The 57,671-nt window shown below is 61.6% G+C and carries 47 protein-coding genes and 2 pseudogenes (1 of these 49 running past the window's edge); 22 read left to right on the forward strand and 27 right to left on the reverse strand.

The window, feature by feature from the left end; translation table 11 throughout:
* The 3 genes and pseudogenes from ACQKKX_RS18985 to ACQKKX_RS18995 form a co-directional block, all read right to left on the reverse strand.
* A pseudogene (locus tag ACQKKX_RS18985) lies at window positions 1–529 on the reverse strand (hypothetical protein); the annotation flags it as partial.
* A 26-nt stretch (window positions 530–555) separates the two neighbouring features.
* Window positions 556–1,299, reverse strand: a complete 744-nt coding sequence (locus tag ACQKKX_RS18990) for a hypothetical protein (protein ID WP_427573085.1) — start codon at window positions 1,297–1,299, stop codon at window positions 556–558.
* Between the two features lie 38 nt (window positions 1,300–1,337).
* Window positions 1,338–1,757, reverse strand: a pseudogene (locus ACQKKX_RS18995) (glutamine synthetase beta-grasp domain-containing protein); the annotation flags it as partial.
* 410 nt (window positions 1,758–2,167) lie between these two features.
* On the opposite strand from ACQKKX_RS18995, the gene ACQKKX_RS19000 reads away from it, so the two are divergent.
* A complete protein-coding gene (locus ACQKKX_RS19000) occupies window positions 2,168–2,383 on the forward strand; it encodes a DUF2735 domain-containing protein (protein WP_427572905.1) in 216 nt (71 codons plus the stop codon).
* Window positions 2,384–2,508: 125 nt separating this feature from the next.
* On the opposite strand, the gene ACQKKX_RS19005 is transcribed toward ACQKKX_RS19000, so the two are convergent.
* A complete protein-coding gene (locus ACQKKX_RS19005) occupies window positions 2,509–3,369 on the reverse strand; it encodes a D-amino-acid transaminase (protein WP_427572906.1) in 861 nt (286 codons plus the stop codon).
* A gap of 230 nt (window positions 3,370–3,599) precedes the next feature.
* Here ACQKKX_RS19005 and ACQKKX_RS19010 point away from each other — a divergent pair, with 230 nt between their 5' ends.
* On the forward strand, window positions 3,600–4,544 hold the full coding sequence (locus ACQKKX_RS19010; protein WP_427572908.1) for a 2-hydroxyacid dehydrogenase: 945 nt from the start codon (window positions 3,600–3,602) through the stop codon (window positions 4,542–4,544).
* Between the two features lie 57 nt (window positions 4,545–4,601).
* Window positions 4,602–4,997, forward strand: coding sequence for a winged helix-turn-helix domain-containing protein (locus ACQKKX_RS19015; protein WP_427572909.1), 396 nt, complete (start codon window positions 4,602–4,604; stop codon window positions 4,995–4,997).
* Between the two features lie 307 nt (window positions 4,998–5,304).
* Here the strand turns inward: ACQKKX_RS19015 and modC are convergent, their stop codons facing one another.
* From modC to ACQKKX_RS19040, 5 genes are all read right to left on the reverse strand, one after another.
* The gene (gene modC, locus ACQKKX_RS19020; RefSeq protein WP_427572910.1) at window positions 5,305–6,369 is read right to left on the reverse strand and encodes a molybdenum ABC transporter ATP-binding protein; all 1,065 of its coding nucleotides are present in this window, start codon (window positions 6,367–6,369) and stop codon (window positions 5,305–5,307) included.
* Window positions 6,366–7,067, reverse strand: coding sequence for a molybdate ABC transporter permease subunit (gene modB, locus ACQKKX_RS19025; protein WP_427572912.1), 702 nt, complete (start codon window positions 7,065–7,067; stop codon window positions 6,366–6,368). The genes modC and modB overlap by 4 nt, the downstream gene beginning before the upstream one ends.
* Window positions 7,068–7,143: 76 nt before the next feature.
* Window positions 7,144–7,941 carry a molybdate ABC transporter substrate-binding protein gene (modA, locus tag ACQKKX_RS19030; protein ID WP_427572913.1) on the reverse strand — a complete coding sequence of 266 codons (798 nt, stop codon included), beginning with the start codon at window positions 7,939–7,941 and terminating at the stop codon, window positions 7,144–7,146.
* 97 nt (window positions 7,942–8,038) lie between these two features.
* Entirely contained in the window at window positions 8,039–8,755 is a 717-nt protein-coding gene (gene hutC / locus ACQKKX_RS19035) for a histidine utilization repressor (protein WP_427572914.1), read from the reverse strand.
* A 19-nt stretch (window positions 8,756–8,774) separates the two neighbouring features.
* Window positions 8,775–10,121 carry a formimidoylglutamate deiminase gene (locus ACQKKX_RS19040; RefSeq protein ID WP_427572915.1) on the reverse strand — a complete coding sequence of 449 codons (1,347 nt, stop codon included), beginning with the start codon at window positions 10,119–10,121 and terminating at the stop codon, window positions 8,775–8,777.
* A 124-nt stretch (window positions 10,122–10,245) separates the two neighbouring features.
* On the opposite strand from ACQKKX_RS19040, the gene hutI reads away from it, so the two are divergent.
* From hutI to ACQKKX_RS19060, 4 genes are read left to right on the forward strand one after another with little or no spacing between them, the layout of a single operon-like run.
* Entirely contained in the window at window positions 10,246–11,517 is a 1,272-nt protein-coding gene (gene hutI / locus ACQKKX_RS19045) for an imidazolonepropionase (RefSeq protein WP_427572916.1), read from the forward strand.
* Window positions 11,514–13,049 (forward strand): histidine ammonia-lyase, encoded by a 1,536-nt coding sequence (gene hutH / locus ACQKKX_RS19050; RefSeq protein ID WP_427572918.1) that lies wholly within the window; start codon window positions 11,514–11,516, stop codon window positions 13,047–13,049. The genes hutI and hutH overlap by 4 nt, the downstream gene beginning before the upstream one ends.
* Window positions 13,050–13,107: 58 nt before the next feature.
* The gene (gene hutU / locus ACQKKX_RS19055; RefSeq protein WP_427572920.1) at window positions 13,108–14,793 is read left to right on the forward strand and encodes a urocanate hydratase; all 1,686 of its coding nucleotides are present in this window, start codon (window positions 13,108–13,110) and stop codon (window positions 14,791–14,793) included.
* Between the two features lies 1 nt (window position 14,794).
* The gene (locus ACQKKX_RS19060; RefSeq protein WP_427572922.1) at window positions 14,795–15,352 is read left to right on the forward strand and encodes a HutD/Ves family protein; all 558 of its coding nucleotides are present in this window, start codon (window positions 14,795–14,797) and stop codon (window positions 15,350–15,352) included.
* Between the two features lie 316 nt (window positions 15,353–15,668).
* Here the strand turns inward: ACQKKX_RS19060 and ACQKKX_RS19065 are convergent, their stop codons facing one another.
* On the reverse strand, window positions 15,669–16,586 hold the full coding sequence (locus ACQKKX_RS19065; RefSeq protein ID WP_427572924.1) for a LysR substrate-binding domain-containing protein: 918 nt from the start codon (window positions 16,584–16,586) through the stop codon (window positions 15,669–15,671).
* Window positions 16,587–16,684: 98 nt separating this feature from the next.
* Between ACQKKX_RS19065 and ACQKKX_RS19070 the strand changes: the two genes are divergently transcribed.
* The 4 genes from ACQKKX_RS19070 to ACQKKX_RS19085 all read left to right on the forward strand — a co-directional run bounded on the left by ACQKKX_RS19070 (window position 16,685) and on the right by ACQKKX_RS19085 (window position 20,424).
* A complete protein-coding gene (locus ACQKKX_RS19070; RefSeq protein ID WP_427572926.1) occupies window positions 16,685–17,719 on the forward strand; it encodes a YeiH family protein in 1,035 nt (344 codons plus the stop codon).
* A 116-nt stretch (window positions 17,720–17,835) separates the two neighbouring features.
* Complete coding sequence (locus tag ACQKKX_RS19075) at window positions 17,836–18,780, forward strand: ABC transporter substrate-binding protein (RefSeq protein WP_427572928.1); 945 nt, start codon at window positions 17,836–17,838, stop codon at window positions 18,778–18,780.
* Window positions 18,781–18,856: 76 nt separating this feature from the next.
* Window positions 18,857–19,630, forward strand: coding sequence for an ABC transporter permease (locus ACQKKX_RS19080; protein ID WP_427572930.1), 774 nt, complete (start codon window positions 18,857–18,859; stop codon window positions 19,628–19,630).
* An 11-nt stretch (window positions 19,631–19,641) separates the two neighbouring features.
* Complete coding sequence (locus tag ACQKKX_RS19085; RefSeq protein WP_427573073.1) at window positions 19,642–20,424, forward strand: ABC transporter ATP-binding protein; 783 nt, start codon at window positions 19,642–19,644, stop codon at window positions 20,422–20,424.
* Window positions 20,425–20,448: 24 nt separating this feature from the next.
* On the opposite strand, the gene ACQKKX_RS19090 is transcribed toward ACQKKX_RS19085, so the two are convergent.
* Both ACQKKX_RS19090 and ACQKKX_RS19095 read right to left on the reverse strand, forming a co-directional pair.
* Window positions 20,449–22,281, reverse strand: a complete 1,833-nt coding sequence (locus ACQKKX_RS19090; protein WP_427572932.1) for a dipeptide ABC transporter ATP-binding protein — start codon at window positions 22,279–22,281, stop codon at window positions 20,449–20,451.
* Between the two features lie 81 nt (window positions 22,282–22,362).
* Window positions 22,363–23,559, reverse strand: a complete 1,197-nt coding sequence (locus ACQKKX_RS19095; RefSeq protein ID WP_427572933.1) for an aminotransferase class V-fold PLP-dependent enzyme — start codon at window positions 23,557–23,559, stop codon at window positions 22,363–22,365.
* A 133-nt stretch (window positions 23,560–23,692) separates the two neighbouring features.
* On the opposite strand from ACQKKX_RS19095, the gene ACQKKX_RS19100 reads away from it, so the two are divergent.
* Complete coding sequence (locus ACQKKX_RS19100; protein ID WP_427573076.1) at window positions 23,693–24,511, forward strand: IclR family transcriptional regulator; 819 nt, start codon at window positions 23,693–23,695, stop codon at window positions 24,509–24,511.
* A gap of 16 nt (window positions 24,512–24,527) precedes the next feature.
* Here the strand turns inward: ACQKKX_RS19100 and ACQKKX_RS19105 are convergent, their stop codons facing one another.
* The 5 genes from ACQKKX_RS19105 to ACQKKX_RS19125 all read right to left on the reverse strand — a co-directional run bounded on the left by ACQKKX_RS19105 (window position 24,528) and on the right by ACQKKX_RS19125 (window position 29,725).
* On the reverse strand, window positions 24,528–25,091 hold the full coding sequence (locus tag ACQKKX_RS19105) for a RidA family protein (protein WP_427572934.1): 564 nt from the start codon (window positions 25,089–25,091) through the stop codon (window positions 24,528–24,530).
* The gene (locus tag ACQKKX_RS19110) at window positions 25,072–26,277 is read right to left on the reverse strand and encodes an amidohydrolase/deacetylase family metallohydrolase (RefSeq protein ID WP_427572936.1); all 1,206 of its coding nucleotides are present in this window, start codon (window positions 26,275–26,277) and stop codon (window positions 25,072–25,074) included. The genes ACQKKX_RS19105 and ACQKKX_RS19110 overlap by 20 nt, the downstream gene beginning before the upstream one ends.
* A gap of 1 nt (window position 26,278) precedes the next feature.
* Complete coding sequence (locus tag ACQKKX_RS19115) at window positions 26,279–27,157, reverse strand: ABC transporter permease (RefSeq protein WP_427572938.1); 879 nt, start codon at window positions 27,155–27,157, stop codon at window positions 26,279–26,281.
* Window positions 27,158–27,168: 11 nt separating this feature from the next.
* Window positions 27,169–28,110 carry an ABC transporter permease gene (locus ACQKKX_RS19120; RefSeq protein WP_427572940.1) on the reverse strand — a complete coding sequence of 314 codons (942 nt, stop codon included), beginning with the start codon at window positions 28,108–28,110 and terminating at the stop codon, window positions 27,169–27,171.
* An 85-nt stretch (window positions 28,111–28,195) separates the two neighbouring features.
* Window positions 28,196–29,725, reverse strand: a complete 1,530-nt coding sequence (locus ACQKKX_RS19125) for an ABC transporter substrate-binding protein (protein WP_427572942.1) — start codon at window positions 29,723–29,725, stop codon at window positions 28,196–28,198.
* Between the two features lie 473 nt (window positions 29,726–30,198).
* On the opposite strand from ACQKKX_RS19125, the gene ACQKKX_RS19130 reads away from it, so the two are divergent.
* From ACQKKX_RS19130 to ACQKKX_RS19155, 6 genes are all read left to right on the forward strand, one after another.
* Entirely contained in the window at window positions 30,199–31,965 is a 1,767-nt protein-coding gene (locus ACQKKX_RS19130) for a chloride channel protein (protein WP_427573078.1), read from the forward strand.
* Between the two features lie 70 nt (window positions 31,966–32,035).
* On the forward strand, window positions 32,036–33,916 hold the full coding sequence (locus ACQKKX_RS19135) for a glycoside hydrolase family 15 protein (RefSeq protein WP_427572944.1): 1,881 nt from the start codon (window positions 32,036–32,038) through the stop codon (window positions 33,914–33,916).
* Window positions 33,917–33,995: 79 nt separating this feature from the next.
* Window positions 33,996–34,883, forward strand: a complete 888-nt coding sequence (locus ACQKKX_RS19140) for a helix-turn-helix domain-containing protein (protein ID WP_427572946.1) — start codon at window positions 33,996–33,998, stop codon at window positions 34,881–34,883.
* A 170-nt stretch (window positions 34,884–35,053) separates the two neighbouring features.
* Window positions 35,054–37,258, forward strand: coding sequence for a TonB-dependent siderophore receptor (locus ACQKKX_RS19145; protein ID WP_427572948.1), 2,205 nt, complete (start codon window positions 35,054–35,056; stop codon window positions 37,256–37,258).
* Between the two features lie 87 nt (window positions 37,259–37,345).
* The gene (locus ACQKKX_RS19150; protein WP_427572950.1) at window positions 37,346–38,122 is read left to right on the forward strand and encodes an ABC transporter ATP-binding protein; all 777 of its coding nucleotides are present in this window, start codon (window positions 37,346–37,348) and stop codon (window positions 38,120–38,122) included.
* 8 nt (window positions 38,123–38,130) lie between these two features.
* The gene (locus tag ACQKKX_RS19155) at window positions 38,131–39,252 is read left to right on the forward strand and encodes a DUF2218 domain-containing protein (protein ID WP_427572952.1); all 1,122 of its coding nucleotides are present in this window, start codon (window positions 38,131–38,133) and stop codon (window positions 39,250–39,252) included.
* Window positions 39,253–39,257: 5 nt separating this feature from the next.
* Here the strand turns inward: ACQKKX_RS19155 and ACQKKX_RS19160 are convergent, their stop codons facing one another.
* The 8 genes from ACQKKX_RS19160 to ACQKKX_RS19195 form a co-directional block, all read right to left on the reverse strand.
* Window positions 39,258–39,911 (reverse strand): class I SAM-dependent methyltransferase, encoded by a 654-nt coding sequence (locus tag ACQKKX_RS19160; protein ID WP_427572954.1) that lies wholly within the window; start codon window positions 39,909–39,911, stop codon window positions 39,258–39,260.
* On the reverse strand, window positions 39,908–41,053 hold the full coding sequence (gene glf, locus ACQKKX_RS19165) for a UDP-galactopyranose mutase (RefSeq protein WP_427572956.1): 1,146 nt from the start codon (window positions 41,051–41,053) through the stop codon (window positions 39,908–39,910). The genes ACQKKX_RS19160 and glf overlap by 4 nt, the downstream gene beginning before the upstream one ends.
* A gap of 142 nt (window positions 41,054–41,195) precedes the next feature.
* Entirely contained in the window at window positions 41,196–45,380 is a 4,185-nt protein-coding gene (locus ACQKKX_RS19170) for a hypothetical protein (RefSeq protein WP_427572958.1), read from the reverse strand.
* A 354-nt stretch (window positions 45,381–45,734) separates the two neighbouring features.
* Window positions 45,735–47,099, reverse strand: coding sequence for a hypothetical protein (locus ACQKKX_RS19175; protein ID WP_427572959.1), 1,365 nt, complete (start codon window positions 47,097–47,099; stop codon window positions 45,735–45,737).
* Between the two features lie 88 nt (window positions 47,100–47,187).
* Window positions 47,188–48,195, reverse strand: coding sequence for an NAD-dependent epimerase (locus ACQKKX_RS19180; RefSeq protein ID WP_427572961.1), 1,008 nt, complete (start codon window positions 48,193–48,195; stop codon window positions 47,188–47,190).
* A 167-nt stretch (window positions 48,196–48,362) separates the two neighbouring features.
* Window positions 48,363–49,622: a hypothetical protein gene (locus ACQKKX_RS19185; protein WP_427572963.1), complete on the reverse strand. Its 1,260-nt coding sequence runs from the start codon at window positions 49,620–49,622 to the stop codon at window positions 48,363–48,365.
* Between the two features lie 55 nt (window positions 49,623–49,677).
* A complete protein-coding gene (locus ACQKKX_RS19190; protein ID WP_427572964.1) occupies window positions 49,678–50,820 on the reverse strand; it encodes a glycosyltransferase family 4 protein in 1,143 nt (380 codons plus the stop codon).
* Window positions 50,810–51,979 carry an acyltransferase family protein gene (locus ACQKKX_RS19195; protein ID WP_427572966.1) on the reverse strand — a complete coding sequence of 390 codons (1,170 nt, stop codon included), beginning with the start codon at window positions 51,977–51,979 and terminating at the stop codon, window positions 50,810–50,812. The genes ACQKKX_RS19190 and ACQKKX_RS19195 overlap by 11 nt, the downstream gene beginning before the upstream one ends.
* Window positions 51,980–52,215: 236 nt before the next feature.
* Between ACQKKX_RS19195 and epsC the strand changes: the two genes are divergently transcribed.
* Window positions 52,216–52,809 (forward strand): serine O-acetyltransferase EpsC, encoded by a 594-nt coding sequence (epsC, locus tag ACQKKX_RS19200; protein ID WP_427572968.1) that lies wholly within the window; start codon window positions 52,216–52,218, stop codon window positions 52,807–52,809.
* 12 nt (window positions 52,810–52,821) lie between these two features.
* Window positions 52,822–54,015 carry a glycosyltransferase family 4 protein gene (locus tag ACQKKX_RS19205; protein WP_427572970.1) on the forward strand — a complete coding sequence of 398 codons (1,194 nt, stop codon included), beginning with the start codon at window positions 52,822–52,824 and terminating at the stop codon, window positions 54,013–54,015.
* Here ACQKKX_RS19205 and ACQKKX_RS19210 read toward each other — a convergent pair.
* Entirely contained in the window at window positions 53,976–55,088 is a 1,113-nt protein-coding gene (locus tag ACQKKX_RS19210; RefSeq protein ID WP_427572972.1) for an acyltransferase family protein, read from the reverse strand. The two genes, ACQKKX_RS19205 and ACQKKX_RS19210, sit on opposite strands and share 40 nt — an antisense overlap.
* A gap of 285 nt (window positions 55,089–55,373) precedes the next feature.
* On the opposite strand from ACQKKX_RS19210, the gene ACQKKX_RS19215 reads away from it, so the two are divergent.
* Together ACQKKX_RS19215 and ACQKKX_RS19220 are read left to right on the forward strand one after the other, a co-directional pair.
* Window positions 55,374–55,892: a serine O-acetyltransferase gene (locus ACQKKX_RS19215; protein ID WP_427572974.1), complete on the forward strand. Its 519-nt coding sequence runs from the start codon at window positions 55,374–55,376 to the stop codon at window positions 55,890–55,892.
* A 74-nt stretch (window positions 55,893–55,966) separates the two neighbouring features.
* A complete protein-coding gene (locus ACQKKX_RS19220) occupies window positions 55,967–57,013 on the forward strand; it encodes an acyltransferase family protein (RefSeq protein WP_427572976.1) in 1,047 nt (348 codons plus the stop codon).
* 56 nt (window positions 57,014–57,069) lie between these two features.
* Here the strand turns inward: ACQKKX_RS19220 and ACQKKX_RS19225 are convergent, their stop codons facing one another.
* A protein-coding gene (locus ACQKKX_RS19225) for a hypothetical protein (protein ID WP_427572978.1) crosses the window boundary here: on the reverse strand, window positions 57,070–57,671 show its 3' end. The gene runs 775 nt beyond the window's last position; only the last 602 of its 1,377 coding nucleotides appear in the window; its start codon lies off the right edge, out of view; the stop codon is at window positions 57,070–57,072.

The raw sequence follows: 57,671 nt of genomic DNA on the forward strand, positions 1-57,671 counted from the left end.
CGAACACGTTCATACCGAGACCCGGCACGAGCGGCAGCAGCAGCAGGATCAGCGCGCCCACCATGGAGATGTAGGTGTAGCGCTGCAGGATGCGGTGGTCCTTGAGCAGCATGAGCACGCCCACGAACAGGGCGATGCCGATCGCGGAGTACATCAGCTGGTTCGGCGCGTCCGGGCTGAACGACCCGTACTGCGCCTTGGCCAGCTGCTGCAGGCGCTCCGACTGGTCCAGGCGCCAGATGATGACCAGACCCATGCCGTTGAGCAGGGTCGCGATCGGCAGGAGCAGCGGATCGGCGTACGGCGCGAACCGGCGTACGACGATGTGCGCGACGCCCGCGAGCAGGCCGAGGCCCAGGCCGTAGCCCAGGAGCCCGGCGGGCAGCGAGCCGTCGATCGCCAGGCCCACGTTCGCGTACGCGAAAACGGGGATGACGACGGCGAACGCGAGGAGCGCGAGCTCGGTGTTGCGCCGGCTCGGCGCACCGATCGCGCCGATGGTCGACGTGTGTGTAGTGCTACTGCTCATGGCGTGCAAAGGCCCCCAACGGCTGCTTACTGCTTACCGCACAGCGGGACCAGCTTCTGCTCATCCTCCGAGAGGCTGGGGCCAGGTGTGGGCGTCGGTGCGGTCTTGGACTTGGCCGTTCCGGACGGCGTGGGTGTCGGACTCGGCGCTGTCTTCGCCGAGGCGCGTGACGTGGTGAAAGACGTCTTGGTGGCGCCTGTGGTGCCACCCGCCTCGCCCTCGCCGGTCTTCGCGTTCTGCTCGTTCTCCGCCTGGCGGCGCTCGGCGTCCTTCTTGCAGGCCGAAGCCTGCACCGACAGCTCGCCGATCTTGTCCTTGGCGTCACCGAAGCTGCCCTCGGTGATCGTCGCCTCGACCTGCTTGCGCTGGTAGGGCGGCAGGTACTTGAGTTCGATCTCGGGGTGGTCCGTCTCGACCTTCGACAGACTCACCCACGCCAGGTCCTGGCTGATGCCGCGGTACAGCGCGACATGCGACTCGTTCGAACCGACGTAGTACTGCGTCTGCGTCCAGCGGTAACCGCCGTACAGGCCACCGCCCACGACGGCCAGCGCCAGGACGATGAAGAAGGATCTCTTGAGCCACTTGCGACCGCGCCGCGGCTTGACGAAGTCGTCGTCCCCGTACGAGCCGAAGCTTCCCTCGGGAGCGTAACCGGCCGGGTCGCCGCTGCCGGGCGGGCCGAACTCGCCACCGCCGCCGCCCTGACCGGGAACCTGCCTGCCCGTCCCGCGGCCGAGCTCCGACGCACGGCCCGCGGGGGTCTGCATCGCGCCGCCGTCGTGCAGCTGGTGCTGCTGGTTCTCGGGCCGACGCCGCAATAATACGGACCCTGCGGCGCCGGGTAACCCTGTTCCGGAAAGCCGAGCGGGCGGCCGTTCTCATAGAAGAAATATTCCTGCTCGAAGCCGAACCATGCGTCCTCGTCGTCGAGAATGGTGGCGCGGCTGTTGGACGGATGCGGCGTGACGCCATCCGGCATCATGACTTCGCACATGACCAGCACACCATTGGTGCGGGCCGGATCCGGATAAAGAGCGACCGGCTTCAGCACGCAATCGGACGAGCGACCTTCTGCCTGCATCGTGGACGAACCGTCAAAGCCCCACAGCGGCAGCTGTTCCAGCGTCGGGAAGGCGTCGAATTCCTTGACCTGCGTCTTGCCGCGCAGGTTCGGAACCGGGGTGTAGCCGTCCAGCCAAATATACTCGAGCTTAAATTTCGTCATCTGTGTCTCTCTACTGATGCTGTCTGAATGGGCACAACATCCAACGGCCGCCCGCATCATGGAACCGGCCCCACATGGATGTCTGATACCATGCATAGCGCGTGCCAGTTTGGCGTAGGCCGTAAAAAATATGACTCCCCAAGCTCCCCTCATGGCCCGCGGCGATGGGTGGCAAGCAAACAATCAGACCATTCATATGGACACGAAAGGATGGGAACCGGTGGCGCCGTTTGGCCGTTAAGGCAGACAGACGGCCTCGCACTCCTGCGGGGCACCAAACATTAAGTGCACAAAATATAGGCTGAATGCACATTTATTCGTCTGGTTATTGACTCAAATTCCGGCTTAGAGAATAAATGTTGAGCAAATGAGACATCGCGTATCAATGCATAGAGCATCGGACGAAGATCATGGCGACGCGTTTCGAAAGACAGACGGCAACAGTCCTGCAATTTCCGGTCGGCGGTCGGGCGGGCTGGCACGATAAGAAGTCGGCCCGCATCGCGACCGTAACGGCGATGCCTCCCGCAAGTCGCGTTGATTTCTCCGATCTTGCTTTCGGGGGCGCCTGGTATCACGAGGTCGCGCTGCATGACGACGATACCAAACCCACGCGTAACAACTGACGACCGAATGCCGCCTGAATTTTGAGCAGTCGGCCAAAATAGCGGCACGCATGCTTAAAAATGCGGACCGCCTGTCATCACGCGTCGGCAAATGGATTTTCGATCAATCGCGTTCGCGCGGCGCTTCAGCGGCCGATTGCCTTGGCCAGTTGGTCCTCGATATAAATTCTGCGGAGTTTCGCAGTCAGCGGGCCCGGCTTGCCACTGCCGATCGCCATGCCGTCGATGGAGACGACCGGCAGCACGAAAGCGCCGGCAGAGGTGATGAACGCCTCCTTGGCCGCCAGCGCCTCCTCGATCGAAAAGGCCCGTTCCTCCACCGCCAGATCCGCCTTTTGCGCCAGCGTCAGCACCGCCGCGCGGGTAATGCCGTGCAGGAGCGCGTTGGAAAGCGGCCGCGTCACCAAAACACCGGATCCGTTGATAATATGGAAATTGGCCGAGCTTGCCTCGGTAATGAACCCGTCCTCCACGAAAACCACGTCGTCCGCACCGTTTCTCTTCGCTTCCATCTTGGCAAGCGACGAATACAGCAGCTGGACGGTCTTGATCTGCCGGTTCGCCCAGCGGCCATCCGGCATGGACACCATTTTCAATCCGGTCTCGGCCTTGGGATTGGCAAGCAGCGGCACATCCTGCGTGAACATCGAAAAGGTCGGCGTCATCCCTTCCGAAAACACGAAGTTGCGATCCTCGGCGCCGCGCGAAATCTGCAGATAGACCAGTCCCTGGTCGAGACCGTTTCTGGCGACGATCTCGTGATGCAGGTCGGTAAGCGCTTCCTCGCTTACCGGCATCGGAATGCCGAGCGCATCGAGCGAGCGCTTCAGTCTTGCGGCATGGCCGGCATGGTCCAGGAGCTTGCCGTCGATCACCGCCGTCACTTCGTAGACGGCATCCGCAAACATGTAACCGCGGTCGAAAATCGACACCTTGGCTTCGGTTTCGGGCAGCCACTGGCCGTTGAGATAGACGATGCGGGTCATGAAGGCGTTCCTGAGAGTGACAAGCGGTGGACGGCCAGCGCGTCGCGGGGCCCGCGCGGCCTGTTAGTAGAAGACCGTTAGTAGCAGACCGTTAGCATCGGCACGCGTCCCGCGCCATAGCATCATCTCCTTGAAAGATAACGGCCGCGACTGGACGCTTGAGGAACCCGTGCTACAAGAAAGGACCGCATTTCAAGCCGCCCCTAGAGACAGTGCCGAAAGATATCGCCATGCCGAAACCGCTCGCTCTCGTCACCCGTATGGATGCTGCAACCGAGGCAATCTGGAAGGATGCGTTGAGCGAGGCGCTGCCGGAAGAAACCCTGATGGCTTTCCGCGAGATGACGCCGCAACAGCGCGACGCAGCCGAGATGGCGATCGTTGCCAACCCGGATCCGGCGCAGGTGGCGCAACTGCCCAATATCGCATGGATCCATAGCCTGTGGGCGGGCGTCGAGCGGCTGGTTGCCGAGCTTGGAGCGGATGCGCCGCCGATCGTGCGTCTTGTCGATCCCGAACTTGCCCGCGTCATGGCCGAGGCTGTGCTCGCCTGGACCTATTACCTGCATCGCGACATGCCGGCCTATCGCAAGAGCCAGCAGGCGGGGCAGTGGGCGCCGCGCGACTACCGCCACCCCCGCGACATCACGGTCGGCCTGCTCGGGCTAGGCGAACTGGGCAGGGCAGCGGCCGGGCGGCTGCAGGCGGCCGGCTTCGACGTCATCGGCTGGAGCCGGCGCGAGGCGACGCTGGAGGGCGCGAAAACCTTTTGCGGCGAAGACGGCCTCGTCCAGGTCCTTGCCGCCAGCGATATTCTCGTCTGCCTGCTGCCGTTGACGGGCGAGACGCGCGGTCTCCTGGATGCCCGGCGTCTGGCGCAGATGAAACACGGGGCCGCGATCGTCAATTTCGCGCGCGGTCCGATCATCGTCGATGCCGACCTGATCGCGGCGCTCGATGCCGGACGTCTGTCGCATGCGGTGCTGGACGTTTTCGAGCAGGAGCCCTTGCCGGCAGTCTCGCCGTTCTGGGCGCATCCCGCGGTTACCGTTCTGCCGCATATTTCGGGCCCCACCGACCGCTTCACCGCCGCCGGCATCGTCGCGGCCAATATCCGCCGCTGGCGCCAGACCGGAGAGCTGCCGAAGACGATTGACCGCAGCGCAGGCTACTGAGGTCCAAGCCCGGCGGAAGGCAAACCGCACGACGACAGAGCGTGGAGAAGACGAGCCATGACGACAAACGGAGGGCATGATCTGAAAGTCGTGCTGAGCGTCGATTTTCCCGGCGGCATGCGGCTTGGGCGCGGCAAGGTGCAACTGTTGGGCCTGATCCGCGAAACCGGCTCGATTTCCGCCGCCGGCCGGGCCATGGACATGTCCTATCGTCGCGCCTGGCTGCTGGTCGATGCGCTAAACCACATGTTCCATCAGCCGGTCGTGGAGAGCCAGCGCGGCGGCAAACAAGGTGGCGGCGCCGCGTTGACGAGGTTCGGGGAAGACCTTCTCGCACGCATGCATGCCGCGCAGGCAACCGTAATCACTGCGCTCGATGCCGATCTCGCCTGGCTTAAACACCATAGTGCCGCCGGAACCGCGACCGAGGCGCCCGCGGAAGACGAGACCTGAGCGAAAGACGAAAACCCGCGCCGTTCCCGCGATGCCGTCCTGATCCTCTTAACCCGCCTGCGCCCGACGGTGATTTTGCACTGCACGCGAAATTCGGTGATGCGCGCGACCCGATGCTGCGAACAGGATGCGCACACCGGCCATGCCGTTGTCGTCGCCGCTGCGGTTGATCCCGGCATCGACAACCGACGCCGTTGCGGTCCCATGAGGATACCGAGGAGCTCAGGCTTCCAGTTCCGGCGCCGGCAAGCGTCACAAGGCAGCGCCGCTGACGGCAGTTTCAAAACACCGGACCGGGACGGAAACCCTAGCGCCGTTCCAGCGCTGCCGTCTTGATCGCCGCAAACACCGCCTGGCCCGGCTGAAGCCTCAGCGCCACGCTCGAAAATTCGGTGATGCGTGCCACCAGCGTTTCGCTGCCGCACAAGATGCGCACACCGATCATGCCGTTGCCGTCGGCGTCGAGCCGCTCCAGCGTGCCCGGCAGGATATTGAGGGCACTCAGGCCCTCGGGCCTCACGGTCGCGATCATCACGTCGCGTGCCGGGACGAGCACGCGCACCGCCTGGTCCACATGCGCGCCATCGACAGGCACGAGCAGGGTTCCCGCGCCGGTGCGCACGCGCGCCAGACGGTGCAGTGCATCCACCGCCTCGACCGTGCCCGCAAGAACGCTTGCGGCATCGCGCCTGTCGCCTCCCGGCGCGCGCAGCACGTCGGAAGCCGTGCCGCTCGCCTCGATCCGCCCGTCCTTCATCAGCACGACGCGATCCGCCAGCCGCGCCACTTCGTCGACCGCGTGGCTGACATAGACGATCGGCACACCCAGTTCGTCGCGCAGCCGTTCCAGATAGGGCAGGACCTCGTTCTTGCGGCCTTCGTCGAGTGCCGCCAGCGGCTCGTCCATCAAAAGCAGGCGCGGCGCCGATAACAGCGCCCGGCCGATCGCAACCCGCTGCTGCTCGCCCCCCGACAGGCGCCCCGGCCGCCTCTCGAGCAACCCGGCAATGCCGAGCAGGTCGACGATCTGATCGAAATTGTCGCTGCTGCGCGACGCCGATGCGAACCAGCGGCCATAAAGCAGGTTGCGGCGCACATCGAGATGCGGAAACAGCCGCGCCTCCTGAAACACATAGCCGAAACGGCGCCGGTGCGGCGGCACGAAAATGCGGTTCGCCGCATCCGCAAGCACGTCGCCGTCGAATACGATGCGGCCGTGATCGGGCCGCGACAGGCCGGCGATCATGCGGATGACCGAGGTCTTGCCCGATCCCGAACGACCGAACAGCGCCGTCACGCCCCGATCCGAGGTGAAGGAGACATCGAGCGAAAATGCGCCGAGCCTTGTCCTTGCATCGACGGTGAGCGTCATCCGAGCCTCGTGCGCTTGCCGATCATATGGGCCATGAATTCCGATGCCAGCAGCGCTGCCATGGAAATGAGCACGGCGACGATGGTGAGCCTGAGCGCCCCGGCATCGCCGCCCGGCACCTGCGTGAACGTATAGATGGCGGCCGACAGCGTCTGCGTCTCGCCCGGAATGTTGGAAACGAACGTGATGGTAGCACCGAACTCTCCCATCGCCTTGGCAAAGGACAGGATGGCGCCGGCAATGATGCCGGGCAGGATGAGCGGCAGCGTGACGGTCAGGAACACCCAGGTTGGGCTTGCGCCCAAAGTGCCGGCCGCTTCTTCGAGCTTGCCATCGACCGCCTCGATCGACAGACGGATGGACCGCACCATCAGCGGAAAGCCCATGACGCCGCAGGCGAGCGCCGCCCCCGTCCAGCGAAAGGAGAGCACGATGCCGAGATACTGGTCGAGAAAGGCGCCGATCACGCCGCGCCGGCCAAACAGAACGAGAAGAAGGTAGCCGGTGACGACCGGCGGCAGGATGAGCGGCAGATGCACGATGCCGTTGAGGATCGACTTGCCCCAGAATTTTCCACGCGCAAGCGCCAACGCGACGAGAATGCCGAAAGGCAGGCTGGCGAGCATGGCAATGCTGGAAACCCGCAGGCTGAGACGGATCGCCGTCCATTCTTCGTCGCTGAGTGTCAGCCAGTCCAAAACAACCCGACCCTTATCAAAGATGCGGCCCCCGCCCCCCGGCAGGAGCCACCATAGACCAGCGGCTATGAAGCACTTACTTCTTCAGAACCGTAAAGCCCTGACGCTCGAAGAAAGGCGCTGCCTTGCCGGACTTCAGGAAGTCGAGATAGGCAGCCGCATCGGCGCTCCTGGATTCGTGCAGAAGCGCGACCGGATAGATGATGGCTGGATGCGAATCCTCCGGGAAGGTGCCGACGATCTCCACGCCCGGATCGGCAGCGGCATCGGTCTGGTAGACGATGCCGTAAGCGGCCTCGCCGCGCGAAACGAGAGCCAGGGCGGCACGAACGCTTTCAGCACCTGCCACCTTCTTTTCGACCGCCGCCCACGCGCCGAGTTTCTCAAGCGCCGCCTTGCCGTATTTGCCGGCCGGGACGCTGTCGACCGCGCCCATGGCAAGCTTGCTGTTGCCCACAAGCGTGGACAGATCGAAACCGTCCTTGATGTCGACCTTCCGTGCCTTGCCCTTCTCGGCCACCAGCACGATGCGGTTGCCGAGCAGGTTTGAGCGGCTATCGGGTTTGATCAGCGATTTCTTGGCAACGTAATCCATCCAGTCGAGATCGGCGGAGATGAACACATCGGCCGGTGCGCCGGCTTCGATCTGCTTGGCCAAAGCCGAGCTGGCGGCATAGGACACGGTGACCTGCCTGCCGGTCTCCTTGGACCATGCGGCATCGGCGGCATCCAGCGCATTCTTCATGCTGGCGGCGGCAAATACCGTCACCCTTTCCTGCGCCACCGCCGGTGCCGCCGTCACGGTGAGGCCGATCCAGAGCGACGTAGCCGCGGCAGCGGCAACCCTCAACCAGTGGCGACGTGGGTTTTGCATATGGACGTTCTCCGGAAGCGAAATGTTTTGCGGAATATATCGAAAGGTCGCAGATTGGGAAGGGGATATATCTAAAGAAACACAACGAGAGGAAACCCTACCCCTCGCCACCCGGCGCAAAACGCGCCACCAGTGCATGGCGGTCGCCGGGATAGGTGAGACGCACGGATGTGACCGGTCCGGTCGTGCTCCATGTGCGACGCTCGATGACGAGGCAGGCCGTGCCTTTTTCGATATCGAGCAGACGGGCAATCGCCGCATCGGCGGAAACGGCGGAAATACGGTTTTCGGCAGCGCTCCACGGCACCCGCTTCAGCAGCCATGTGCCAGGCGCAATGGCGTCGAACGTTTCCTGATCGGCTTCCGGCACGCTCGTCAGACTGATCAGGCGCTCTTCCACGCAAAAGGGGGCGGACCCCGCGCGGTGAATACAGGTGATATCCAGCACCGATGCGGCTTGAGAAAGCTCCAAACGCTGCTTGTCCTGCGCATTGGCGCGACGTTTGGCGCGCGCGTGAACCACATGCGAATAGGCAAGCCGCAGCGACTGCACTTCCGCCTCGATCTCGGCAATCGCCAGGACGGCTGACTGCGCGCGCGGCTGCGCGACAAAACTGCCGGATTTCTTGCGGCGTTCGATCAGGCCGGATTTGGCCAACTGAGTGAGCACCTTGTTGGCGGTCATGCGTGAGCAGTTGTAGTCTGCGGCGAGATCCACTTCGAAGGGGATGCGGTGGCCTGGCGGCCATTCTCCCGACACGATGCGCGCCTCGATATCGCCCAGGATACGCTGGTGCAGCGTCGCATCCTTCACGTCTTTGCTCGCTTTGGCGTCATTCCGACAGAAACTCCCTCATCGCCGCCTGAAAACGGCGGTTGATCTCGTCACGCCGCCTGTGCCGCCCGCCCGACACCTGCCGCACGCCGCGCGCCCAGACGCAATCGACCGAGACACCGCCTGCAAACAGCCAATGATCGAGAATTTTATCCGGCGCAAGATAGGGCACAGCCGAGACATCCAGCGAAACCAGATCGGCCGGATTGCCTTCAGCAAGACCTGCCTTCGTGCCCAGCGCCTGCGCCCCGCCGGCAAGCGCGCCTTCGAACAGATGTTGGCCGGTGGAGCCACCGCTTTGCGCCACCACATTTCGGGCGCGAAGGCCGAGTCGCTGCGAATATTCGAATGTCCGAAGCTCATCCGGCAGCGAGATCAGAATGTTGGAATCCGAACCGATGCCGAATTTTCCGCCTGCGTCCAGAAAGGCCGGTGCGGAAAAGATGCCGTCGCCGAGATTGGCCTCGGTGATCGGGCAAAGGCCTGCAACCGCGCCCCGCTTCGCCATCGCCCGCGTTTCGGCATCGTTCATGTGGGTGGCGTGGATCAGGCACCAGTTGTCATCGACCGGCGCATGGTCCAGCAGCCACTCAACCGGCCGCGCGCCGGACCACGCGATGCAATCCTCCACTTCCTTCACCTGTTCGGCGACATGGATATGCACCGGCCCGTTTTTGGTCATCGGCACCACGGCGGCAAGCTGTTCCGGCGTGACCGCCCGCAGCGAATGCGGCGCAACGCCCAACACAGCGCCATCGAGACCGGCGACCAGGCCGGTGCAGGAAGCCATCAGTTTTTCAAACGCATCCAGCGAATGGATGAACCGGCGCTGCCCCTCCGCCGGCACGCCGCCACCGAAACCGGAATGCGCGTAAAACACAGGCAGCAGCGTCAGAGACAGGCCGGTCTCGGCACTTGCGGCGGCGATGCGTGCAGCGAGTTCGGTCGGGTTGGCGTAAGGCGAACCATCCCTGTCGTGATGCAGATAATGAAACTCGCCGACGCGCGAAAAACCGGCCTCCAGCATTTCCATATAAAGCTGCGCGGCAACAGCCTCGACATGCTCCGGTGTCATTGACAGTGCAAATTTGTACATGACGGTGCGCCAGCTCCAGAAACTGTCGCTTGACGGTCCACGCACTTCGGCCAGTCCCGCCATGCCGCGCTGGAATGCGTGGCTGTGCAGGTTGGGCATGGCCGGGACAAGAAGCACATGGCGCTCGTCACCTGCCTGCAGATCCGCGCCGGTCTCGATGGCGGCAATGCGACCACCATCCATCGTCAGCCGGACATTTTGGGTCCAGCCGCCCGGCAACAAAGCCGACTGCGCGTGAAGTGTCGTCATTGTCAAAGCTCCCCGATCCCTGCCCTCGCGCCTACACGCCAGCCAGCACGATCATCCCGAAAAAATCCATATTGCCACTCCGGTCATTATGTATATACATTATCGTCAACATGGGAAGGTGAAAATGACGGACGCACACGCAACAAACGTCGATTTCAACGCCAGCACGGCAGCCCCCGAAGCCGTGCCGACCTTGTGGCGCAATGCCCGCATCGCCACGCTCGACGAAACCCTGCCTGGCCTCGGCGTCATCGAAGACGGCGTCATCGCCACGCAAAATGGTCGTATCGCTTATGTCGGTTCTGAAGCCGATCTTCCTGCACCGCTCAAAGCGATCGAAACCGTTGTCGATCTGGAAAACCGCTGGATCACCCCGGCATTGGTGGATTGCCACACCCACCTCGTCTACGGCGGCAACCGCGCCCGCGAATTCGAGATGCGGCTGGAAGGAGCGACCTATGAAGAAGTCGCTCGTGCCGGCGGCGGTATCGTGTCGTCGGTCAAAGCCACCAATGCGCTGTCCGTCGAAGGCCTTGTCGCCGCCGCCCTGCCCCGGCTCGATACGCTGCTTTCGGAAGGCGTTTCGACCATTGAGATCAAATCGGGTTACGGCCTTTCCATCGAAGGCGAACTCAACATGCTGCGCGCCGCCCGCGCGCTGGAGAAAGTGCGGCCCGTCCGCATCGTCACCTCCTATCTCGCCGCGCACGCCACGCCGGTCGAATACAAGGGCCGCAACGGCGATTACATTTCCGATATCGTTCTGCCGGGCATGGACGCCGCGCATGCGGAAGGCCTGATCGATGCCGTCGACGGTTTTTGCGAGGGCATCGCCTTTTCGGTAGAGGAGATGGCCCAAGTTTTCGACCACGCCAAAAAACTCGGACTTCCCGTAAAACTGCATGCCGAACAGCTGTCGAACCTCGGCGGCGCCAGAATGGCGGCATCGTATGGCGCACTGTCGGCCGATCATCTCGAATATCTGGATGCCGAAGGTGCGGCCGCCATGGCCGCTGCGGGCACCGTGGCCGTGCTACTGCCGGGCGCCTTTTACGCCATCAACGAGACCCAAAAACCGCCGGTGCAAGCCCTGCGCGATTCCGGCACGAAAATCGCGATCGCCACCGACAGCAATCCCGGTACCTCGCCGCTCACTTCGCTTCTTCTCACCATGAACATGTCCGCCACGCTCTTCCGTCTCACCGTGGAAGAATGCCTTGCCGGTGCCACCCGCGAAGGCGCCCGCGCCCTTGGTCTTCTTCACGAAACCGGCACGCTGGAGGTCGGCAAGTCGGCGGATTTCGCCGTCTGGAAAATCGAGAGCCCCGCCGAGCTGGTCTACCGCATCGGCTTTAACCCCATCCACGCCCGCTTTTTCAAAGGCGCTCACCTATGACCATTACGCTCCACCCCGGCTCCGTTTCGCTCAGCCAACTGGAAACCATCTACTGGACCGGCGAACCGGCCGGCCTCGACGCGTCATTCAATGCCGGTATCGAGCGTGCAGCGGCCCGCATTGCCGAGATCGCGGCCGGCAATGCGCCGGTCTACGGCATCAATACCGGTTTTGGAAAACTCGCCTCGATCAAGATCGATGCGAGCGACGTCGCCACTTTGCAGCGCAATCTCATCCTGTCGCATTGCTGCGGCGTCGGCGCGCCTTTGCCCGAAAATGTCGTGCGGCTGATCATGGCGCTGAAACTTGTGTCGCTCGGCCGTGGCGCATCCGGCGTGCGGCTGGAACTGGTGCGGCTGATCGAGGCCATGCTGGAAAAAGGCGTCATCCCGGTCATCCCGGAAAAAGGTTCGGTCGGCGCTTCCGGCGATCTGGCACCGCTCGCCCATATGGCGGCGGTAATGATGGGCGAAGCCGAAGCCTTTTTTGGCGGTGAACGTCTTTCCGGTGCCGATGCGCTCAAGAAAGCCGGTCTGACGCCGGTCGTGCTGGCGGCAAAAGAAGGTCTGGCGCTGATCAACGGCACGCAGACCTCCACCGCCCTTGCACTTGCCGGCCTCTTTCGCGCCCACCGTGCAGCACAGGCGGCGCTGATCACCGGGGCCATGTCCACCGATGCCGCCATGGGTTCCTCCGCACCCTTCCACCCGGACATCCACACGCTGCGTGGCCACAAAGGCCAGATCGACACCGCCGCTGCCCTTCGCGCGCTTCTGGCGAATTCGGTCATCCGCGAAAGCCATATCGAAGGTGACGAGCGCGTGCAGGACCCCTATTGCATCCGCTGCCAGCCGCAGGTGGATGGCGCCTGCCTCGACCTGTTGCGCTCCGTTGCCCGCACACTTGAAATCGAAGCCAATGCCGTCACCGACAATCCGCTGGTGCTTTCGGACAATTCCGTCGTTTCGGGCGGCAACTTTCACGCCGAACCGGTGGCTTTTGCCGCCGACCAGATCGCGCTTGCCGTCTGCGAGATCGGTGCGATCGCCCAGCGCCGTATCGCGCTTCTCGTTGATCCGGCGCTCTCCTACGGCTTGCCCGCCTTCCTCGCCAGAAAGCCGGGCCTCAATTCCGGCCTGATGATCGCCGAAGTCACGTCCGCCGCGCTGATGAGCGAAAACAAGCAGATGTCGCACCCGGCCTCGGTCGATTCCACGCCGACCTCCGCCAATCAGGAGGACCACGTATCGATGGCCTGCCACGGTGCGCGCCGCCTTCTGCCCATGACCGACAACCTGTTCGCCATCATCGGCATCGAAGCGCTGACGGCGGCACAAGGCGTGGAACTGCGTTCGCCGCTTGTCACGAGCCCGGAATTGCAGTCCGCGATCGCCGCGATCCGAGCAGCCGTGCCGTCGCTGGAAGAGGATCGCTACATGGCAACCGACCTGCAGGCGGCGAGCGATCTTGTGGCAACGGGTGCGCTGAATGCTGCGGTTTCGGCCAACATCCTGCCGCCTCTTCTCGCCTGATTTGAGACATTGGCCCCAAATGGGCACTGAGCGCCAGAAAGACAAAGAGGGAAACACGATGACCAATCCGCGCCACAATATCCGCGACATAAGATCCCCACGCGGAAACGAACTCACCGCCAAAAGCTGGATGACCGAAGCGCCCTTGCGCATGCTGATGAACAATCTCGACCCGGACGTCGCGGAAAACCCGCATGAACTGGTGGTTTATGGCGGCATCGGCCGCGCCGCCCGCACATGGGACGACTTTGACAAGATCGCCAACACGCTGAAGACGCTGACGGAAGAGGAAACGCTGCTCGTCCAATCGGGAAAACCGGTCGGCGTGTTTCGTACCCACAAGGATGCGCCGCGCGTCCTCATCGCCAACTCGAACCTCGTGCCGCACTGGGCAACCTGGGACCATTTTAACGAACTGGATAAAAAGGGTCTGGCCATGTACGGCCAGATGACCGCCGGTTCGTGGATCTATATCGGCACTCAAGGGATCGTGCAGGGCACTTACGAAACCTTTGTCGAGGCCGGTCGCCAGCATTATGACGGCAGCCTCAAGGGCAAATGGATCCTGACTGGTGGCCTCGGTGGCATGGGCGGCGCACAGCCGCTTGCCGCCGTCATGGCCGGCGCCTGCTGCCTTGCCGTGGAATGCGACGAAACCCGCATCGATTTTCGCCTGCGCACCCGCTACGTCGATGCCAAGGCGAAAACGCTCGATGAAGCGCTTGCCATGATCGCCGAATGGACGGCAAGGGGCGAGGCAAAGTCGGTCGGCCTGCTCGGCAATGCGGCGGAAATCTTTCCCGAACTGGTCAAGCGCATGCAGGCCGGCGGCCCGCGCCCCGATATCGTCACCGACCAGACCTCGGCGCATGATCCGCGCAACGGTTACCTGCCGATCGGCTGGACCGTCGAGGAAGCAAAAGCCAAGCGCGAAACCGATCCGAAATCCGTCGAGATCGCAGCCCGCGCCTCGATGAGGGCGCATGTCGAAGCCATGGTCGCCTTCTGGGATGCCGGCGTGCCGACGCTCGATTACGGCAACAATATCCGCCAGGTCGCCAAGGACGAGGGTTTGGAAAACGCCTTCGCCTTCCCCGGTTTCGTGCCGGCCTATATCCGCCCGCTTTTCTGCCGCGGCATCGGCCCGTTCCGCTGGGCGGCCCTCTCGGGCGACCCGGAGGATATCTACAAGACCGACGCCAAGGTGAAGGAACTGCTGCCGGACAACAAGCACCTGCACAACTGGCTGAACATGGCGAAGGAACGCATCGCCTTTCAGGGCCTGCCGGCGCGCATTTGCTGGGTGGGTCTGGGTGATCGCCACAAGCTCGGCCTCGCCTTCAACGAAATGGTGCGCAACGGCGAGCTTTCAGCCCCGATCGTCATCGGCCGTGACCATCTGGATTCAGGCTCCGTCGCCTCGCCCAACCGCGAGACGGAAGCCATGCAGGACGGTTCGGATGCCGTCTCCGACTGGCCGCTGCTCAACGCCCTGCTTAACACCGCATCCGGAGCGACATGGGTCTCGCTGCATCACGGCGGCGGTGTCGGCATGGGATATTCGCAGCATTCCGGCATGGTCATCTGCGCCGATGGTTCGGAAGATGCCGACCGCCGTCTCGAACGCGTGCTCTGGAACGACCCCGCCACCGGCGTCATGCGCCATGCCGATGCCGGCTACGACATTGCGCTGGATTGCGCGAGAGAAAAAGGCCTGCGGCTTCCCGGCATTCTGGGCAACTGACGTGAAAATCCTGCGCGCCAACGATCACAAACACATGCCATGGAAAAACGGACTTGGGCAGACGGTGGAGATCGCCGTCTTTCCGCCTGCAGCAACGGTCGATACGTTCGATTGGCGCATCAGCATGGCAACGGTGTCGGAAGATGGGCCATTTTCGGTTTTCCCCGGCATCGACCGAACGCTATCGATCCTCGAAGGCACCGGCATGGAACTGTTCGTAGAAGGTCGCGAGCAGGTCCTGCTGACGCAAGCGTCGCCACCCCACCCGTTCGCAGCCGATGCCGCAACCACGGCACGGCTGGTGGATGGCGCCATCACAGATCTCAACGTAATGACGCGGCGGGGCCGGTTTTCGCACGCCGTGGAAAGGCTTGTCGCGCCGACGAAACTGGTGCCGGGCGCCGGAACGACGCTTGTTCTTTGCCATCGGGGCCGAATGGAAGCGAGACGCGGAGAGACGACGGAAACGCTTTCGGCATTGGATTGCCTGCTACTGAATGCGGAGGAAGCTCTGGAAATTTCAGGGACCGGCGAAGGTTTTCTCATTCGCCTGCGGTGAAGAAACACTGTTTGGGGGCAAGCCCCCGGCGATCTTACTCTCCAGGACGGCTATCACATATGGATCTGCGAGAGTGCGCCCAGGCGCTCTCCCCTCTACGGGGGATCCCCGGCAGGCAGAGGGGGTGACGCTGGTGCCAAAGCCGCTGTCGACCCACTTGCAGCGCCGTCGGCCTCCCACTTCTTGACATCTCCCCTAAAGGGGGAGATCGACGGAGCGCGCAGCTCTGTCTTTATTCTATGTGCAAAATCCTACCTCTTAGGGGAGATCGGCTGGGCGCAATCTCACAGCCCCCCGCCCCAAAAATCCCTCACCCTCACAACCCCATCAAACCCGCCTTGTGCTCGTCGGCCGCCGCCCGACTGATGCGCTCCAGTTCTTCCGCCGCGCGTCCCCGATGCCGTTCCTTGTGCCTCAGGACGGCAAAGCTGCGGGTCGGAAGATCGATGCCCGCCCGCACGAGAAGCCCCTGGCGCAGGAACGGCGCGGCCACCATGCCCGAGACCGCGGTCGCGCAATCGCCCGAGCGCACGGCCGACACCACCGCCTCGTTCGACGGCAGTTCCAGCATGACCGAAATGTCGCCGGGGCCGATCCCCATGCCTGCCAGCGCTTCCTCGAAGGCCGAACGCGTGCCCGATCCCTTTTCCCTAAGAACCCAGGCGGTGACGTCGGTTATATCTGCACGCGAAATGGCCCGGCCATCGCCAAACGGATGCACCGGGCTTGCCACCACCACCAGCCGGTCGGCGACGATCGGCAGCACCGACAGCGCCGGCTCGTCCACCATGCCCTCAACGAAACCGACATCGCCCAGCCCGTCGCGGATCGCATCGGCGACGGTGCGCGTATTGCCGATCGTCAGCGTCAGCGCGACGCCGGGATAGAGCCGCTTGAATTTCAGGAGGATCGGCGGCAGCCAGTACCCAGCAATCGTCTGGCTGGCAAAAACGCTGATTTCACCGCGCGCCAGCCCGCTCATGTCCGACAGCATCAGCTCGGCGCTCTTGGCGCGCGCCAGCGTCGCACGCGCCTCGCCGAGGAAGGCCCGGCCGATCGCCGTCAGCTCGATGCGCCGCCCGACCCGGTGGAACAGTTCGACCCCGTGAAACCCCTCCAACGTGCGGATGGCCGAACTCGCAGCCGACGGCGTCAGCCCCAGCGCCTGCGCACCGCGGGTCAGATGCTGGCGTTCGGCGACCGCGACGAAAATGGCAAGCTGTTCAAGTGTCACGGCAGACCGTTCTGCTTTTCCGAATGAAATATGCCGAAATATACGATGGAATTGCACGAGCGGGAAGCGCATCGTAATGCGGCAATCTGGATGTTTCGATGGCCCTCGCCACCCACACCAACCACCCGTCCTCCCGCACCCTCGTCCGCCTCGTTCCGGGCGCGCTGGCAACGCTTGCGGTGGCGGTAGCGGCGCTGCTCCTGGAGGCGCTGCAGCATCGCCTGTGGGGTGAAAGCGGGATCCCCGCGCTCGTTTTGGCCATTCTCGTCGGCATGGCGGTGCGCTCACTCGTCGACTTGCCGGCTATCGCGGAAGCCGGCATTCACTTCTGCGCCAAGACGGTGCTGGAAATCGCCGTGGTGCTGCTCGGCGCCTCGATCAGCCTGTCGGCCATCGAGGAGGCCGGAGGCATGCTGATCGCCGCCATCGCCGTCATCGTCGCCCTGTCGCTGGCCGGCAGTTACCTGATCGGCCGCCTGGGCGGGCTTTCGCCGCGCGTCGCGACGCTGGTTGCCTGCGGCAATTCCATCTGCGGCAATTCGGCGATTATCGCCGCCGCCCCGGTGATCCGCGCAGAACCGGAGGAAATTGCCAGCGCGATCGCCTTTACCGCCGTCCTCGGCGTCGCCCTCGTTCTGGTCCTGCCGCTGCTGCAGGCGCCGCTCGCGCTTGGACCATCCGATTTCGGCATTTTTGCCGGCCTCACCGTCTACGCCGTGCCGCAGGTTCTGGCGGCCACCGCCCCGGCCGGGCTCATCAGCGTCCAGACCGGTACGCTGGTCAAGCTCATCCGCGTGCTGATGCTCGGTCCGGTCGTCGCTTCGCTGTCCGTCCTTCACGGTCGCCGTTCCGGTGCCGGGCTGTGCTGGAAAAGCATGGTGCCGTGGTTCATCATCGGCTTTGCCACGCTGATGGCTTTGCGCTCGGCGGGCCTCATCCCGCAGCCCGTGCTGGGTCCGATCTCGGCCACGTCCGGCCTTCTCACCATCGTTTCGATGGCAGCCCTTGGCCTGTCGGTGGATATCAGCAGCATCCGAAAATCCGGTACACGCGTCATTGTCGCGGCGACCCTCTCGCTGGCATTTTTGTGCGGCCTCGCCCTGATCTTCCTGAAAGTTTTTGCAGCACACTGACAACGGCAAAAGCCGGCGCATTATGTATAGACAAGTCTGCGCTCCCATGCCTACTATCACTTTATAGGCAGGCAGCTGACCTGCTGAATAATGAAGCAGACAGGGGAACGAACCAGATGAAAAAGCTTGCCACCATTGCCGCCTTTGCGGCTGCTCTCATGGCCTCCACCACCGCCCGGGCCGAGACCGCCGTCTCGCTGGGCATTTCCGGCTGGACCGGTTTTGCGCCTCTGACGCTGGCCAAGGAAGCCGGCATCTTCAAGAAGAACGGCCTCGACGTCACCATCAAAAAAATCCCGCAGGGCAGCCGCCATCTGGCGCTCGCATCCGGTGATGTGCAATGCGCCGCCACAACAGTGGAAACCTGGATCGTCTGGAATGCCGTCGGCATCGAAACCACGCAGATGTTCCAGCTCTCCGTTTCCCACGGCGGCGACGGCATTGCCGTCAAGCCCGGCATCGAAAAGATCGCCGACCTGAAGGGCAAGACGATTGCCGCATCCGCACCCGGCACCTCGCCCTATTTCCTGCTGGCCTGGATTCTCGGCAAAAACGGCATGACCATGAAGGACGTCAAGGTGGTCAATCTCGAGCCGGGTCCGGCAGCCCAAGCGCTGCTCGCCGGCCAGAACGATGCCGCCATGACCTACGAGCCCTATCTGTCGAGCGTCCGCGCCGAGCCGGAAAAGGGCAAGATCATCGCCACCACCAATGATTACCCGGCCGTGCTCGACACGTTTGGCTGCACCAATGCCTTTCTGAAGGACAATCCGGATGCCGCCAAGGCGATTGCCAAGAGCTGGTACGAGGCGCTCGACATGATCAAGGCCGACAAGGAAAAGTCCTTCGAGATCATGGGCAAGGACGTCAAGCAGAGCGCCGCGCAGTTCGGTGAATCCGCCGCCTTCCTGACATGGCAGGAACGCGATGCCTCGCTGAAATTTTTCGAAACCGGCTTCAAGACATTCAACGACGAAGCGGCCGAACTTCTGCTGCAGGCAGGCGTCATCAAGGCCAAGCCTGACCTGACAAAACTCGTCGACCCGGCCTACATCAAGTAATCGGCCCGTTCAAAAATGGTTCGGAGCGCCGGGACAAAAACCGGCGCTCCCTTTCATGTTCAGCAAGGGGCGCCTCATGCAACCTCTCCAACCGATCAGTGCACGCGCGCGCGTCCTCCTCGGCATCCTGTTTTTCGTGCTGTTTTTTGCCGGCTGGTCTTATGCGACGCTCGGCGGCTTCGTCTCCCGCACCTTTCTCGCAGATCCGATCACCATGCTGCGGGATGGTTATGACCTTCTCGTCAATCAGGGTTTTGCCGTGGATATCGGCATGACCATCTGGCGTGTCGTCGGCGGTTTTGTTCTTTCGGCCATCATCGCCGTGCCGCTCGGCATTTTAATGGGCGCCTACAAGCCGATCGAGGCGCTGCTCGAACCCTTCGTCTCTTTCGCCCGCTACCTGCCGGCCTCCGCCTTCGTGCCGCTCCTCATCCTCTGGGCCGGCATCGGCGAAATGCAGAAACTGCTGGTCATTTTTATCGGCGCCGTCTTCCAGATCATTCTGATGATCGCCGTTTCCGTCGCCGGCACCCGGCGTGACCTGATGGAAGCCGCCTATACGCTCGGCGCCAGCGACAGCGGCGTCGTGCGCCGCGTGCTGATCCCGTCGAGCGCACCGGACATCGCCGAGACACTGCGCCTCGTGCTCGGATGGGCGTGGACATACGTCATCGTCGCCGAACTGATCGGCGCCTCCTCCGGCATCGGTTACATGATCATCAACAGCCAGGCACTGCTCGCTACCGGCCAGATCATCTTTGGCATCATCGTCATCGGCATTATCGGCCTCATTTCCGACTTCGCCTTCAAGAGCCTCAACAGAAAACTGTTTGCCTGGAGGCTTGCATGACGGGTGCGACCATGAGCGAACTCACCGTAAAAGACGTGTCGCGCATCTTTCCGGGCGTCCACGGCGGTAAGCCGGTAACTGCCCTGCAACCGACCGATCTCGACATCGCCAAGAACGATTTTGTCACCATTCTGGGGCCATCCGGCTGCGGAAAATCGACATTGCTTCGCATTATAGCGGGGCTGGACAAGCCGACCACCGGCACCGTCACGCTGGAAGGCAAGACGATCACCGGGCCGGGCGCCGATCGCGGCATGGTCTTCCAGTCCTACACGCTGTTTCCCTGGCTTTCGATCCGCGAAAACGTCGCCTTCGGGTTGCGCGAACGCGGCATCGGGGCGAAGGAGAAATGGGAAATCGTCGACAGCTATATCGACAAGGTGGGCCTGCGCGGTTTTGAAAACCACTGGCCGAAACAGCTTTCCGGCGGCATGCAGCAGCGCACGGCGATTGCCCGCGCGCTCGCCAACGATCCCAAAATCCTGCTCCTTGATGAACCGTTTGGCGCGCTCGACAACCAGACCCGCGGGCTGATGCAGGAATTGCTGCTCGGCATCTGGGAACGTGAACAGAAGACGGTGATATTCGTCACCCACGACATCGAGGAGGCGGTGTTCATGGCCAACCGCGTCGTGACGATGACGGCGCGGCCCGGCCGCATCAAGTCCATCACCCCCGTCGATCTGCCACATCCGCGCCATTATACGGTCAAAGCCAGCCCGGAATTTTCGGCGCTTCGGCTGAAGCTGACGGAGGAAATCCGCTCGGAAGCGATCGCCGCCGCCCACGAATGAGCGACGGCAGCGCGCGGGAAAGGCTCAGCTCTCGGCCACGAGATGGCCGGGAGAGACTTCCCTGTATTGCATCGGCACGATCTTGTAATCCACTGGCCGGATCGGGCTTTTCAGCTCCTCCACAACGGCCGAATTCTTGGTGCGCCGGCGCTCCGGATCCGGCACCGGCACAGCCGACATCAGCCGTTTCGTATAGGCGTGCTGCGGATTGCCGAACACGGACGCCCGCGGCCCGATCTCGACGATTTCACCCAGATACATCACCGCCACCCGATGGCTGACGCGCTCGACCACGGCCATGTCATGGGAAATGAACAGGAAGGCGAGGTCGAGTTCCTGCTGCAGGTCGAGCATCAGGTTGATCACCTGCGCCTTGATCGACACGTCGAGCGCCGAGACGCTTTCATCCGCGACAATGACCTTCGGTCGAAGCGCAAGGGCGCGGGCGATACAGACACGCTGGCGCTGGCCGCCGGAAAACTCGTGCGGATAACGGTTTGCCATGTCCGGCGTCAGGCCGACCTTGACCAGCATGTCGGCCACGACCTCCTTCGCCTGTCTGGCATCGCCCATCCTGTGTTCGAGATAGGGTTCGGCAATCGCCGCCCCCACCGTCATGCGCGGATTGAGCGAGGCGAACGGGTCCTGGAAGATCATCTGCACGGATTTGCGCATTTCGCGCATGTCCTTTTTGTCGAGCGCCAGCACCTCGCGACCCTCGACGAGAACGGAGCCGCCTTCCGGCTCGATCAGCCGCATGATGGCACGGCCGGTGGTGGATTTGCCGCAGCCGCTTTCGCCCACCAGCGACAGGGTTTCGCCAGCCGCCAGATCGAAGGAGACGTTTTCGACGGCATGCACGCGGCCGCTCAATTTGCCGAACAGGCCGGAATGGATGTCGAAGCGTTTGGTAAGGTTTTTCACCTGCAACACCGGCTCGCCCCTGGCCACGGTATCGACAACCTCAACGGGCGTGTCGGACTCGCCCGTCGCGGCATTGACGACCGGAAAGCGCAGCGGCCGCTGATAGGCCTGCATCGAGCCCAGCACCGGAACAGCCGACAGAAGCGCCCGCGTATAGGGATGCTGGCCGCGGTGGAAAATGTCGGCGGTATTGCCGGTTTCCACCTGTTCGCCGCGATACATCACCACGGTGCGGTCGGCGATTTCCGCAACCACGCCCATATCGTGGGTAATGAAGAGAACGGAAGTCCCCTCCTCTTCCTGCAGCATCTTGATGAGATCGAGAATCTGACCCTGGATGGTGACGTCGAGCGCGGTGGTCGGCTCGTCGGCGATCAGCAGTTTGGGCTTGGTGGCGAGCGCCATGGCGATCATCACGCGCTGGCGCATGCCGCCGGAAAAGCGGTGCGGATATTCGTCGAAACGCGAGGCGGCGGACGGGATGCGCACCTTTTCGAGAATGCGGATCGTCTCCGCCTTCGCCTCGGCCTTGCTGATCGCGTTATGCGCCAGAAGGGCTTCGGAAATCTGGTCGCCGATGGTGAAGAGCGGATTGAGGCTCGTCATCGGCTCCTGAAAGATCATCGCCACGTCATTGCCGCGCACCTTGCGCATCTGGCTTTCCGGTAGCGACAGCAACTCGCGGCCATCCAGTGTCACCCGACCCTCGATCCGGCTCATGTCAGGCTGCAACAGACGCATGATCGACAGCGAGGTGACTGACTTGCCCGAACCGCTTTCGCCGACGATGGCCACCGTTTCGGCAGGCGCGACCGTGAACGAGATGTCGCGCACGACCTGTTTCCACTTGCCCTCGACCAGGAACGAGGTCCGCAGGTTTTCCACGGACAGAACCGGATCGGCGGCGGGAATGATTTTGGCGGCGGTGTTCATCGGCGTTCCCTTGTTTTTGTGTATTGCGGGCGGAGCCTTGTTCCGCCCGGTTAGCTCTTCGTGCTCTCCGCTATCTCCCGGTCAATCCGGCCAGTTCAGCGCACCATCGAACCGATGCCGCGACAGATCCTCGATCGGCGTCGCGATGATCTCGTTCGACTCGCGCGCCTTGTCGAGTTCCTCGGCGAGACGCGATGCCACCACCGTCTCCTGTCCCGGATGCAGGTTGCACGGGTCGAGATAGAAATAATTGTGCTCCACCTCATGGTCGCGCACGATGATCGGCTGCGGGCCCTGTCGCAGTGCGGCGGCAAGATCCCACGCGGTGATATGCGCTTCCTCGGCCTTGATGATGACGCGCAGGCGGTCGAGCGGGTTGTTGGTCGGGTCTGGTTCGATCAGCGCTGTGACGCCCGGACGGTTGTCCAGCGTCTGTTTCCACAAGTTCAGGTAACCGGTCTCACGCTCCCGAATGCCGGCGTGGTCCCGCTTTTCCCACGCTTCCAGCGCCGCCATGACGCCAAAAATGCTTTCCTTGCCGACCTTCATGCCGCGGCCGATGCCCATGTTCTGCAGGAAGGCATTGCGCACCAGATCCTTGCGACCGGCAACGATGCCCGAGGTCGGGCCGCCCAGGAACTTATGGCCCGAGTAGAGCGCGATATCCGCACCCTGCTCGAGGAAGATGCGAAGGTCATATTCGGAGGCCGCATCGACGATGACCGGCACGCCCTTCGCATGGGCGATCTCGACAAATTCCTTGAGGTTCAGCAGGCCGTAATCGACCACATGGTGCGACACGACATAGACGGCGGCCGCCGTCCTGTCGGTGATGGCGTTTTCCATGTGATAGCGATGCGTCGAGGTCGATTGACCGATCATCACGACCTTGCCGCCGGCCAGCCGGATCGACTGGTCGACCGGTGCGCCATAGGAGACGACATGGCCCATCTGCACCAGAACCTCGTTCTTGTCCGTCGTGACTTCGGGCAGTCTTTCGATCGCCAGGAGATCCGGCCCGGTGATCGTTCCCGCCACCGCAAGACTGATGCCGGCCGCGCAGGACGCGGTGATGAAACCCGCTTCGCCACCCGTTAACCGGGCGATGACGGCGCTTGCCTTACGCTGCAGGTCGTTGATCTCGACGAATTGCGGCAGGATCTGCGTCATCGCCGTGATCGCTTCAGGAACGACGATCGACGCGCCGAGGCCAGTCATCGTGCCGGATACGTTGATGACCGGGCGAAGGCCGATCTGCGGGCGGATATCTTCGGGCATTGTCATTCTCCAAGTTGTAAAGCGCGCATCATGACGCGGAATTCGATTGCTCTTTGCTCGCCTATCCCATAGTAATGAAATAGGTTCTAAACGATGCGGAGACTAGGATTTGGGCAGGAAGATTTTGGCGGGCATGCTGCCCGAAGCCTCTCCCTTGGGCGATGCGACGGCGCTCGACACCGAAGCCAGGGCTAAGCGGTCGCGCGTCAGCGGCATTGATCGTGCGCTGCAGGTGATCGATCACCTTTACGAAAGCGGAGCGCCGGCCGGGGCCTATGCGATCGCCAAGGCGGTGAAGGCACCGCTGTCGACGGTCTACGTCATCATCGACGATCTGGTGGCGAAGAACATGCTGGCCCGCAATGCCGACGGCACCTTGTGGCTCGGCGCGCGGCTTTACCATTACGGTCTGGCTTACGCCCGCTCGCTCGATTTCATCAGTGTTGCCACGCACGAAATGCACGATCTTTGCCGCGAGGCCGCCGAAACCGTGCAGGTCTGCGGTCGCGATGCCGAACACATGCTGGTGCTGGCCATGGCCGATGGGCCGAGCCACTTTCAGGTCGCCTCGCGGGTCGGCACCCGTGTGCCGCTGAACTGGACGGCTTCGGGTCGCCTTCTCGTCGGCCATATGCCGGAAGCCGAACGGATCGACCTGTTCAAGCGCGGCGCGCGCATTTCCCCCACCGGCCGCGCCACCATCGACCCGACCGAACTGGCGCAGGCGGCCAAGCTCGCCTTCGATGAGCGGCTGTCGATCCAGGCAGGGGAATCCGACTATTCGGTCGCCTGCATCGCCTCGCCCATCGTCGACAACAGGGGCGATTGCGTGGCGACGATCTCCATCGTGCTTCCCGAACAGAAGGCCTTTGCCGACAAGGCCGGTTACGCCGACCGTGTGAAGGCATCGGCGGCCCGTATCGAGAAGGTAATGGGCTGGCGCAACCACTGACCGTTTTCCTCCGCCCTTAGTCGTGAAGAGCCACGATGGCTTCGATCTCGACCGTGATATTGCCGGGCAGAGAACCGAAACCGACGGCGGAACGGGCATGCTGGCCTGCCTCGCCGAACACGGCGTTGAAGAGGTCGGAACAACCGTTGATGACCTGCGGATGATCGCCGAAATCCGGTGCTGCATTGACCATGCCGAGCAGTTTCACCACGCGACGCACGCGCGACAGATCGCCCAATGCGTCATGCATGACGGCCAGCAGATTGACACCGGTGAGACGCGCATCGGAATAGGCCTTTTCCGCCGAGACCTCGGTTCCGACCTTGCCGGTATGCAGAAAACCATCTGCCTCACGCGGCCCCTGGCCCGAGAGATAGAGGATATTGCCTTCGATCACATGCGTGACGAAATTGGCGATCGGCGGTGGGGCTGGTGGCAGCTCGATGCCGAGCGCGGCAAGCCGGTCATAAGGCGTGGTCGCCGTCGCGTCGACTTTGATCGGGGACTGTGTCACGCAAACTCCTGTGTCATGCGAATGAGTTCCGGCAATTCCCACCGCCTTAACGGTAGGAATAACCATGGCTGTGGCGCACGAGCTTGCGGGCGCGTGGGATATAGCGGCTGGCGGTGATCGCCTCCGAGCCGATGACCGAATAACGCGGCTCGAACAGCTGCTTGAGCTGGGACACGTCACCATTCGAATCGGTCGCTTCCAGGTCGGAATCGACGAGATCAAACACTGTGAAATCGGCGCGCTGGCCAACCGAAAGGCGGTTTTCCATGTCGAGCTTGATGACCGCGGCTGGCGCATGCGTAACGGCATTGACCACCTTGTCGAACGGCATGCCGACCGACAGCAGCTTCGACATCGTCGTTGCCAGATCCCAGACCGGGAAATTCATCGAATGACCATGCAGGTCGGTCGAGATCGAATGCGGCAGCAGGCCGCGCGCGATCGCCGCTTCCGCCACCTTGAACGAGAAGGACGCGCCGCCATGGCCGATATCGAGGCGCACGCCTTCCGAGGCGCAACGTTCGGCGAGGTTGAACAGGTCCTCGTCTTCCATGATGGAGGAACCGGCCTTGCCGTTGAAGCAATGCGTGACGACATCGCCGGGGCCGAGGATTTCCAGAACCTCGTCATAGAGCGCCGGCGGTTCGCCGACATGCACCATCATCGGGATTTTCAGGATTTTCGCGATCTTCTTGCCGAGCTTGACCGGCGTCACGCCCCATGAGCCGGTGATGACGTGGCTGGCACGCACTTTCAGGCCGACGATATGCTCGCTGTTTTCGGCATAGCATTCGATGATGCGGTCGAGGTCGATATCACGAATATCGCGCAGTTCGGCAACGCGGTTGCAGGCAACGAGACCGATCGAACCGAGGTTCAGGAAGGCTTTGACGCGTTCCTTTGACGGCTCGATGATATATTCGCGAAAGCCGTGGAAGTTCGCTTCACCGGCGGAACCGGCATCGACCAGCGTGGTGACGCCGCGCTCTGCTCCGCATTCGGACGGACGGATCGAGATATCGGTGCCGCCATGCCAGATATGCACATGCAGATCGACCCAGCCGGGCGAGACCCAGGCGCCCTTGCCATCGACACGGCGGGCATCGGCAGGAGCCGCGATCGACTGGCCGATGGCGGTAATCTTGCCATCACCGCCGACGAGAATGTCGGTCGTGCCTGTCTGTGCGGTCGCGCCAAAAGCCATCGGCTTGACGTTGGTGAGGAGGAGCGGTGTGTTGGTTTCACCGGTCATATCAAAGGTCCCTTCGCAGTCTTGGATCGAGCATGTCCCGCAACCCGTCGCCGACCATCTGCAGCGAGAGCACGGAAAGAATGATGGCAAAGCCGGGGAAATAGGTCATCCAGTCGGCCTGCCCGATATATTGGCGGCCGGCGGCGATCATGGTTCCCCAGGTCGGAATTTCGGGGCTGACGCCAAGCCCCAGGAAGGACAGGCCGGCTTCCGCCAGCATGGCGCTGGCAAACAGGAAGGTGGCCTGAACGAGGATGGGCGACAGAAGATTGCGCAGCACATGCCGCGTCATGATGTGGAAGGTGGAGATGCCGAGCGCCTGCGCCGCCTCCACATAAGGCAGTTCGCGGATCACCAGCGTCGAGGCGCGCACGATACGGGCCAGACGCGGCGAATAGACGATCGACAGCGCCACGATGACCGTCGTCAGCGACGGCCCCAGAGCTGCCACCAGCGCGATGGCGAGCAGGATGTCCGGAAAGGCCATCATCGCATCGATCAGGCGGGCGATCGGCGTGTCCAGCCTCTGGAAGAAACCGGCGAGCAGGCCAAGCGTCACGCCGATCGCGGCCGACAGGACCACAACGGAAGCGCCGATGAGCAGCGACAGCCGCGCCGAATAGATCGTGCGGGAAAACACGTCGCGGCCGAACTCATCCGTGCCGAACCAGAACATCTCGCCCGGTGGCTTCAGCCGATTGACGATCGACAGTTTCGAGGGCGAGTAAGGTGCGATCCACGGTGCCAGCACGGCCAGCGTCACGAAGATGATCAGCACGATGAGGCCGAAGGCAACCGTCTTGCGCTTGATGAACCGCCTGAAGAATTTCGAGCTTTCGCTTGTCGCGGGTTTGGTCTCGGTAACAGCGATATCCGTCATCTGTCGCCCCCTTAGTAACGCACGCGGGGATCGATCAGCAGATAGAGCATATCGATCGCGAAGTTGATGAGAACGTAGAGCGCGGCAATCACGAGCAGCGCTCCCTGAATGACCGGATAGTCACGCCGCAGCACGGCAGAGACCACAAGGCTGCCGACGCCCGGAAGACCGAACACGGTTTCGGTGACGACGGCTCCCGAGATCAGCACGGCGGCGGTGAGGCCGATAACGGTGAGGATCGGGATCAGCGCGTTCTTGAGCGCATGTTTCATGATCACCCGGCGCTCGACCAGGCCTTTCGCACGGGCGGTGCGGATATAGTCGTCACCCAGCACGTCGAGCATGGAGGCACGGGTAAACCGCAGGATCAGCGCCGAGGAAACGATGCCGAGTGCGAAGGCGGGCAGCGTCAGATGATACATGCGGTCCATGAAGGTGGAGCCCGGCCCACCGTAACCCGAGACCGGAAAGATGTTCAGCCGCACGGCAAAAAACTGCATCAGGATCAGGCCGAGCCAAAAGCTCGGGATGCTGGCGGCCAGCATGGCGATTGTGGTCGCCGCCTGATCCACGAAGGAACCACGACGATAGGCGGCATAAATGCCGATCGGCAGCGCGATGACCGTGGCAATCGCCAGCGAGAAAACGGTGAGGAAAAACGTCGGTTCGGCGCGATCCAGCAGCGCCGATGTGACCGGCATGTTCAAAAAGATCGACTGGCCGAGATCGCCCTTCAGCATCTGGCCGATGTAATAGAAATATTGGACAGCCAGAGACTGGTCGAGGCCCAATTGGGCGCGCAGGTCGGCAATGTCGGCGGCGGAGGCATCCGGTCCGAGCATGACGGCGGCCGGATCACCGGGCGTGACGCGCACGATGACAAAAACGATCGTGACGACGAGAAACATCACGACGATCATGCCGGCCAGGCGCTGGAGAATATAACGGATCATGGAATTCTCTTCTCATGCCTCGCAAGAGGGCACATTTCGAATCCGGGGCCGCCGCCAGGGCGACCACCGGGCTCCCCGAAAAGGATCACTTCTTGATCGAAGCATTCCAGAAGTATGGCCACGGGGCCGCCTCGACGCCTTCGATCGTCTTCTTCTTGGCGGCGACGGCATTGAAATCGCCGATCTTTATGTAAGGGATTTCCTCATACATGGCCTTTTGCACATCGGCCCACAAAGCCAGACGCTTGTCCGGATCGGATTCGGCCGAAAAGGCTTCGACCGTCTGCTTGCGCAACGGCGTGTCCCACCAGCCCGGTGAGGACGGCGCAAGCGAGCCGATCAAAGCCGGCTCGGGCAGGAACGGGCTGTGGGTGATGTAAATATCCCAAAGCCCCTTGTCGGCGCGGCGCTGGGTGAGCGTTGCCCAGTCCACCACCTGCATGTCGACCTTGAAGCCGGCGAGCTTCAGATATTCTGCCGCCACCTGCGCCATCTTGTAGTGGAATTCGTACTGGCGGCTGGTGAGGATGCGGATCGGCTTTTCGCCATCGTAACCGGCAGCCTTTGCCGCTTCGGCGGCGCCTTCCGGATCGGCGACATTGTAATTGCCCTCGACGCCGGCGTCCGAGCTCCAGACAAAGTTCTTCGGATAGATATTGCCGTCGAGCGCATAGAAATCGGTGCTTCCGAAGGCGGCGGCCATCATGTCTTCCATGCTGAGCGCCTGGCGGATCGCCTTGCGGATGGCGACATCCTTGGCGAGACCTTCGGCCGTGTTGAACACGAAGACCGGATAGCCGAACGGCTTCAAAACGACAGGCTCAGTCGTCGAAGAGCCTTCCACGCGCGAGAAGGATTCCACCGGCAACTGGTCGATATAATCATACTGACCGGAAACGGCTGCCTCGACGCGGGTATTGGCATCCGGAACCGGCACGAAACGGATCTCGTCGAGATACTGGTGACGCGCACCGCCGTAGCCGTCGGCCTCGCCCTCGCGGGACTTGTAGCCATCGAAACGGGTGAGCTGGATATACTGGTCGGCCTTGCGCTCCTTCAGCATATAGGGACCCGTGCCGACGAATTCCTTCATCTGCTCGTCCTGCTTTTCGGCAGGCAGAATGATCGCGGCGGAATTGTTGAAGGCAAGCAGCGACACGAGCGGCGCATAGGGCTGCTTCAGCGCGATCGTCACGGTCGAGGCATCGGTCGCCTCGATTTTGTCGATGAACGAAGCCGCCTGCTTTCCGCGCGCCGCCACCTTTACCCAGCGATTGAGCGAGGCGACGACATCGTCGGACGCCATGTCGGAACCATCATGAAACTTGATGCCGGACCGCAGCTTGATCGTGTAGGTTTTGCCGTCGGCGCTGATCTCTGGCAGGCTTTCGGCCAGAAGAGGCACCGTCTTCCAGCCCTTGTCGAAGGTGTAGAGGGTTTCGAAGAAATGCTGGGTCACGATGCCGACGAGGTCGGCTGTCGAGGCCATCGGGTCGAGCGTCGGCGGCTCGCCGATCGTCGCCACATTGATGACGCCGCCCTTGTCCTGGGCGATGAGCAGCGATGGTGTTGCGACCAACGCCGTGGCAACGAGGAATGCAAGCTTCAGTTTCATGCGAAAGCTCCCGTTTGGTGTTTGTTCCATTATTATGTTATGTGCATTTTTATAAGAGAATAACGCAAGCAAGCGGGCTGTCAATCCTGCCGCCTTTCCGTGATGTCGCACAATCATCTCGGGCGCGGCTGAGAATCCAGCGCGTCATTTGCCCTATTGGCACGTGTTCGGGGTTGAAAACTGCAGGGATGGCCTAAGTCCTGCATCGAGCCAGTCGGCAGACGGTGTAAGACCCGTGTCGCATCCGCATTCAATGGGCATAGCCCCAGGTTATCGCAATGACGCCGCCGCCCCAGTCACAGGCCGATCCTGAGCCAAAGTCCCAGGCCAAGCCCCCCGAAACTCTTGAGGGACCGGAACCGGCAAGGGAGCAGGCCCAGTCCACGTCCGGCCCGGGGTCCGGCTCGGGCGCAGCGCCAGAGGACGAAAAACCCTCACGCGGCAAAACCGTTCTGGCAAAAGCATGGCTGCGCATGCGTCGGGGATGGCGCGCGCTTGCGGGTATCGAGTTGCGTGTCCTCGTGCGCCGCAACGAATGGGGCATCACCCTCATTGCCGCGGTGATCGGTGTCATGTCCGGCCTGATCGTGACGGCGATGAACCTTGCCGCCGCAGCCATGCACCAGCGCATATTCGGCATCGGCAGCAACGAGCGGCTCAGCTCCTCAAATATCGCCGATACGTTCATACTGCTCGCGGCACCGATCGTCGGCGGTATCATTCTCGGGATCACGCTGCTGGTTCTGGCCCGTTTCCGCAAACGTCCACTGGTCGACCCGATCGAGGCCAATGCCCTGCATGGTGGCAAGCTGTCGCTGACCGACAGTTTCATCATCGTCTACCAGAACCTCGTGTCCAACGGTTTCGGTGCATCGGTCGGTCTGGAGGCCGGCTATACCCAGCTCGCCGCCGGCTTTGCCTCGAAGATCGGCACGAAATTGTCGCTGCGTCGCGCCGATATGCGCATCCTCGTGGGTTGCGGTGCTGCGGGGGCCATTTCCGCCGCCTTCAACGCTCCGCTGACCGGCGCCTTCTACGCCTTCGAGCTGGTCATCGGCTCCTATACGACGGCCTCACTCGCACCGGTCGTCGTGTCCGCGCTGGTCGCCACGCTGGTCGCCCGCCATTTCATCGATATCAGCTTCATCGTCGAGATGGGCATGCTGCAAAGCGTGACGCCCGGCGATTTCGTGCCCGCCATCCTTCTGGGCGCGTGCTGTGCCGGCGTCGGCATCGTCCTCATGAAAGGCGTCGCCACGATCGAGGAGCTTTCCCGCAAGAGCGCCATTCCATCATGGCTGCGCCCCGCGCTGGGCGGCATCGTCGTTGGCCTGTTCGCGATGATCTCGCCGCAGGTCATGTCCGGCGGCCACGGCGCGCTGCATCTCAACCTTGCCCATGACGTTGCCCTGCCCGTCCTGATCGGCATCTTTCTGATGAAGGCCGCGACATCGGCCGTTTCAATTGGCGCCGGCTTCCGTGGCGGTCTGTTTTTCGCTTCGCTCTTCCTGGGCGCGCTGCTCGGCAAGATCTTCGCGTTTTCCGCGGCCGGCTTGGGTCTCGTCCTGTTGGCACCGGTCGTGCTGGCCATCGTCGGCATGAGCGCGCTTGCCGTCGCCATTATCGGCGGACCGCTGACCATGACATTCCTGGCACTGGAACTGACCGGCGATTTTCCGATCACCGCGCTGGTTCTGGCCGCCGTCATCACCTCGTCGCTGATCGTGCGCACCACCTTCGGCTATTCCTTCGCCACATGGCGTTTCCACCTGCGCGGTGAAAGCATCCGCAGCGCCCACGATGTGGGCTGGATCCGCAATCTCACCGTCGGGCGGATGATGCGCTCCGACGTCAAGACGGCGCCCGCGACCATGTCGCTCGGCGAGTTCCGGCGCGATTTTCCGCTCGGCGCCGCCCAGCGCGTCATCCTCACCGACGAGAGCGGAAGATATGCCGGCATGGTCCTCGTGCCGGAAGTGCACGGCGCGCTTACCGATGCCGATGACCAGAACGATAGTCTTGAAAAATACGTCCGCTTCAAGAACGACGTGTTGCAGACGCAGATGAACGCCAAGCAGGCGGCCGGAATTTTCGAAAAGACGCAAAGCGAAGCGCTTGCCGTCATCGACAACATGATCGAGCGCAAGGTGGTGGGCCAGCTCAGTGAAAGCCACACCCTGCGTCGCTATTCGGAAGAACTGGAGCTGCGACGTCGCGAAATGGTCGGCGATTCGATCTGATTTTCGAGCCTTGCTCGGTTTGCAACCGATCCTGTCTCCCCGCGTTTGTCGTCAAAAGAAAGGCAGGCGCATGCAGCGGATCGATGACGAAGGCGGCAGGACGCAGGCCGCAGAGGCGGAACGGGCATCCCGGCATACGCCGGACATTCCCCGTCCGATTTCCGCGCATGGCATCATCGGCAACCTGAAGACGACCGCCCTTGTGGCGACCGATGGCACGATCGATTTCCTCTGTTGGCCAAATCTGGACAGCCCCAGCGTGTTTTGCGCCCTGCTCGATCCCGAGCGCGGCGGCGGTTTCGAACTCGCCCCGCTCATCCCCGACGCCCGTCCCATCCAGATGTACATCCCCGACACCAACGTGCTGCTGACGCGCTGGCTGGGCGAGACGGGCAGTGCCGAAATCGTGGACCTGATGCCGTTCCTGTCGCAGGATAGCCAGATCGGCGGCCGGCTGATCCGGCGCCTCAAGGTCACGCGCGGCCGGACAAAGGCCCGACTGCGCCTGTGGCCGCGCAGCGATTATGCCCGCAACATCCCGCGCATAGACCAGCAGGACGGGTTTGTTTTCCTGAGCGACGAGAACGGACTTCAATTGCGGCTGCAGACCGACATCCCGCTCGAAGTGGCAGATGGCGAATTGACGGCGCAGATCGATCTCAAGGCTGGCGATCAGATCGATTTCGTGCTCGACGACCTCACATGCGAAGAGGCAAGGAACAGGCGGATCACCGCAGACGAGATCACCGGGGAGATCAAGAGCACCATCCGTGAATGGCAACAATGGGCCGGGCATTCCAGCTATCGCGGCCGCTGGCGGGAAGCGGTCAATCGCTCGGCGCTGACGCTGAAGCTGCTGACCTCGAAACAGTACGGGTCGATTGCCGCCGCCGCCACATTCGGCCTGCCCGAAGCGCCGGGCGGCAGCCGCAACTGGGATTATCGCGCCAGCTGGATCCGCGACGCATCCTTCACCGTCTACGCCCTGATGCGGCTCGGTTATCAGGAAGAGGCGACGGCCTTCACCAAATGGGTGGCCGAGCGCGCCGACATTTCCGACCGAGGCCGGCTGGAGATCATGTACAAGCTTGACGGAAGCAGCCAGGTGCAGGAGACCGATCTCGACCATCTGGCCGGCTATGGCGGCGCCCAGCCCGTGCGCGCCGGCAACAGCGCCGCCACGCAATTGCAGCTCGATATCTATGGCGAACTGCTCGACAGCATTTATATCGCCAACAAATACGGCGAGGCGATTTCCCATCGCGACTGGCTCGGCATTTGCGACGTGGTGGATCATGTCTGCGAAATCTGGCAGAAGCCCGATGCCGGGATATGGGAAATCCGCCGCGAGGATCGCGAGCACCTGCATTCGCGGCTGATGTGCTGGGTCGCTGTCGATCGGGCCATCCGGCTGGCGCAGAAACGCTCGCTGGCCGCCCCTTTCGCTCGCTGGATCGAGGCCAGAAACGCCATCAATAAGGATATCTGGGAGAATTTCTGGAACGAAGAGCGCCAGCATTTCGTCAAGGCGAAGGGCACGACCGAAGTGGACGGCGCGATCCTGATGATGCCGCTGGTGCGCTTCATCAGCGCCACCGACCCCGCCTGGCTGTCTACGCTCGACGTGATCGGCGAACAGCTGGCCGATGACAGCCTTGTCATGCGCTACAAGGATGCCGACGGGCTGGCGGGGGACGAAGGGTCGTTTGCCACCTGCTCATTCTGGTATGTGGAGTGCCTGGCCCGCGCCGGCCGGTTGCCGGAAGCCCGTTTCAATTTCGAAAAGCTTCTCATGCTGGGCAATCACCTCGGGCTTTATGCGGAGGAATTCGATTGCAAGGGCAATTTCCTCGGCAATTTCCCCCAGGCCTTCACCCATCTGGCACTCATCAGCGCCGCCTTCTACCTCGATCGGGCGCTGGACGGCCGCTATGGGCAGTGGCGGGCGTAAGGCCGCGCGAAGGACAATTGCCAGCGTCAAAAATACTTGATAACCAAGGGAAGGATTAACGAGAGCGCCGGCGAGGGCGATGACTTTCCAGCCGAGAATGCATAACAGGATCGAAGGCTTTGCCGTCGGCAGTCTGCATCGTCGCGCCTGGAACGGCATCGTTGTCGATCTGTGGGATGTAGAATGCGGCGCTTATGCCGGCGGCCATTACGTCGCCCGTGATCCGCGCCTCTTCATCCTGCTCGATCACAGCGGCGACGGACGTCCGGTGATCAAGCGCTCGCCTGGCGAAATCGGCGGCCGGCAGGACAGCCGTGTCAGCCCGATTTCCTATGTGCCGGCCGGCATGGAATTGTGGGTCGATATCACGGGCGTCCAGACCCTTCGTCATCTCGACCTGCATTTCGACGCGACGAGTATCGGGCGCCGGCTGATGGAGGAGATCGATCCGGATCGCCTCAACCATCCGAACCTTCTGTTTGCCGATCCGGGCATCGTGCGGCTTGCCGAACTGATCGCAAAGGAGATCGCCGACCCGGCCCCGTTGCATGACCTCTACGGCGACAGCCTGTGCCTGGCGCTGATCGTCTCGGCTTTGAAAATCGAAAAGACCAGCGCCCGCAAGCGCAGCGCCCTTGCTCCATGGCAATTGCGCCGCGCCGCCGAATTCCTCGAAGCCCATTGCCTGCGCAATATTCGACTGGAGGAACTGGCGGAGCTTACCGGCCTGTCGCAATCGCATTTCAGCCATTCGTTCAAGGCCTCGACCGGCATGGCGCCGCATCAGTGGCAGATGAAGGCGCGGCTGGACCGGGCAAAAACCCTTCTGACCGGATCCGCGCAATCGCTGACCGCGGTTGCCGCCGAAACCGGCTTTGCCGACCAGGCGCATTTCACCCGCGTCTTCCGCCAGCAGATCGGCACCACGCCGGCACGCTGGAGGCGGGCGCAGAAATGCGACGGCTGACAAGACGGCAACACAGTGGACGCTTTTGTGCACACCGTTCAAAATTGCCCAAAAAGCTTCAATTTTCCCCGATCGCAGCAATCCGCCTCCGATAATTTGAATTAGATGCTCAAGTTAACAAGGGTTCTGCACGGGCCCTTGAGGGGTTTTGACGGCGTTGAGGGGTTCATATGCGCAAGCACCGTAAATTTGAGACCATGGGGCTGAAGGCGTCGGTTGCGGCAGTCGCAATGCTGGCGGCCTTGCCGGTCATGGCGCAGGATGTGACACAGCTGCAGACGATCGAAGTCCAGGGCCAGGGCGAGGGTACCGGCACCGGCCCGGTCAGGGGTTATGTCGCGAAAGCCTCGAACGCGGGCTCGAAAACCGACACGCCGATCAACGAAATTCCGCAATCCGTCTCGGTCGTCGGTCGCGAGGAATTCGACGATCGTGGTGTCGTTAACAAGATCGACGAGGCGCTGCGCTATACGCCCGGTGTGTTTGCTGAGCCTTTCGGTTCCGATCCGGATACCGACTGGGTCTATATCCGCGGCTTCGATGCCACTCAGACCGGCGTCTTCTACGATGGTCTCAACCTTTTCAGCTATGGGTTCGGCGGCTTTCAGGTCGATCCGTTCATGCTGGAGCGCGTGGACGTCCTGAAGGGGCCCTCCTCCGTGCTTTACGGCGGCTCCAACCCTGGTGGCCTGGTCAACTACATCCGCAAGCGTCCGACCGACGAGCCCTACTATTATACCGAAACCGGCATTAACAATAACGGCAACGCCTTCTTCGGCTTTGATGTCTCCGACAGCGTCGGCGCCAGCGAAACCATGAAATACCGTGTCACCGGCAAGATCGCAGGCGGCGACAACTATTCGGATTTCAGTCACGATTTCCGCGGTTTCATCATGCCGCAAATGGAGATCGCGCCGGACGACGCCACCAAGCTGACCATCTGGGGTTCGTTCTTCGGCCTCGATCAGTTGCATACCGGCAACGGCTTCTTCCCCTATGTCGGAACTGTCGTCGATGCGCCGTTCGGCAAGATCCCGCGTGACGGCTTCTACGGCGAGCCCGGCATCGATGAGGGCGTCACCAATCAGGAAATGATCGGCTACGAACTCGAGCACACGTTCGACAACGGCTGGAAGGTCTCGCAGAACGTCCGCTACGGACATCTCTACAAGCACGAGAATTCGCCCTATATCTTCGGCTATCAGGACCCCTCGGACCCGCAATACGGTTCGCTGACCAATCCGGTTGCTCCGAATTACGAGTTCCACCGTCTCGGCTTCAACCACACGTCCAAGGTTCATACCTTCAACGCGGATAATCGTCTTGAAGGCGAGTTTGAAACCGGCGGCCTGCAGCATGACGTCCTGTTCGGCGTCGATTACAAGTATTTCGAGCTGTTCAACTTCCAGGCGTCCACGACTGCGACCCCGATCAGCGCCACGAACCCTGTTTACGGAGCGCCGCAGCCGGCCAACGCCTCCTATTCCAACCAGACGATCACCCAGCAGCAGATCGGCTTTTATGCGCAGGATCAGATCCATTTCGGCGACGGCTGGTTGTTGACCGCAAACGGACGTTACGATTTCGTCCACACCGACACCCATAACGGCCCGACCTTCTGGTCTGCGGCGTCGTCGGACTATGATTACAACAAGGGTGCGCTCAGCGGCAGGCTTGGGCTCGCCTACGAGTTCGAGAACGGCGTGACGCCTTATGCAACGGTCGGCACGTTCTTTGCCCCGGTCATCGCCACCAACTCGACGCCAAACACCAAGCCGGAAGAGGGTGAACAGTACGAGGTTGGCGTCAAGTACGAGCCGACTTTCGTCGAGGGCATGCTGACCGCATCGCTCTTCCACATCAACAAGAGGAACATGACGGTTACCGGACCGGACGCGACAGGCATCTCGGTGACACGACAGTTCGGCGAAGTCGAATCCCGCGGCTTCGAGTTGGAAGGCAAGGTCAATATCGACGAGAACTGGAAGGTTCTGGCGGCGCTCTCCTATACCGATCTGGAAATCACCAGGGATCTGGCGGTCGGCAATATCGGCAAATCGCCAGTCTTGATCCCCAACACGCAGGCATCGCTCTGGGTCGATTACGGCGTCACGACCGGCACTCTGGAAGGGCTGAGCCTGGGCGGCGGCGTGCGTTACCAGTCCAGCAGCTGGGTGGATACCGCCAACACGTTGAAAGTGCCGGATGCCACGCTGTTCGACGCGGCCGTCCGCTACGGCAAGAACGAGTGGGAGGCATCACTCAACGTCTCCAACCTGTTCGACAAGGACTATGTGCGCGCTTGCAACGGCGTATCGGGTTGCGGCTACGGAGACGCCCGCACCATCACTTTCAAGCTGAGCAAGACCTGGTAAGTTGACATTGCAAGAAAGGTTTTGCAGGAAAACGGGGCGGAGGGTAAATCACCTTCCGCCCTTTGCGTTTCGGCTCGGAGTTTCCGCTTGAACCAGTTCCTGTCCCTTTCCGGCATTCGCTACAGCGCCACCGGCAAGGATATCCTGCACGATATCGACCTGTCGCTCGAGCCGGGCCATGTCTATGGTCTTGTCGGGCCGAACGGTTCGGGCAAGAGCACGCTGTTGAAGATCATCGCCCGGCAGATCGGCGCCACCGCCGGCGACATCCGCTGGGATGGCCGGGCGTCGGGTCAGTGGGGTAGCCGCGAATTTGCCCGCCATCTTGCCTATATGCCGCAATTCACGCCGCAGACCGACGGCATGACGGTACGCGAACTGGTGGCGCTTGGCCGCTTTCCCTGGCATGGCGCGCTTGGCCGTTTCACCGCGGCCGATCGCGACAAGGTCGAGGAGGCGCTGGAGCGTACCGACCTGCTGCGCTTTGCGGATCGGCTTGTCGACAGCATGTCGGGCGGCGAGCGTCAGCGGGCGTGGATCGCCATGATGCTGGCGCAGGATGCCCGCTACCTCTTGCTGGACGAGCCGACCTCGGCGCTCGACCTGTCGCATCAGGCAAGCGTCCTGTCGCTCGTGCACGCGCTGTGCCATGAACGGGGCCTGACCGTCATCGTCGTCCTGCACGACATCAATCTGGCCGCCCGCTATTGCGACCGCATGGTGGCGCTCGGCAACGGTCGGATCGTTGCCCGCGGCAACCCGTCCGACATCGTGCGCACCGATATGCTGCAGACGATCTTCGGCATCGACATGGGCGTGTTCATGCATCCGGTTCGCCAGGAACCGGTCAGCTATCTTCTCTGAGGTCCGTCATGACTTCGACCCCTTCTCCTCTTTCGAAAGCACCCGCCGCGATGATGACCGAACATTTCACTCTTTCGGGCACTGCCGTTCCGGTCGATACCCACCGCATGCTGGACGAGATCTGCGACCATTTCATCGAACACGCGGAGGTCTATCGCCGTGATGGCGGGGCGCGGCTTGAGACCATCATCGGCAATGCCGAGATCGACATCGTCGAGAACGCTTTGAAAATCGAGCTGGTCTGCCCGATGTCGAAATTCATTCCTTCGGCGCGCAGCATGATCGCCGAACACCTGTTCGAATTCGCCGGCGACGAACCGCTGGAATTGACCTGGTCGGAAGAGCCGAACCCGCATTTCCTACCCAATTTTCGCGAGGCAACGGTGATCCGCACCGCCGAGGTGACGCCGCATATGCGCCGCGTCACCGTCGCCTGCCGTAATGTCGAGCAGTTCGTGGATGCCGGCATGCATATCCGCCTGATGATACCGCAGGGTTCCGGCCGCCATGATGGCGTCCCGTCCTGGCCTGGCATGTTGCCGGACGGCCGCGTCGACTGGCCCGACGAGGCGGACATGGCCGTGCGCATCTACACGATCCGCAGCGTCGATCTGAAGCGCGGCCTGCTGGACATTGACTTCGTTCTGCATGACGCAGCCGAAGGCGAGGCAATGCCCGGCGCCGAGTTCGCACTGGAAGCCAAGCCCGGCGATGTCATCGGCATCATGGGTCCCGGTGGCGACGGTGCGGCCCATGACGGTCCGCTCCTCATCTTCGGCGACGAGTCGGCGCTGCCCGCCATTGGCCGGATGGCCGACGAAGCCATGCCGACAGCGACGATCCGCGCCTTCATCGAGATCGACGGTCCGGCCGACGAACAGAAGCTCACCTCGAAGGCGGCGCTCGACATCACCTGGCTGCACCGCAATGGCGCCAAGGCGGGGACGATGCGCCTCTTGGAACCGTGCCTGCGGGAAGCCGTAGAGACCGCGGTCCCCGGCACCTATATCTGGAGCGCCTGCGAAAAGGCCGAGGCCCGTGCCATGCGCGATTTCCTGAAGGCACGTGGTCATGACCGCAAGCAGATGAGCATCAGCGCCTATTGGCAAAAGCCGAAAATCAAGGCCTGACCTGTTCAGGCCAGGCAGAACACGCCGGCCTTAGCCCCGACCGATCCGAAATCCGGCACGTCGCGGCTGTCGATGAGCAGCAGTCGCTCCCGCGGCAGGTGGGCACGAAAAGGGTCGCCGATCAGCACCTGCAGTCCGACTGATCGGCAGGCGGAAAGCCATGACCATGCCCTTTCGGCGGTTCCCCGATCGTAAAACAGGTCACCGACCAGGACCACGTCCACATCGGCCGGCGGCGCGCCCGCCAACAGGTCGCCGGCAAGCGTTTCGACGGAAACGCCGTTGAGGGCGGCATTGAGCCGGGTGGCGGTCAGCGCATTGGCATCGATATCGGAGGCGATAACCCGCGCGGCACCGGCCTTTGCCGCCGCGATGCCGACCAGACCCGATCCGCAGCCGAGATCGAGAACCCGCCGGCCGGCCACATGGTGGCGCTCATCCAGCACGAAGCACGCCAGCACCGTGCCGCCGGCCCAGCCATAGGCCCAGTAGGGCGGCACATCCGTCGCTTCCCCGCCTTCGAGCAGACGGCCGAGGCGGCTGCCCGGATGCGCGGTGTAAAGGCGGATATCCGTCACGAGCGGCGCGGGTTCGACGCGCAGATGGCGGCGAATGAAAGCTTCGGGATCGATCCCCGGTTGGGCGGACCTTTCGCTCATCGCAGCTTCGGCCTGACCTCCTTCTCGAAGGATTTGAGCGCCGCAGCGATCGCCTGGTGCATGTCGAGATAGCGGTAGGTGCCAAGCCGACCGCCGAAGATCACGTTGGTCTGCCGATCCGCCAGCGCCTTATAGGCAAGGTAGGTCCGTTTATCCTGCGCCGTATCGATCGGGTAATAGGGCTCGTCGGAGCGGCCGGCAAAACGCGAGAACTCTTTCACGATCACGGTCTTTTCCGTCTGGTAGTGCCGTTCCGGGTTGAAGTGGCGAAATTCTAGGATGCGTGTGAAAGGCACGTCCTCGTCGGCGTAGTTCATCACCGCCGTGCCCTGGAAATCACCAATGGGCAGAACCTCCTGAGCAAAGTCGATCGTGCGCCATTTGAGTTCACCGGCGCAATAATCGAAATAGCGGTCGATCGGGCCGGTATAGACCACCGGTACGTGATCGGGGATTTGGCCCCTCACATCGAAATAATCCACGCCGAGCCGGGTCTCGATCAGCGGATTGCCCAGCATGCGCTCGAAAATCGCCGTGTAGCCGTCCACCGGCAGCCCCTCGTAAGGATCGTTGAAATAGCGGTTGTCGAACGTGTAGCGCATCGGCAGGCGGGTGATGATGCTTTCCGGCAGTTCGCGCGGATCGGTCTGCCACTGTTTTGCCGTGTAACCGCGAATGAAGGCTTCGTAGAGAGGCCGGCCGATCAGCGAAATCGCCTTTTCCTCGAGATTTTGCGGCTCGCGGCCAGCAAGTTCCGCCGCCTGTTCCGCGACCAGCGCCCGCGCCTCGTCGGGGCTCATATGCCTGCCGAAAAACTGGCAGATGGTGCTCAAATTGATCGGCATGGCATAAACTTGGCCCTGATGGGTGGAGAACACCCGGTGCCGGTAATCCGTGAACTGCGTGAAGCGGTTGAGATAATCCCACACCGCCCGGTTCGGCGTATGAAACAGGTGTGCGCCGTATTTATGCACCTCGATGCCGGTTTCGCGGTCATTTTCGCTATAGGCATTGCCGCCGATATGGCGACGGCGATCGATCAGCAGAACGCGCTTGCCAAGCTCGTTGGCGACGCGCTCGGCAATCGTGGCGCCGAAAAAGCCGGCACCGACGATGATGATGTCATGGTTCGAAAAGCTCATGGTCCCACCCGCCTTGACTGCGGGCGACCATAAGGGCGGAGAAGCCCATGGCAAGCCGCACTTCGCCGTCCTGAACATCATGAACAGAAAACCCGCCGCCACAGAGGTGGCGACGGGTCCGGATGTCGTGCCTTCAACGGGATCAGCTGAAGACGAAATAGTCGTGATGATGCTCCAGCGCAGAAACCGTTGACTGCTTGATCAGGATCGAGTTCTGGTCGTTGAAGGTGATCAGAACATCATTGCCCTGCTGCGTCATGTTGAGATCCTCGAAACTCGAGGCCCAACTGCTGTCGATATCGATATAATCAGGGCCGCTGGCATCATTGTTGAAGTTGAACACCGTGTCCTTGCCGCCTTCATAGAGCATCTTTCCGTCGCTGGTGGTGCGGAAATAGAAGGTGTCGTTGCCGACACTGCCATCCAGCGTCTGCCCGTCGGCATAGGCATAGAGATCGTGACGGCCGTCCACATGCGCGATGTCGCGCGACAGGATCGTGCCCCCGGCACTCATGTGGTCGCTCCAGATATCGCCCGTGCCATCCTGCTTGTAGGCATGCACGATGCGCGAACCATCGGCCTCGATCTCCGACTTGTAAAGAAGCGTGCCCTTGGCATCATAGGTGCTGACATCCTTCGACCCGTCAGAGAAGCGCTGCTCCCGGTAATCGTAGGAGCCATCCGCGTGAAAACGGTCGATCGCCGTGATGTTGCCGCTGGCATCGGTAGACTGATGTTCGGTCACATAGGTCTTGCCGGCGATCTTGTAGGCCCAGTTGTCCATCGTGCCGTCGGCATTCTTGATGTTCTGCTTCATCAACTCGCCGCCGACATAGGTTTTGTTGGATGCGCTGCCGTCGGTGTTGAGCACATAGTCGGTCAGCATCACGCCGGCCTTGTCATAGGTCGTCGTCTGCTTGTCGCCCAGATGACCAACATAGCTGTAGCCGGTGCGGATGCCATCCGTGTAGGTCGTGGTGAACAGGTCCCCATCCGGCTCCTTGACCATTTTGGAGACCATGTCGCCACTGGCCACATCGTATTTCAGCGTCGTATTGGTGCCGTCGGGCGCGACCGTTACGTCGTTCTGCAGCCGGCCCGCGGTGTCGTAATACATGTATTCGCGCGTACCGTCGGTGGAGCGGACCTCGCGATAATCATAGGTGCTGTCCGTGTGCAGCCGCTCGATCAGCAGGATATTGCCGGCCGCATCGTTCTTCTGGTGAACGGTGACATAGGTCTGGCCCTTGATATTGTAGGACCAGTTGTCCAGCGTGCCGTCGATATTCTGGGTGTTCACCTTTGTCAGCACACCGCCGACATAGGTCTTGTTGGTGGCGCTGCCATCGGCATTGGCGATATAGTCGGTGAGCATGATGCCGGTCTTGGCATCGTAGGTGATCGTCTGCTTCCAGCCCTCATGGCTGGTGGCGACATAAAGCGTGCGCACACCATTGACATAGGTGCTCGTAAACAGGTCCCCATCCGGCTCCTTGACCATTTTCGAAATCACGCTGCCGCTGGCCGGATCATATTTGAACGTGGTGTTGGTGCCGTCAGCCGCCACCTGCACGTCGTTCAGAACGCGTCCCGCTGCATCGTAGTAGAGGAACTGTTTGGCGCCGTCAGCCGTGCGGATTTCCCGGTAGTCGTAGGTGCCGTCCTTGTGCAGGCGTTCGATCAGCGTGACATTGCCCTGGGCATCGCTCTTCTGGTGGATGGTCACATAGGTCTGGCCGGTAATGTTGTAGTTCCAGCTGTCATAGGTCCCATCGGCATTCTGGCTGTTCTGCTTAGTCAGAACGCCGCCGACATAGGTCTTGTTGACGGCACTGCCATCGGCATTGAGCCGGTAATCCACCAGAATGACGCCGGTCTTGGCATCGTAGGTGATCTGCTGCTTCCAGCCCTCATGGCTGGTAACGGCGTAAAGCGTGCGCACGCCATTGGTGTATTGCGAGGTCAAGACGTCGCCATCGGTTTCCTTGACCACCTTGGAAATGATCTGCTCGGTGGCGGGGTTGTAGGTGAAGGTCGTGTTGGTGCCATCCGAGGCCACCTGCACATCCGTCACCAGCTTGCCGGCAGCGTTGTAATAGAAGAACTCCTTGGAGCCATCCGCCGCGCGCACCTCGCGATATTCATGGGTACCATCGGCGCGAAGACGCTCGATCAGGGTAATGTTGCCCGCCGCATCATTCTTCTGGTGGATCGTCTCATAGGCCTGGCCCTTGATGTTGTAGGACCAGTTGTCATAGGTGCCGTCGGCATTCTTGGTATTGAGCTTCATCAGCACGCCGCCGACATAGGTCTTGTTGGCGGCACTGCCGTCCGATTGAAGGACGTAATCAGTCAGCATCTGACCGGTCGTGGCGTCATAGGTGATCTGCTGTTTCCAGCCCTCGTGGCTGGTCACTGCGTAAACCGTGCGCACGCCATTGGTATATTGCGTGGTGAAGATATCGCCATCGGCCTCCTTCACCATCTTCGTCACCAGATTGCCGGTTGCCGGATCATAGGTCAGCGTCGCGTTGGTGCCATCAATAGTCACCGTCACGTCGTTGAGCAGCTTGCCGGCGGCGTCGTAATACATGTATTCCCGGGTGCCGTCGGCCGAGCGGATCTCCCGATAATCGAACGAGCCATCGCCATGCAGGCGTTCGAGCAGCGTGATATTGCCGTTGACATCGAATTTCTGGTGGATGGTCTCATAGGACTGTCCGGTAATATGGTAGTTCCAGGTCTCGTGGGAGCCGTCATTGTAATAGACGACCTTGCTGACCGGAATGCCGCCATCGATGCCGTAATCGGTGGTCAGCGTCAGGTTGCCGGCCGCGTCGAATTCCTGAACCTTCGTCCACTGCGCTTCGCCATAGGTGACCGAAAAGGAAAAGCCGCCCGCGATCTTGGCAAGCAGCGGACCGTAATTGGCGATCATGTAGGCCATCGTCTCGACGGATGAGACGGCGAGCACATTGCCATCGGTCAGCGTGATGGTCTGCAGGCCCTGCGCATCGTCGAGAGTATGCATCTGCGACACGAATTCGGCAGCCGTCATGCTCAGGGCGGGATCGACAGTGATGACCGGCTCATGCACGGCTTCAGTGGCGCCGACCTCGATAATGAGGGGACTGTCGCTGAGCGGGATCGTGAAGGAGCTGACATTGCGATAGACGGCGATCGGCGTCAGGCCCTGCATCGGGTCATAGACGCGGATGACGCTTTCGGTGCGGCCGAGATTGACCGTGACGGTCTGCGGCGGATTGACGATGTCGGTATCGGTGACGTCGTTGAAGACGGGCGCATCGCGCCAGACGACCAGGTCATAGACGCCGCCGGATTTTTCCATCAGCATCGAATGTGTGTCGGCGGGCGCGCCGGTCAGCGAATAGTCGACGTCGATAATGCCGTCGGCCGTGCCGTCGTCGCCGAAGCTCAGAATGGTGGTGAGATTGTGAAGCGCGATCGCCGCTTCCTTCGGCGTGCCATCCTGTTCGAAAAGGCCGAAATAGACTTCCTTTTCGCCGCGCGGCCGGCTCGCCTCGTTGTCGAACAGTTCGTAGATATAGGTTTCCGACGCGCCGTTCTCGTAGGACAGAAGCAGGTCGGAGAGCAGCAGCTTTGCCTGCGCCGTCTCGCTCGTGCCGATGCCGGGCTCGGTCTTCAGCGTCGTATGCCCCGTCTCTGTCACGATCAGCCGGTCTCCGACCGAAGCGCCCTGCGCGAGGCCCAGCGTGTATTCAACCTGGCTGTCGGCGTCCTTGCCGGTATGCGTGTAGGTATGGGCGTTGGCCGCATCGGAATACTGACCCAGATCGCCGAGCTTGGCGTAGTCGGCGAGATTATCATAGGCCAGGCTGAGGTTGATGACGGTGATGCCGGCAAGATCCGGCTCCGCCTTGACCGCTGTGTACAGCGCTTTCTGGAAAGCGATGGCGGCATCGAGCCCGACCTGACCGTTGAAGCTGACGCTGTTGACATTGGCTTCGTTGACACCCTCGATGGCAATCACCGAGCCGGGATGCTTGGCGATGAAGGCCTTGAGCGCGATGATGTGCCCCTCGATCCCCGCCTCGCCCTTGGCCGGCAGGGTGTAGGTGACGCGGAAATCGAACTGGATGCCGGCATTTGCCATGGCGTCGATGACCGGCGAGGCCTTGCCATGCTCGGCAAAGGAATCGCGTACCTTGCTGATCCCCAGATAGTCGAGGCTCTCCAGGATCAGGCTCGAATTCTTGTAGCCGTCGCTATAGGTCGATCCCTTGGTATTGATACCAATGGAGTTCACGAAGGTCGACGCATTCACCACTGTCCGATTATCCGACATCATTTATCCCCGTTCGGTCATCTACAAAAACATGAAACTCTCAATCGTCCCCTGTGGGACTGCATGGCATTTCCTGGATCAGAGCCTGATCGCCTTTCGGACGACCACGTCCGAAACTCATGACCGCGCCCGGCAGGCACGGCGTTTCGGCCGGGGTTGCGACAGGCAAACCCGCACGGCCTTCTGCAAATGGTCCGGCCTTGAAGCCGGTGCGCGAGGATCCGAAGATTGCTCGCGCCTATCCTCCCGGTGAATGCGTCCGGCTGGGCGAAACAATGTTCGCCTTCTCTAGCCGGTTCGGTCGGCCTTGTGCCGCCGTCATCGTCAACCCGGTCCAACCCGGGGCAAAACGTCTTACCTTATCGAAATATCTGCTGAAAAATGGGTATCGGCATGCTTTGAGAGTTCCACCAGCACCGGTGTCGCTCCAACATCAAGCCTGCCGTCACTGGCAAGCGGTCGATCCGTGCACAAGCCTTGCGCCTTCGCCACCGAACCGGACGGCATGGACATCTGCGCGCGAATGTCCGCGCGCGTCGTCCAGGCTGCGAGCGTCACGCCCTCGTCTTTCTCCATCGCCAGGACGAAGACGTCAGGCATCGGGCGGCTCAGGTGAAAGGCCCTGGCATCCTTGACCAGCCGGATCACTTCGCGCACCGCGCAGGCAGCGGGTTTCGGCTTGTAATCGTAATCGAAGAGGCCGAAATTGGCCTCCAGGTCGTTCATGTCGCGGCCCTGGTCCTTCAGCTGATAGACCCAGGCCCCTTTCATCCAGGGCGTGGCTGCAGACCACAACAGGAACTGGGCGATATTATCGGCCTGTGTTTGGGCGTCGATCACACAGGGCTGCTTGGCCGTAGGCCAGCCGAACTCCGTCACCGCTATCGGAACCGGCCCGCCCTGCCCCTGCGAAAGCGCCGTCTGCAGGCTCTCCAGCCGGTCGACCAGTTCCGTCGCATTGCGCTTTGTCTCGTCCGGCTCGCAATGGTTATACATATGCACCGACAGACCTGCGGGGGCCGCCAGCGCACCGCCATCGACGATTGCGCGCGTCCACTGCCAGCCGCTGTCGACACCGACGGCGCCAACCAGAAGCGGTGCGCCGGGCGCAGCTTCCGCCACAGCGGGAACCACGGCCTTGATCAAGGCGGTGTAATGCGCCGCCGCCCGCGGATCGTCCGGCTTTCCCGGCCCTACCAGAAACGGCAGCGAAAACCGCGCCGTCAGGTTCCACTCGTTCCAGATCTCGTAGATCGGATCGAACGGTTCGGCGGCCGCCGCTGCTCGGGCGGAAAAATCGGCAAATGCCCTGCGCCCCGTTTCCGTGATCGGCGGATCGCCCTCGGCCACCTGCGGATTGCCATGGCCGAGGATGAGCAACGGACGCGCCGGCCGCAGCTTCATGAAGTCGAACAGTTGCCGTGGCTCCGGCCGGCCGCGTCTTGCCCCCGCCTGGTCGAAAGCGGGCCAGGCAAGATCGTCACGGTAGGAGCCGAAACCCATGTCCCTGATCAGGGCCGCGGATTTCTCCGCGACATAATTGTATTCGCCGCCAATGCCGAAATGCACGCCGACGCCGATCACCAGAGGCTCCGGCCGAACAACGAGGTTCGCCCGGTCGAGGGAGACGGAAACGCTTTCGGCAGAGACCGCGACACCCGTATGCAGCACCGCCAAGGCCGTGACCGCGATGCGCAATGTCGTCACTGTCTTCCGCATCCAGCGCTCCTCAAAGCCGTCAGATCAGCGTCAGGCGTGTGCCTGCTATCTGCAACATCCGGCAAAAGTGTGACGTTGTCACGAATTTTTAGCTGTAAAATTCCTTGTACCATTCCGCGAACCGGCGCACGCCGTAATCGAGTTCCAGCTCCGGCTTGAATTTCGTCAGCGCCACCAGGAGATCCGGGGCGGCATAGGTGCGCGGCACGTCACCCTTCTGCATCGGCAGCATGTTACGGATCGCCGGCTTGCCCATGGCTTCCTCGATCGTCTCGACGAAGCGCATCAGTTCCACCGGCTGGCCGCCGCCGATATTGACGACGCGGAACGGCGCATGCGCCGACAGCGTATCCGTGACCGTTTCGGAGACGACGCGGCTTTCTTCAGATGGCGGCACCGCCATCAGCCGCACGATACCTTCGACGAGGTCATCGATATAGGTGAAGTCGCGGCTCATCTTGCCTTCGCCGTAGATATCGATCGGACGATCGTTGCGGATGGCATCGACGAACTTGAACAGCGCCATATCGGGGCGGCCCCATGGGCCATAGACCGTGAAGAAACGGAAGGCCGTGGTCGGCACCTTGAACAGATGCGCGTAGCTGTGCGCCATCAGCTCCATCGACTTCTTGGTCGCGGCATAGATGGTCATCTGTTCGTCGGCCTTGTCGCTTTCGGCAAACGGTATCTTTTCGTTGGCGCCGTAGACGGACGAGGTCGAGGCCAGAAGCAGGTGCTTCGGCTGGATCTGTCGGGCAAGCTCGATGACGTTGAACGAGCCGACAAGATTGGAATCCACGTAGGAACGCGGGTTTTCGAGGCTGTAGCGAACGCCGGCCTGAGCTGCGAGATGGACGATCACGTCCGGTTCGGCAAGCTCGGCCGCCTTATCCAGCGCATCCTTGTCTTCCAGCTGCGCCACGACCGCCTTGAAGCCGTTGGATCGCGACAGGATCTCGTGGCGCTTCTCTTTCAGCCTGGTATCGTAATACTGCGTCATGCCGTCGAAACCGACGACGAAATGGCCCTCGTCGAGCAGCCGCTTGGCCAGATGGAAACCGATAAAGCCCGCAGTGCCGGTAATGAGATAGCGCATGTTTACCCTTTCGCGCGATGTGGGGTCGAAACGACCCCCACCAGGTTGATCTGGCTGCCGCCGCAATGGGTCGTCTGACGGTCAGCTAAAACGTACATCAATGATTCAAGCCCTGTCTACCGCAGTGCAGCATAAATCTGCGCAACTGTCATTTTTCGACGTGGCGATCATGCCGCCATCCCGATGGTTTTCGAGAACCTGAAGAGAAAGATCGCACGGGCGGCCGCAACCAATATCGCCGTGGCGAGCGCCGCAATGCCGGTGCCGGCGAAACCGAAGATCTCGATCATGGCAAAGGCCATGGCCACCGACATGATGACGCCGAGGAGGTTGATCGTGGCGTAATGATTATCCTTCTTCATGCTGGTAAGGCCGACATTGAGAAGATCCGAGCAGGAGCGGATGACGGCGGCGAGCAGAAGCATGATGAAGATCGAGCGGTATTCGGTGACGTCCTTCATGTCGAGGACATGAATGAGGATCTCGCTGGCGACGAAAACGCCGGCACCGAGCACGACCGAAAGCGCCGCCACCTTGATGAACTGGTTCTTCATGATGCGCCTCCAGTCGGAGGCCGAGCCGGCATTATAGGCCTTGAACAGGACAGGCAGCGCTAGTTGCACCACGGCCGTGGTCATCAGCGTCTGCAGCGCATTGGTGAGCGACCAGTAGAACGTGTAGACGCCGGTCAATGTCAGCCCGAGCATGAAGGAAACGATGTAGCGATCGGCATAGACGAGGCCGACGAGACCGAGATCACTGAAATAGATGAACCACGACCGCCGCAGGCGCTCCCTGATCCATGTGCCTTCGAGCCGTGCTCCAGCGATTTCCCGAAGCGGCCATTTGCGGATCAGCCAGTAGAGAACGGCAAACACGACAACATAGCTGAGGATCCAGCTGGCGAACACCGCTTCGAGGCTGCGCAATGTCGGCAGCCATAGCCCAAGGCCGACGATGACGGGCACCCACAACGCCGAGCGTATGAACACGAGAATGTTGGCCTGCAGCGCCATTTCCATGGCAATCATCGGCACATGCAGGTCGAGCGCATAGGTTTCCAGCCACACCAGCGCGATGATAAGGATGTAGATGGCGGCAAGAGGATAACCGGTGACGTAAGCCAGTCCGATCGCTAGCAGCGTCGCCAGCATCAGCGAGATCGTCGTCACCACCAGCCGCGTCTTGATCTTTGCCGCGGCCGTCACGATCGGAACGCCCACGGCATCGCGGGCGACGAAGTAATTGAGCCCCCAGCCGACCAGCGCCGGCATGATGCCGACCGCGCCGAGCGTCAGCCCGTAGATACCGGCCGCCTCATAGCCCAGGTATTTGACGATATAGAAGGTGAGCAGGAAGCGAAAAACCAGGGTCGAGGCACGCAGGCCAAGATTGGCAAAACTGTTCAGCTTCTTCAGAAATCGCATGGATCGGCATTCCCAGACGCGACGGGAGGTCGCTGGTTCTTATCGACGCCCGTTCTCAAGGATGAAAACCTGCGCTTGTTCGGTTCGTAATGCGGTTGCCGCGGTCGATCTCGGCAATCATGGCCAGCACTTGCCGCGCCGTTCGGGCCCAGGAAAAATCGTGCGTCCGCGCCAGTCCCCTTTCGCGCACGGCGGCAAGATCGACGGTCTCGTCGACCACGTCACGCATGGCCGAGGTGATCGAGGCCACGTGATAGGGATCGAAATAGATGACCGCATCGCGGCAGACTTCGCGCACCGGGGCGATATCGCTGGCAATCACCGGACAACCGAGTGCCATCGCCTCCAGCGGCGGAATGCCGAAACCTTCATAAATGCTCGGGAAGACCAGTGCCGCCGCCTTGCGGTAAAGCGCCAGGATTTCGGCATCGCTCAACCGGCCGGTGCTGATGACATTGGGCGGCAGTTCGCCGAGCAGGGATTTTGCAAACGTGCTGGCCGCGCCGCCCACCATGACCAGCGCCACATCCGGCCGGTCCAGCGCCACGAAGGCACGAATGGCATTGGCGAGGTTTTTGTTGCCGGCCGGCGATCCGACGAACAGGAAGAACCGCCGGGTCTGGAGATCGAACCTTGCCAGGACCGAAAAATCCGGCTCCACACCGAGGACGTGATCGACGGCATTGGGCACCAGCCCGATCCGTGCCGCGTCCACGCCAAGCAGTTTGGCAAGTTCCTGCCTCGAAAAATCGGACACGGTCGCCAGATTGGCGCGTTTCGCCAGCAGACGCCCGAGCAGGCGGTGAAACGCACCATAGGCGCGGGAAAAATTCTCGGGATGGCGATAGACCAGCGCATCATGCAGCACCGTCAGCTGCCGTCCGTGCAGGACCGGACCGGAATTGCACAGATTGACCAGCACGCCATCCTTGCTGGCCCGCCAGAGATCCGTCTGTTCCCAGGCATGGCCGCCACGGCTGCCGACATTCTGAAAACCAACGGCTCTCAGTCCGGCCGGCCGTGCGACACCCTGCGGCGCCAGCACGACGAAACGCCCGGCCTGCGCCGACGCCAGCGTGGAATCAATCTCGTTCAGGATCATGCCGGCAAAGCGTTCGACGCCGGTAACCGGTCGGCCGAGAAAGCGGCCGTTGATGAAGACGGTTCTGGCCGGCGCACGCGACATTTCAACGGGCATTGGCGCCCTGCCCGATCGGTGCGCGGGTCCCGGTGATGCGCTTCGACAGCCGATTGAAGAACTGTCGACCCGGCTCCTCGACATAGGCATAGGTGAAGCAGGCGCAAAGAATGACTACCGCCAGATAAAGAAGCGCCATCAGGTCCATCAGACCGGCAGGACCGAAGGCCAGACGTTCATGCACCCCATCGGTGGCAATCAGCGACTGTCCGAGCCAGCCCTGAGCGACCCTGGCGATGGCGAAAAGGACGGCGAAGACGAAGAAATGGACGAGATAGATCGAGTAGGAAAGCTTGCCAAGAAACAGCAGCGGCCGAATGCGCAGAAGTTTCGCAACCGTTCCGCGCTCGTAGGAGAAGAGCAGGATCGCCACTGAGAAACCGAGGATGTTGAAGGTCGTATAATGCGGCTTGAACCAGAACAACAGCAGCATGATCGCGGTCGCCGCCAGTTCCGCGACGGTGCCCTGCACGGCGGCATTGCGGCGCAGCCTCAAGTGAAGCTCATAGGTCAGATGGCCGGCAAAGAAACCGAAAATGCACTGAACAAGGCCAAGCCCGGACGCGAGATTGAGGTCCGGCTTATAGGTATCGAGCCAGACCAGTCCGACGCCGGACGCGACAAAAACCGCAACCGCCCCCCAGCCGCGATACTTGCCGAGCGACAGTACGAGCGAAACGAACAGGAGGTAAGTGTAGAATTCCGTGCTGATCGACCAGCTCGATGCATTCCACGTCAGTTCCGGAAAGGGAATGACCGCCTGAAGCAGAAAGATGTTGGCGATCAGCGAGGCGATATCATTGGTGCCGGCAAACGCGCCTTCCTGGCTGTGCAGTCCCACCCGGGCCGCCATCATCAGCTTCGCCAGCTCCAGCGCCACGAATATCGAAAGCGTGAAAAGATGCAGCGGATAAAGCCGGCCGAACCGGCGAATGACGAAACGCCAGCCATCACCGCTGTTGGAGAGGGATGTCCGATAGGCATGAGTGATGACGAAACCGCTCAGCACAAAGAAGAACGGGACCGCCAGGTTGCCGTGCCGGATCAACGGGAAATCGTAGAAAAAACCGGCTGTCTGGAAATGGAACAGCGCGACCAGAAGGGCGGCAATCCCCCTCCAGGAATCGAGGGCGTCGAACCTGATCTGCCCTTCTTTCATACGCCATACTCCCCGGGGTCGGTGTATCTGCAGCACCAGTCTTGGGTCATCGAAACGCCCCCGTCAAGCGATATGCTGCGTTGCATATAATTCTCGATCAGTTATCGTCCAGCCCAGTCAACGACCTATATCGGAACAAAATTCGCATCGCTCATCGTGATGTTAACCAAGGTTGATAGGTGTTCGATCTGGCGAAAATGCGGTCGGGTACGGCACGTTTGCGGAGACAGGATGACATGACGGAAACGCCGTTCGAGAAGGTCAGGGCAGACCTCAAACGCTATGCGCTGCGCGAAGACAGGACATCCGCCAGCCTTGGCTTCACGCTGCGCATGCTGCTGTTGACCCCCGGCTTTCAGTTCGTGTTTTCTCGGCGCCTGCAGGAAATGGCGGTGAAGATCCCGCTGGTCGGCCGGCTTCTGCGCCGTATCCTGTGGTGGTGGAGTTGCGTCTTTTTCGGTTCGGAACTGGCAATGGCCGCGAGGATCGGCGGCGGGCTTTATGTGCCGCACCCTTTCGGCATCGTCGTTGGCGCAGCCACGCTCGGGCGCAATGTTTCGATCCTGCAAAACGTCACCATCGGCCGCAAGGCGGCCGATGATCCGCGTGATCCGGTGATCGAGGATGACGTGTCGATCTCGGCCGGCGCTGTCGTGGTCGGGGCGATCATCATTGGCCAGGGAGCGACGATCGGCGCCAATGCGGTCGTCACCAGGGATGTGCCCGCACAGACGATCGCCATGGGCATACCGGCGAAAGTCGTCGTCCCCAAATCGCCAGAGGACACGCCGGTAACCGACGCATCCGCCACCGCCAGCCCGGTCGCTTAAGGAACCGCGCGGATGCGGATCGCCCTGTTCAGTGCCCTTTATCCGACACCGAAGCACCCGAAAATCGTCGGCGGTGCGGAAGTGTTTGCCCGCCAGTTCGCCGAGGCGCTGGTTGCCGGCGGCGACGACGTGATGGTCATGTGCAATGCGCTGAACGGGCGGCGCGAGACCGAATTCGTGAACGGCGTGCGGGTCGAATTCATTCCGGTACGCAACCTTTATGCGCCCTTTCAAGAGCGTCAAAATCCGGCCATGCGCATGCTCTGGCACGTCATCGACGACTGGCAGACGGCCCATCCCGCGATCGCCGAACTGCTCGACGATTTCCGACCGGACGTGATCAATTCCAACACGATCAATGGCCTGACCGCCGATATCTGGCGCGTGGCGAAAAGACAAAAAATCCCTACAGTACATACGCTGCACGACTATTACCTCACCTGTCCGCGCTGTTCGCGTTTTCACGGCGACAAATCCTGCGGAATGGCCTGTACTGCGGTCACGGTCGGTCGGCGCCGCCGTGCAAAAAGCGTCGATGCCGTGGTCAGCGTCAGCCAGCGCACGCTGGACCTTCATATGGACGACGGGCTGTTTGCCGGAGCGGCAAAACACGTGGTGAGAAACGTGCCCAACCCCGCCATCACCTTCTCCCCTCGCTCGTTACCAGCGCCGCCGCTGCGCATCGGCTATCTCGGCCGTTTCTCACCGGAAAAGGGTGTCGGCCTGCTGATCGAAGCCGTGGCGCGTCAAAAACCCGGCACGGTGAGACTGGCGCTTGCCGGAAACGTGCCGCAGGATGAAAAGGCGCGGCTGCGGGCACTCGCGCCGGATGCCGATCTTGATTTCGTCGGTTTTGTCTCGCCTTCGGCGTTTTACGCCACCGTCGATGTCATTGCTCTTCCATCGATCTGGGAAGAGCCCGGTGCATTGGCCCTGGTGGACGCCCTGGCGGCCGGACGTCCGGTCCTCGGCAGCCGTTTTGGCGGCATACCGGAGGTGATCGAACACGGCGTCACAGGATGGATCGTCCCGCCGGGCGCAGACGGTTTTGCCAAGGCGATCGAGGCTCTCGTCGAGGATCCGGCCCGGGTTCTTGCCGCTCAGGAAAAGTTGCGCGAGCGTCCGGGCCGGGTGTTCGATGATGTCGTGCGCGAATATCGCGCAATCTATCGCTCGTTGATGCCGGCCGTGGCGCAAGCGTCCTGAACCGGCGCTCTCGGCCTGGTCCGTCGCGACAGCCAGGCGCCCATCGGCTTTTCAAGAAGCAGATGCACGGCGGTCGAGGCAATGACCGACGCAATAATTCCGCCGATAAAGATGCCGGGCAGCGGCAGACCCAGCATCACACCGATGACGCCGAAGACCTTCAGTGCGAACGGATGCGATAGATAGAGCGCATAGGACGCATCCCCGCCCAACGCGAAGACGCGCGTGACGCGGCCATTGCGTGCCGAGGGTCCAAGCACCACGGCGGCGGTGACCAGGATCGCCGGCAGTCCGCCGGTGATGAGGCGCGTGACATGTTCATAGGCCGAAATCTGGTAGAGCCAGATCGCCAGCGCCAGCCCAGCGGCGATCATGACCACCACCACGCCGAGCGGCAGGCGAAAACCCTTGAGGTAAAGCGCCGCAAGCCCGATGCCGAGGAGGAATTCGCCGATAATGCCATTGCCCCAGAATTTGAGCGGCCAGACCTGATCGGGCACCAGCATCGCGCCCAAGCACAAAACGGCAAACAGAACCAGCATCACCACAATGCCGACCGGCCTGCGCAGACACAGGGCCAGCGCGAAGACGGCGTAAAACAACATCTCGTAATTCAGCGTCCAGCCGAGCGAGAGCAGCGGAAACAGTTCGCCGTCGGCCCGCGGAAAGGGAATGAAGGCGTAGGAGGCGACGATGTGGCGAATATCCAACCCGTTATTGTTGATCAGGCTGCCGGCGGCGAGGATAGACACCAGCATCAGCGTCGTGAAGATCCAGTAGAGCGGAACGATGCGTACCAGCCGCCTGCGCAGGAAATCAACCGGCGCGCCCGGCCGACCGAAGCGGTCATGCATCATGTAATACATGATGAAACCGCTGATGACGAAAAAGATGTCGACGCCGAGCCCCCAGTCGAGAAGGCCGATGCCGCCAAACGTGCCGCTGCTGCGGGCAGCAACATTTAACACCTCCGCATGCGCATGCGCAAAGACGACGAGAAAGGCGGCGAAGAACCGCAGGATCTGCACGTTGACAACGTAGTGTCCGCTCTCACGGATATGTGCCTGCGACATGGCTTTTCCATTCATCGCGCCCGCCGAAGAGCGCCGCCGACCTAAATCTTTTCGCAATGCAAAGCTAACATGACGATGTCATGGATTCGAGCGATTATCCCGACGGTTATTTCGAAACCTCCCCTACCGGGTGGATATTTTTAATATATCAACCATTTGCGCAGCCGCCACTGCCGCAGTCCCTGCGTTTCGAAATGGAGCAGGCGTTGACATTGCGCTTCAGGCGGGTACGAAACATAATATTCCTTCGCAATTGCGAAATGAACCGGACGAACGGGAAGCCTCATGAAATTCTGGGATGTCGTCAAAGCGGATCTCATGGCGAATGCCGGCCACCGCAGCATGAAGAAGCTGCCTTTCACCTTCCTTTTCAATCCCGGTTTTGCCACGGTCTTCCTGCATCGCGTCGCCACCCATTGGCACCAGGGCAGACTGAAACGTCTCGGCATCGTCATCTGGCGCTGGAACGTGACGCGCAGCGGCTGCCATATCAATCTGCGCAGTCGCATCGCGCCCGGCCTGTTCCTGCCGCATCCCGTCGGCATCGTCATCGGCGAGGGTGTGGAGATCGGCGAAGGGGCGGCGATCTACCAGACGGTCACGATCGGCAAGACCGCCTCGCCGCAATATCCGGTCATCAAAGCCGGCGCGACGCTCTATCCGAATGCCATCGTCATCGGTCCGATCACTGTCGGTGAAAAGGCGGTGGTGGGCGCAGGCTCGGTGGTCGTCAAGGACGTGCCGGACCACGGCATCGTCGCCGGCAACCCGGCCAAACTCATTCGTGTCGGTACCGGAGAATAATCGGGCCTGCGGGGCCTGATCGAATGAAGCACGAGCGTTCACGCGAACAACCGAACACGGGGGTGTTTTTGGCCATGGATCAGGTGAAATCGCGCAACCAGCTCTACCAGTTGAACTGGGTCCGTGCCGTCGCCGCGCTGATGGTCGTCTGTTACCATCTGGAAATCACCATGGCACTCTCGAAATATTTCGACCGCGCCGTGTTTCCGATCTTCAACGCCGGCTCGGCGGGCGTCGAGCTGTTCTTCGTGCTCAGCGGCTTCGTCATCTACTATGCCCATCACCGCGACAGGCAGGGTGATGTCGAGGCGGTGAAGACGTTTGTCTTCAAGCGCTTTCGCCGGCTTTATCCGCCGCTCTGGATCGTGCTGATTGCCACCACGGCGATGGCCTTTGCCGCGGGCGCCGAAGTGTCCGCCTGGGATATGATTGCCGCCTACCTGATCCTGCCGGTGGAAAAGGAAGTGCTGCTCGGCGTCGAATGGACGCTACGCCACGAAATGCTGTTTTACGCCACCTTCCTTGTCTACCTATGGAACCGCAAAATTGGACTTGCGCTTCTGATCGGCTGGGGCGTGATCGGCTCGCTTACCGGCGTTTTCCTCGATGAACCGTGGCTCCTCAAATTCCTGCTCAGCCCGTATCACCTGCTGTTCATGACGGGCATGGGCATCGGCTGGCTATTCGTGAGGCAAGACATGACGCAGGGCCTGCCGATCTTTCTCGCAGGTCTCGTCGTCTTTGCCGGCACATGGTGGCAGGTCAGCTATGGCGGCGGGGCGGATCCGGATTACCTGATCCTGCTCTTTGGCCTCGGCGCAACCGGCATCATCTACGGCCTCTGTGCGCTTCCTTCATGGAACCGGCCGTTCAAGCCCATGGACGTGATGGGCGCTGCCTCCTACAGCCTCTATCTCATCCATTATCCGCTTCTGTCGCTGCTTCTTAAGATCGTCATGGTCGTGCATGCCCATGTACCGCTGCCGCTGGAACTCTGGTTCGTCGGCATCGTCATTGCCTGCCAGGTGGCCGGCCTGCTGTTTCATTATTACGTGGAAAAGCCGGTGCTGGGCCTGACGGGACGGATCATGCAGAAGCGTCAGCCGCAGCCGGCAGAGTGAGGTCAGAAAAGGCTATACCTCACCCTTCCAAACCCCATCAATGATAAGCCTGAAAACTAGCCCTGCGGCCGCGGCACCATATCCGTCTGCGCATTCGCCAACCCCGGCTGCGTACTAATCGGCCCCGTATTGCGTGGCTTCAGCTTCGGCTGTCTGGGTGCACGTGCCTTGTTCCTCACGTGATAGCCGAACATCTCGCTGAAGATATAACCGAACATCAACGTCGCGTAGGATGGGCCGTAACACTGGATGGTGACGCTATAGAAATTGAACATCGTCATCAGCGACAGTTTGACCGGATCTCGGGCGTGGCGCACCATCAGGAACTGCATCGCCACGAACAGGATGAAGGGCATGCCCATCATGATCAGCGTCGACATGTAGAAATTGTCGAGCGGCAGATTGTAGTCGGCCAGCGCCGTGTAATCCATCGGATAGCTGAAACAGCCGAGCCCGCAGCCGAAGACCACGCCGGCGGGAAAGATGTCCGCGACGGTGCGGAAAGGCCCCGGCCAGGTATTGTCGATACGGTCCTGCAGGCTGAACAAGGTCGACGAAACCTTGCCCAGATCGGCGCCGTAAAACATCACCATCAGCAGCGGTGGGACCAGCAGGCACACGAAGGACCATTTGGCGACAAGACGCAGGAGGGCGATAT

The organism is Neorhizobium sp. NPDC001467 (genome assembly GCF_050275975.1).
GTDB lineage: Bacteria > Pseudomonadota > Alphaproteobacteria > Rhizobiales > Rhizobiaceae > Neorhizobium.

Excerpts from the sequence above, each read along its gene's own strand:
- ACQKKX_RS18990 (WP_427573085.1), bottom strand. The coding sequence starts at position 1,299 with ATGCAGACCCCCGCGGGCCGTGCGTCGGAGCTCGGCCGCGGGACGGGC.
- ACQKKX_RS19000 (WP_427572905.1), top strand. The coding sequence starts at position 2,168 with ATGGCGACGCGTTTCGAAAGACAGACGGCAACAGTCCTGCAATTTCCG.
- ACQKKX_RS19005 (WP_427572906.1), bottom strand. The coding sequence starts at position 3,369 with ATGACCCGCATCGTCTATCTCAACGGCCAGTGGCTGCCCGAAACCGAA.
- ACQKKX_RS19010 (WP_427572908.1), top strand. The coding sequence starts at position 3,600 with ATGCCGAAACCGCTCGCTCTCGTCACCCGTATGGATGCTGCAACCGAG.
- ACQKKX_RS19015 (WP_427572909.1), top strand. The coding sequence starts at position 4,602 with ATGACGACAAACGGAGGGCATGATCTGAAAGTCGTGCTGAGCGTCGAT.
- modC (WP_427572910.1), bottom strand. The coding sequence starts at position 6,369 with ATGACGCTCACCGTCGATGCAAGGACAAGGCTCGGCGCATTTTCGCTC.
- modA (WP_427572913.1), bottom strand. The coding sequence starts at position 7,941 with ATGCAAAACCCACGTCGCCACTGGTTGAGGGTTGCCGCTGCCGCGGCT.
- ACQKKX_RS19040 (WP_427572915.1), bottom strand. The coding sequence starts at position 10,121 with ATGACGACACTTCACGCGCAGTCGGCTTTGTTGCCGGGCGGCTGGACC.
- hutI (WP_427572916.1), top strand. The coding sequence starts at position 10,246 with ATGACGGACGCACACGCAACAAACGTCGATTTCAACGCCAGCACGGCA.
- hutH (WP_427572918.1), top strand. The coding sequence starts at position 11,514 with ATGACCATTACGCTCCACCCCGGCTCCGTTTCGCTCAGCCAACTGGAA.
- hutU (WP_427572920.1), top strand. The coding sequence starts at position 13,108 with ATGACCAATCCGCGCCACAATATCCGCGACATAAGATCCCCACGCGGA.
- ACQKKX_RS19070 (WP_427572926.1), top strand. The coding sequence starts at position 16,685 with ATGGCCCTCGCCACCCACACCAACCACCCGTCCTCCCGCACCCTCGTC.
- ACQKKX_RS19075 (WP_427572928.1), top strand. The coding sequence starts at position 17,836 with ATGAAAAAGCTTGCCACCATTGCCGCCTTTGCGGCTGCTCTCATGGCC.
- ACQKKX_RS19080 (WP_427572930.1), top strand. The coding sequence starts at position 18,857 with ATGCAACCTCTCCAACCGATCAGTGCACGCGCGCGCGTCCTCCTCGGC.
- ACQKKX_RS19085 (WP_427573073.1), top strand. The coding sequence starts at position 19,642 with ATGAGCGAACTCACCGTAAAAGACGTGTCGCGCATCTTTCCGGGCGTC.
- ACQKKX_RS19090 (WP_427572932.1), bottom strand. The coding sequence starts at position 22,281 with ATGAACACCGCCGCCAAAATCATTCCCGCCGCCGATCCGGTTCTGTCC.
- ACQKKX_RS19095 (WP_427572933.1), bottom strand. The coding sequence starts at position 23,559 with ATGCCCGAAGATATCCGCCCGCAGATCGGCCTTCGCCCGGTCATCAAC.
- ACQKKX_RS19100 (WP_427573076.1), top strand. The coding sequence starts at position 23,693 with ATGCTGCCCGAAGCCTCTCCCTTGGGCGATGCGACGGCGCTCGACACC.
- ACQKKX_RS19105 (WP_427572934.1), bottom strand. The coding sequence starts at position 25,091 with ATGGTTATTCCTACCGTTAAGGCGGTGGGAATTGCCGGAACTCATTCG.
- ACQKKX_RS19110 (WP_427572936.1), bottom strand. The coding sequence starts at position 26,277 with ATGACCGGTGAAACCAACACACCGCTCCTCCTCACCAACGTCAAGCCG.
- ACQKKX_RS19115 (WP_427572938.1), bottom strand. The coding sequence starts at position 27,157 with ATGACGGATATCGCTGTTACCGAGACCAAACCCGCGACAAGCGAAAGC.
- ACQKKX_RS19120 (WP_427572940.1), bottom strand. The coding sequence starts at position 28,110 with ATGATCCGTTATATTCTCCAGCGCCTGGCCGGCATGATCGTCGTGATG.
- ACQKKX_RS19125 (WP_427572942.1), bottom strand. The coding sequence starts at position 29,725 with ATGAAACTGAAGCTTGCATTCCTCGTTGCCACGGCGTTGGTCGCAACA.
- ACQKKX_RS19130 (WP_427573078.1), top strand. The coding sequence starts at position 30,199 with ATGCGTCGGGGATGGCGCGCGCTTGCGGGTATCGAGTTGCGTGTCCTC.
- ACQKKX_RS19135 (WP_427572944.1), top strand. The coding sequence starts at position 32,036 with ATGCAGCGGATCGATGACGAAGGCGGCAGGACGCAGGCCGCAGAGGCG.
- ACQKKX_RS19140 (WP_427572946.1), top strand. The coding sequence starts at position 33,996 with ATGACTTTCCAGCCGAGAATGCATAACAGGATCGAAGGCTTTGCCGTC.
- ACQKKX_RS19145 (WP_427572948.1), top strand. The coding sequence starts at position 35,054 with ATGCGCAAGCACCGTAAATTTGAGACCATGGGGCTGAAGGCGTCGGTT.
- ACQKKX_RS19155 (WP_427572952.1), top strand. The coding sequence starts at position 38,131 with ATGACTTCGACCCCTTCTCCTCTTTCGAAAGCACCCGCCGCGATGATG.
- ACQKKX_RS19160 (WP_427572954.1), bottom strand. The coding sequence starts at position 39,911 with ATGAGCGAAAGGTCCGCCCAACCGGGGATCGATCCCGAAGCTTTCATT.
- glf (WP_427572956.1), bottom strand. The coding sequence starts at position 41,053 with ATGAGCTTTTCGAACCATGACATCATCATCGTCGGTGCCGGCTTTTTC.
- ACQKKX_RS19170 (WP_427572958.1), bottom strand. The coding sequence starts at position 45,380 with ATGTCGGATAATCGGACAGTGGTGAATGCGTCGACCTTCGTGAACTCC.
- ACQKKX_RS19175 (WP_427572959.1), bottom strand. The coding sequence starts at position 47,099 with ATGCGGAAGACAGTGACGACATTGCGCATCGCGGTCACGGCCTTGGCG.
- ACQKKX_RS19180 (WP_427572961.1), bottom strand. The coding sequence starts at position 48,195 with ATGCGCTATCTCATTACCGGCACTGCGGGCTTTATCGGTTTCCATCTG.
- ACQKKX_RS19185 (WP_427572963.1), bottom strand. The coding sequence starts at position 49,622 with ATGCGATTTCTGAAGAAGCTGAACAGTTTTGCCAATCTTGGCCTGCGT.
- ACQKKX_RS19190 (WP_427572964.1), bottom strand. The coding sequence starts at position 50,820 with ATGCCCGTTGAAATGTCGCGTGCGCCGGCCAGAACCGTCTTCATCAAC.
- ACQKKX_RS19195 (WP_427572966.1), bottom strand. The coding sequence starts at position 51,979 with ATGAAAGAAGGGCAGATCAGGTTCGACGCCCTCGATTCCTGGAGGGGG.
- epsC (WP_427572968.1), top strand. The coding sequence starts at position 52,216 with ATGACGGAAACGCCGTTCGAGAAGGTCAGGGCAGACCTCAAACGCTAT.
- ACQKKX_RS19205 (WP_427572970.1), top strand. The coding sequence starts at position 52,822 with ATGCGGATCGCCCTGTTCAGTGCCCTTTATCCGACACCGAAGCACCCG.
- ACQKKX_RS19210 (WP_427572972.1), bottom strand. The coding sequence starts at position 55,088 with ATGTCGCAGGCACATATCCGTGAGAGCGGACACTACGTTGTCAACGTG.
- ACQKKX_RS19215 (WP_427572974.1), top strand. The coding sequence starts at position 55,374 with ATGAAATTCTGGGATGTCGTCAAAGCGGATCTCATGGCGAATGCCGGC.
- ACQKKX_RS19220 (WP_427572976.1), top strand. The coding sequence starts at position 55,967 with ATGGATCAGGTGAAATCGCGCAACCAGCTCTACCAGTTGAACTGGGTC.